This window comes from Paenibacillus sp. P13VS (assembly GCF_015143645.1).
Lineage (GTDB): Bacteria > Bacillota > Bacilli > Paenibacillales > Paenibacillaceae > Paenibacillus > Paenibacillus xylanilyticus_A.
Map to the genome: position 1 here is coordinate 1 of NZ_WYEV01000007.1, position 57671 is coordinate 57671.

General features: G+C 47.1%; 49 protein-coding genes and 1 rRNA gene (1 of these 50 running past the window's edge). 10 read left to right on the forward strand and 40 right to left on the reverse strand.

What is annotated here, in order from left to right; genetic code table 11:
• A 16S ribosomal RNA gene (locus GUA98_RS18135) occupies nt 1-117 on the reverse strand; the annotation flags it as partial.
• Nucleotides 118-594: 477 nt separating this feature from the next.
• Nucleotides 595-1071, reverse strand: a complete 477-nt coding sequence (locus GUA98_RS18140; protein WP_153979110.1) for a hypothetical protein — start codon at nt 1069-1071, stop codon at nt 595-597.
• A gap of 106 nt (nt 1072-1177) precedes the next feature.
• On the opposite strand from GUA98_RS18140, the gene GUA98_RS18145 reads away from it, so the two are divergent.
• Nucleotides 1178-1513, forward strand: a complete 336-nt coding sequence (locus GUA98_RS18145; protein ID WP_193724025.1) for a hypothetical protein — start codon at nt 1178-1180, stop codon at nt 1511-1513.
• Nucleotides 1514-1583: 70 nt separating this feature from the next.
• Here the strand turns inward: GUA98_RS18145 and GUA98_RS18150 are convergent, their stop codons facing one another.
• The 8 genes from GUA98_RS18150 to GUA98_RS18185 form a co-directional block, all read right to left on the reverse strand.
• Entirely contained in the window at nt 1584-2195 is a 612-nt protein-coding gene (locus GUA98_RS18150; protein WP_321573897.1) for an SMI1/KNR4 family protein, read from the reverse strand.
• Nucleotides 2192-2638, reverse strand: coding sequence for a hypothetical protein (locus tag GUA98_RS18155; protein ID WP_153979112.1), 447 nt, complete (start codon nt 2636-2638; stop codon nt 2192-2194). The genes GUA98_RS18150 and GUA98_RS18155 overlap by 4 nt, the downstream gene beginning before the upstream one ends.
• A 43-nt stretch (nt 2639-2681) precedes the next feature.
• Nucleotides 2682-3983, reverse strand: coding sequence for a hypothetical protein (locus GUA98_RS18160; RefSeq protein ID WP_193724026.1), 1302 nt, complete (start codon nt 3981-3983; stop codon nt 2682-2684).
• 21 nt (nt 3984-4004) lie between these two features.
• The gene (locus tag GUA98_RS18165) at nt 4005-4739 is read right to left on the reverse strand and encodes an SMI1/KNR4 family protein (RefSeq protein ID WP_193724027.1); all 735 of its coding nucleotides are present in this window, start codon (nt 4737-4739) and stop codon (nt 4005-4007) included.
• A gap of 55 nt (nt 4740-4794) precedes the next feature.
• The gene (locus GUA98_RS18170; RefSeq protein WP_193724028.1) at nt 4795-5352 is read right to left on the reverse strand and encodes a hypothetical protein; all 558 of its coding nucleotides are present in this window, start codon (nt 5350-5352) and stop codon (nt 4795-4797) included.
• Entirely contained in the window at nt 5349-6002 is a 654-nt protein-coding gene (locus GUA98_RS18175; RefSeq protein ID WP_193724029.1) for a hypothetical protein, read from the reverse strand. The genes GUA98_RS18170 and GUA98_RS18175 overlap by 4 nt, the downstream gene beginning before the upstream one ends.
• Before the next feature lie 34 nt (nt 6003-6036).
• Nucleotides 6037-6645, reverse strand: coding sequence for a hypothetical protein (locus GUA98_RS18180; protein ID WP_193724030.1), 609 nt, complete (start codon nt 6643-6645; stop codon nt 6037-6039).
• A 387-nt stretch (nt 6646-7032) separates the two neighbouring features.
• On the reverse strand, nt 7033-7764 hold the full coding sequence (locus tag GUA98_RS18185; RefSeq protein WP_193724031.1) for a ZIP family metal transporter: 732 nt from the start codon (nt 7762-7764) through the stop codon (nt 7033-7035).
• 268 nt (nt 7765-8032) lie between these two features.
• On the opposite strand from GUA98_RS18185, the gene GUA98_RS18190 reads away from it, so the two are divergent.
• Nucleotides 8033-8734, forward strand: a complete 702-nt coding sequence (locus GUA98_RS18190; RefSeq protein WP_193724032.1) for a Crp/Fnr family transcriptional regulator — start codon at nt 8033-8035, stop codon at nt 8732-8734.
• 24 nt (nt 8735-8758) lie between these two features.
• Here GUA98_RS18190 and GUA98_RS18195 read toward each other — a convergent pair whose 3' ends face one another.
• From GUA98_RS18195 to GUA98_RS18210, 4 genes are all read right to left on the reverse strand, one after another.
• Nucleotides 8759-9784 carry a sugar kinase gene (locus tag GUA98_RS18195; protein ID WP_227779806.1) on the reverse strand — a complete coding sequence of 342 codons (1026 nt, stop codon included), beginning with the start codon at nt 9782-9784 and terminating at the stop codon, nt 8759-8761.
• Nucleotides 9781-10821, reverse strand: coding sequence for an SPFH domain-containing protein (locus tag GUA98_RS18200; protein WP_193724033.1), 1041 nt, complete (start codon nt 10819-10821; stop codon nt 9781-9783). The genes GUA98_RS18195 and GUA98_RS18200 overlap by 4 nt, the downstream gene beginning before the upstream one ends.
• Nucleotides 10822-10983: 162 nt before the next feature.
• Nucleotides 10984-15306: a glycosyl hydrolase 53 family protein gene (locus tag GUA98_RS18205; protein WP_193724034.1), complete on the reverse strand. Its 4323-nt coding sequence runs from the start codon at nt 15304-15306 to the stop codon at nt 10984-10986.
• Nucleotides 15307-15652: 346 nt separating this feature from the next.
• The gene (locus GUA98_RS18210; RefSeq protein ID WP_193724035.1) at nt 15653-16366 is read right to left on the reverse strand and encodes a YceI family protein; all 714 of its coding nucleotides are present in this window, start codon (nt 16364-16366) and stop codon (nt 15653-15655) included.
• Nucleotides 16367-16555: 189 nt separating this feature from the next.
• Here GUA98_RS18210 and GUA98_RS18215 point away from each other — a divergent pair, with 189 nt between their 5' ends.
• Complete coding sequence (locus GUA98_RS18215) at nt 16556-17242, forward strand: response regulator transcription factor (protein ID WP_193724036.1); 687 nt, start codon at nt 16556-16558, stop codon at nt 17240-17242.
• Nucleotides 17227-18690 (forward strand): sensor histidine kinase, encoded by a 1464-nt coding sequence (locus tag GUA98_RS18220; RefSeq protein WP_193724037.1) that lies wholly within the window; start codon nt 17227-17229, stop codon nt 18688-18690. Before GUA98_RS18215 ends, GUA98_RS18220 begins: the two co-directional genes overlap by 16 nt.
• Nucleotides 18691-18805: 115 nt before the next feature.
• On the opposite strand, the gene GUA98_RS18225 is transcribed toward GUA98_RS18220, so the two are convergent.
• Nucleotides 18806-19618, reverse strand: coding sequence for an AAA family ATPase (locus GUA98_RS18225; RefSeq protein WP_193724038.1), 813 nt, complete (start codon nt 19616-19618; stop codon nt 18806-18808).
• Nucleotides 19619-20070: 452 nt separating this feature from the next.
• Here GUA98_RS18225 and GUA98_RS18230 point away from each other — a divergent pair, with 452 nt between their 5' ends.
• Nucleotides 20071-20223, forward strand: coding sequence for a DUF1540 domain-containing protein (locus GUA98_RS18230; RefSeq protein WP_095292667.1), 153 nt, complete (start codon nt 20071-20073; stop codon nt 20221-20223).
• Nucleotides 20224-20426: 203 nt separating this feature from the next.
• The gene (locus tag GUA98_RS18235) at nt 20427-21884 is read left to right on the forward strand and encodes a 4-hydroxyphenylacetate 3-hydroxylase family protein (protein WP_193724039.1); all 1458 of its coding nucleotides are present in this window, start codon (nt 20427-20429) and stop codon (nt 21882-21884) included.
• A 26-nt stretch (nt 21885-21910) separates the two neighbouring features.
• Here GUA98_RS18235 and GUA98_RS18240 read toward each other — a convergent pair whose 3' ends face one another.
• The 3 genes from GUA98_RS18240 to GUA98_RS18250 are packed head-to-tail and all read right to left on the reverse strand — an operon-like array spanning nt 21911 to nt 23786.
• Nucleotides 21911-22474, reverse strand: coding sequence for a nitroreductase family protein (locus GUA98_RS18240; protein WP_193724040.1), 564 nt, complete (start codon nt 22472-22474; stop codon nt 21911-21913).
• Nucleotides 22475-22524: 50 nt separating this feature from the next.
• A complete protein-coding gene (locus tag GUA98_RS18245) occupies nt 22525-23328 on the reverse strand; it encodes a hypothetical protein (RefSeq protein WP_193724041.1) in 804 nt (267 codons plus the stop codon).
• Nucleotides 23329-23333: 5 nt separating this feature from the next.
• Complete coding sequence (locus GUA98_RS18250; protein ID WP_193724042.1) at nt 23334-23786, reverse strand: flavodoxin; 453 nt, start codon at nt 23784-23786, stop codon at nt 23334-23336.
• Between the two features lie 249 nt (nt 23787-24035).
• Between GUA98_RS18250 and GUA98_RS18255 the strand changes: the two genes are divergently transcribed.
• From GUA98_RS18255 to GUA98_RS18265, 3 genes are all read left to right on the forward strand, one after another.
• On the forward strand, nt 24036-24899 hold the full coding sequence (locus tag GUA98_RS18255; protein ID WP_153979130.1) for a class I SAM-dependent methyltransferase: 864 nt from the start codon (nt 24036-24038) through the stop codon (nt 24897-24899).
• The gene (locus tag GUA98_RS18260) at nt 24899-25624 is read left to right on the forward strand and encodes an RluA family pseudouridine synthase (RefSeq protein ID WP_193724043.1); all 726 of its coding nucleotides are present in this window, start codon (nt 24899-24901) and stop codon (nt 25622-25624) included. Before GUA98_RS18255 ends, GUA98_RS18260 begins: the two co-directional genes overlap by 1 nt.
• A gap of 155 nt (nt 25625-25779) precedes the next feature.
• Entirely contained in the window at nt 25780-26118 is a 339-nt protein-coding gene (locus GUA98_RS18265) for an MGMT family protein (protein ID WP_193724044.1), read from the forward strand.
• Nucleotides 26119-26258: 140 nt separating this feature from the next.
• Here GUA98_RS18265 and GUA98_RS18270 read toward each other — a convergent pair whose 3' ends face one another.
• From GUA98_RS18270 to GUA98_RS18365, 20 genes are all read right to left on the reverse strand, one after another.
• The gene (locus GUA98_RS18270) at nt 26259-27770 is read right to left on the reverse strand and encodes a DHA2 family efflux MFS transporter permease subunit (RefSeq protein ID WP_153979132.1); all 1512 of its coding nucleotides are present in this window, start codon (nt 27768-27770) and stop codon (nt 26259-26261) included.
• Entirely contained in the window at nt 27767-28213 is a 447-nt protein-coding gene (locus GUA98_RS18275; protein ID WP_095361859.1) for a MarR family winged helix-turn-helix transcriptional regulator, read from the reverse strand. Before GUA98_RS18275 ends, GUA98_RS18270 begins: the two co-directional genes overlap by 4 nt.
• 269 nt (nt 28214-28482) lie before the next feature.
• Entirely contained in the window at nt 28483-28923 is a 441-nt protein-coding gene (locus tag GUA98_RS18280) for a MarR family winged helix-turn-helix transcriptional regulator (RefSeq protein ID WP_095361860.1), read from the reverse strand.
• Nucleotides 28924-29151: 228 nt separating this feature from the next.
• Nucleotides 29152-31614 (reverse strand): DNA gyrase subunit A, encoded by a 2463-nt coding sequence (gene gyrA, locus GUA98_RS18285; protein ID WP_193724045.1) that lies wholly within the window; start codon nt 31612-31614, stop codon nt 29152-29154.
• 12 nt (nt 31615-31626) lie between these two features.
• Nucleotides 31627-33606: a DNA topoisomerase IV subunit B gene (gene parE / locus GUA98_RS18290; protein WP_095292702.1), complete on the reverse strand. Its 1980-nt coding sequence runs from the start codon at nt 33604-33606 to the stop codon at nt 31627-31629.
• A 76-nt stretch (nt 33607-33682) separates the two neighbouring features.
• A complete protein-coding gene (locus GUA98_RS18295; protein ID WP_153979135.1) occupies nt 33683-34672 on the reverse strand; it encodes an ABC transporter permease in 990 nt (329 codons plus the stop codon).
• The gene (locus tag GUA98_RS18300; RefSeq protein ID WP_193724046.1) at nt 34665-35630 is read right to left on the reverse strand and encodes an ABC transporter ATP-binding protein; all 966 of its coding nucleotides are present in this window, start codon (nt 35628-35630) and stop codon (nt 34665-34667) included. The genes GUA98_RS18295 and GUA98_RS18300 overlap by 8 nt, the downstream gene beginning before the upstream one ends.
• Complete coding sequence (locus GUA98_RS18305) at nt 35630-36496, reverse strand: GDSL-type esterase/lipase family protein (RefSeq protein WP_193724047.1); 867 nt, start codon at nt 36494-36496, stop codon at nt 35630-35632. Before GUA98_RS18305 ends, GUA98_RS18300 begins: the two co-directional genes overlap by 1 nt.
• 233 nt (nt 36497-36729) lie before the next feature.
• The gene (locus GUA98_RS18310; RefSeq protein WP_193724048.1) at nt 36730-37518 is read right to left on the reverse strand and encodes a CAP domain-containing protein; all 789 of its coding nucleotides are present in this window, start codon (nt 37516-37518) and stop codon (nt 36730-36732) included.
• A gap of 437 nt (nt 37519-37955) precedes the next feature.
• Complete coding sequence (locus GUA98_RS18315) at nt 37956-38414, reverse strand: GNAT family N-acetyltransferase (protein ID WP_095292715.1); 459 nt, start codon at nt 38412-38414, stop codon at nt 37956-37958.
• The gene (purT, locus tag GUA98_RS18320) at nt 38404-39591 is read right to left on the reverse strand and encodes a formate-dependent phosphoribosylglycinamide formyltransferase (RefSeq protein ID WP_154895694.1); all 1188 of its coding nucleotides are present in this window, start codon (nt 39589-39591) and stop codon (nt 38404-38406) included. Before purT ends, GUA98_RS18315 begins: the two co-directional genes overlap by 11 nt.
• Before the next feature lie 136 nt (nt 39592-39727).
• A complete protein-coding gene (locus GUA98_RS18325; protein ID WP_153979140.1) occupies nt 39728-41578 on the reverse strand; it encodes an ABC transporter ATP-binding protein in 1851 nt (616 codons plus the stop codon).
• A complete protein-coding gene (locus GUA98_RS18330) occupies nt 41575-43347 on the reverse strand; it encodes an ABC transporter ATP-binding protein (protein WP_153979141.1) in 1773 nt (590 codons plus the stop codon). The genes GUA98_RS18325 and GUA98_RS18330 overlap by 4 nt, the downstream gene beginning before the upstream one ends.
• A 268-nt stretch (nt 43348-43615) precedes the next feature.
• Nucleotides 43616-47290 (reverse strand): dynamin family protein, encoded by a 3675-nt coding sequence (locus GUA98_RS18335; RefSeq protein WP_193724049.1) that lies wholly within the window; start codon nt 47288-47290, stop codon nt 43616-43618.
• Nucleotides 47291-47604: 314 nt separating this feature from the next.
• Entirely contained in the window at nt 47605-47877 is a 273-nt protein-coding gene (locus tag GUA98_RS18340; protein ID WP_095292936.1) for an NAD/NADP transhydrogenase alpha subunit, read from the reverse strand.
• A gap of 23 nt (nt 47878-47900) precedes the next feature.
• Complete coding sequence (gene nth / locus GUA98_RS18345) at nt 47901-48596, reverse strand: endonuclease III (RefSeq protein WP_193724050.1); 696 nt, start codon at nt 48594-48596, stop codon at nt 47901-47903.
• A 163-nt stretch (nt 48597-48759) separates the two neighbouring features.
• Nucleotides 48760-51498 carry an S-layer homology domain-containing protein gene (locus GUA98_RS18350; RefSeq protein WP_193724051.1) on the reverse strand — a complete coding sequence of 913 codons (2739 nt, stop codon included), beginning with the start codon at nt 51496-51498 and terminating at the stop codon, nt 48760-48762.
• A 72-nt stretch (nt 51499-51570) separates the two neighbouring features.
• A complete protein-coding gene (locus GUA98_RS18355) occupies nt 51571-52272 on the reverse strand; it encodes a GerMN domain-containing protein (protein ID WP_193724052.1) in 702 nt (233 codons plus the stop codon).
• A gap of 33 nt (nt 52273-52305) precedes the next feature.
• Complete coding sequence (locus GUA98_RS18360; RefSeq protein ID WP_153979145.1) at nt 52306-53715, reverse strand: N-acetylmuramoyl-L-alanine amidase family protein; 1410 nt, start codon at nt 53713-53715, stop codon at nt 52306-52308.
• A 257-nt stretch (nt 53716-53972) separates the two neighbouring features.
• Nucleotides 53973-55379, reverse strand: a complete 1407-nt coding sequence (locus GUA98_RS18365; RefSeq protein WP_193724053.1) for an N-acetylmuramoyl-L-alanine amidase family protein — start codon at nt 55377-55379, stop codon at nt 53973-53975.
• Between the two features lie 331 nt (nt 55380-55710).
• Here GUA98_RS18365 and GUA98_RS29650 point away from each other — a divergent pair, with 331 nt between their 5' ends.
• Nucleotides 55711-56280, forward strand: coding sequence for a hypothetical protein (locus GUA98_RS29650; protein WP_321573898.1), 570 nt, complete (start codon nt 55711-55713; stop codon nt 56278-56280).
• 137 nt (nt 56281-56417) lie between these two features.
• Here GUA98_RS29650 and leuD read toward each other — a convergent pair whose 3' ends face one another.
• A complete protein-coding gene (gene leuD / locus GUA98_RS18375; protein WP_095292742.1) occupies nt 56418-57020 on the reverse strand; it encodes a 3-isopropylmalate dehydratase small subunit in 603 nt (200 codons plus the stop codon).
• Between the two features lie 31 nt (nt 57021-57051).
• Nucleotides 57052-57671, reverse strand: partial view of a 3-isopropylmalate dehydratase large subunit gene (gene leuC / locus GUA98_RS18380; protein ID WP_153980763.1) — the end only. It continues 802 nt past the right edge of the window; the window shows 620 of its 1422 coding nt (coding positions 803-1422); the start codon falls outside the window, past its right edge — the gene reads right to left on this strand; the stop codon is at nt 57052-57054.

The window sequence follows — 57671 nt, forward strand, 5'->3', positions numbered from 1 at the left end:
CTCACCCGTCCGCCGCTAAGCATCAAGGAAGCAAGCTTCCTATCAACTCCGCTCGACTTGCATGTATTAGGCATGCCGCCAGCGTTCGTCCTGAGCCAGGATCAAACTCTCCAATAAAGATGTTGCAGAGCAACATCGTCCTGCATGACATCCGGTCCAACTCGGCTGAGTGGATGAATGTCTTGCAGCCAGTATTGAAAAGAGCGATTAGCTCATTTTGAATCTGACGAGATTAAAAATCTCATTTTCGCTTCAAAATCATACAGTCAGATGACTTGTACCCATTTCTCAGCATCGATCTTACAAAGTAAGATCATTACTCACTCGTTGTTCAGTTTTCAAAGATCAAACTTCGTTTCCGACTCTATCAAGGCCGGAATTAGAATATATCACATTTTATTATATCTTGTAAAGTTATTTCTCGAAATATTTTTCGAGAGTTTTCCGTGCCTTTTGCGGCCGGAAGAATAATATATCATTTTGTTAGCTAACTAGCTAGTTGTAAATTATTCCAGGACTTTAAGCAAGTTGAACTGCAAAGAACTGCAATTTGCCAAAACCCCAATCTGCCTTTGGCTTCAGTCTCTAGCTTCATTAGGAAGGGAACCTTTCCATAATAAACATTAAACCAGGAATACGCTTCATTAGATCTCTCGCTTCTTGTTCTGTAATTCGCATTCCACATCCATCTTCATGTGCTTCCGTATACAAATGATCGCTTCCGTCTTCATTCAGAAAGCACAGATCCTCTGGCAAAGAGGGATACAGCCAATCGAGGAAACCATCGGCTTCTTCCTTCAGAATCTGTCCAGCGGCTGGCGTACATTCATATATGTAATAGATTCCTTCTGTGTAGAATGCTCTTGTCCTCATCATCATTTCTTCCGTGGTACAACGCTCAATCAGATATGGCTTTAATCTCTCGAAAACTCTAGCCACTTCCGCTGGAATGTCCCCTATGTCGTGTCGTCTGTCCACAAGGAAAAAGCGACCCGTCCTATCAATCAATTCGTCAATTAAATATCTATAGGCATCGCCGCTTGGAGCCGTATGAAAAGGTATTATTCTCATGTCAATCCCCCTACATGTTCAATATTTCTGATTATTTCTACAGTGTCATGCGATTGCATTGTGGCATAGGCTGATATCATCTATTCGATAACAGGAGGCTGATTACATGGCATACGGACCTGGTTCGATTTCATCTCCGTCCACTGCGGGGTATCCTTATCCATATTATCCACCAACACCGCCATCCCCTTATCCTTACCCTTATCCTTACCCTTATCCATACCCCTATCCATACCCGCCATATTACCCACTGCCTTTGCCCATTCCCTATGGCGGTCCTTGGTGGCATGGAGGGCATCCGGGAGGCGGATACCCAGGCGGACATCACGGACCATTCCCTGGAGGCGGCTATCCCGGTGGTTCACATGGCGGAGGTCCTGGTGGTCCTCCAGGTGGAGGTCCCGGAGGTTTTCACGGTCATCGCTTTTTCCAGCAGGGATAACATTTGGAATCTTGCAGGAGCTGCTACAGGCAGTTCCTGCTATTTATGATTTTACGACTTCACTAGTTACCTAGTACTCAATCTCATCCATAATCTCCAGATTACGATTAGAATCTTTCAGCAGGTTAGTGAATGTGTCTGTAATAAAATAAACAAAATCGGGATCATGTACATACATAATAATCTGGCCATAACTCCCCTGTTCTGCCGGGTCAAAGTCCAGCATCAAATACAGGGAACCACCAGCCATTGTCGCAAAGGGAATCCACGGTTTATGAAATAAATAAGGTTTGATCTCGGGGTCAAGTTTGCTGATCTCTTCTGCGGAATAATACTCACTCAGCTTCTCATCACGCTCACAGAAATATTGCTTGGTTTCCCTTATCTCATCAAGTGACATCATGTAAAACGGGGTGCATTCCTCTCTCTCGGCATCTCCGGGATACAGGATATGAAAGGCATAGCCGCTACCATCTTTCCATTTGTAGAACTCGCGAAAATCTTCGGGCAGCCGGACATGCATCTCGGTTTCAAAAGCAGCCAAACGATCCTCGGAAGCTCCTTTCTTCTCCTGATACTCATTGTATAGCTGCCTAATCTCTTCATCCTTCACTTTAACATCCAATACTTCATTCAAATGATTCATCAGTTCATGCATTCTTTCGTGAATATCCGATTTCACAACCTTCTCCCCTTCTCACCATTTTCTGCCTGTTCCCGCATATATTCCTTATATCCCCAGAACGCTTCTTCTTCACCGCCATCTTCAATCAGAATCATGACGGCGTAAGAGAGGAGGTCCAGCCATTCTTCCATTAAGGCAATTTGCTCATCCGAAATGAGTTGGTTCCTGCGCAGCATACCATCAGCCGATATCGCCCATGCACGCGCCAAATGCATAATGCTCCATAAGCAGGACATCACTTCCCGGTTTAGTGCGGGCTGCTTAAGTTGTGGTACCAACGTGCGGACAATTTCCATTAACTCGTGAAAGTTTTCTTCGATTAATTGCCCGCGGTAAGGGCGCAGGCTTCCCAGAAAGCCGCTTTCCATCTTGGGGTGCTCTAGATTGTCATGAACAAAGGCATGACATTTCAACAAAAGCACAGCTTCTTCAATTCTCAATGAGCGTTCCCCATTTCTTTTTGCATGTCATACATCCCCCACTTTACCATCGTAAAGGCTGCTTTCCACGCCATACCATAAAGCGCTCTACTTCACAGAGCGTTCCTGTTCCTATACTATAGTCATCCATCTGGTCAGCATGCAGATCAAGAATGTGCACCATGCCTCCAAACGTACCTACTGCAAGTCTGGATTGGTCAGGCGAAAGTGCCAGTGAATAGATGGTGCTGCCTACAAAATGTCTCCAAACTTCCTGACCCTTCTTATCTATACATTTGAGATAGCCGTAAGCATCACCAAGAACCATGCCTTCAGGTATTTCTACCGAAGTATAGACACGAGCAATCTCATCCATTATCGGCCAATCTTCTCTGGATTCATTGCCTTCCACTTCACTCAATTCCACCTGCATTGTAACTCCATTATAAAAATGACATGCATTAAACCATACCTTCCGGCTATCTCTGGTAAATAACGCATGATGCGGATAGCTGGACTCCGGATAGAGAGAATAAGTATGATTACGTTCAAGATCCAGAAGCATATGGTCACTGACCTGACTGCCAAACGCAATCCATCGCCCATCCTGTGATACCGCAGCATGACCCATGGAAATTTGTGTATCCTCCAATTCATGCTCCTCCACCTCTGCAGGATCGGGATGAATTGGAGATACCTTGCCATGTTTCACCAGATAAATTCCGTAAGTGGACAAAATGAGGAGGGCCTGACCTTCATCAAATGGAATAAGCCCTTCAAGTGTACGCTCCGGGTATTCACAGTCTGCAAGAGATTCAATTCGAGGCAGCGCCTGGTGAATAGCCGATTGAATCTCGTCCCAGCGGAACATGGCCACTTCTTTTCCTTCCAGATGACGATCTGGATGCGTTATCACCCGAATCCCCTCACTGCCTGCCAGAGCATACTGTGCAGCATCCGGGGACTGGCCCGCAAATTGATATTGCGGAAAAGAAAGTACTTGCTCGGAATCCGCAGTATACACACACCCTTGATCTGTATGAAAACCACTATTAAACACAACGGTACTGTTGTTCAGATATCCGGCTACACGCACGGCCTGCATGGATGACTGGAAGGTTTCATTGAAAGGCCAAGTCGCTGCTGGCAACTCCGTGCGCAGTCTTTGCAGATCGTTCTGCTCATTGGCCTTCTTCACCATGTCCCACACTTGCGCACTGATTCCGGCTCTTCCGTCGTCTGTCAGCTCGGATTCATCCGGCTTTTCTCCCGCCATACCTCTGCGCACAAAATCATTTACACTCTGGGCATAGCGTCTCCCTTCATTCCTCCACTGCTTCGCGATCTGTTCGTTTAACCAACTCATCCGTGAGTCCTCCACTCCGTGTCAATTCATGATTTTACAGTGATGTGCGAGCAAAAATTGTTCGATGTCGTAATCTGTTGTACCTCGGTTGCCGTCCGTTTCCTCATAGAAAAGAGCAACTTCTCTCCCATACGCGTAATTAAAACGCAGGTATCCACCGATTGAAGCCATAAACAGCTTACAGGTATATTCATTTTCCATCACGGCATCCCACTTGAACTGCGATTGGCATAACTTGGACAAGTGGTGGAGGGAGAGCTCTTCCCCGTTATCCTGCAAGTGGTAAAAGGTATGATTCCTCAGCTCATTCCACGGTTCATAATACCTTAGCGTGCTTGGAGCAGCTTGGCGGTAGTATCCAGCATAGATCTTATCCAGCATATCTCCAAATTCGGATTCGGTATGTTCCCACAACGTAATCTGTTCATCGTGGCGAGGGAGCCACAGCAGACCGTCAATCTCCGGATGAATGGCCAGAAAATCTCCATCCACAGAACTGCCAATACTAATGCACTCCTTCAACTGATCTTGACTGACAGGCGTATCTTCGGTATGCATCCAAAAATCATACTCTGCAAAAGGCTTCAATACCTCCTGATCGGGCCGCTGGATATTCATCCAACCCGAATAGGTTCCTTCTCCATATTGTTCAAGCCACTGACGATAGGATGCAGGCAATGATACAGAATACTGCTGCTCAAAATGTCCAAGCTCCTCCGCTGATACCGGTTTTAACCTATGACTTACCACGTACATGAACGACATCTCCTATCTTCCAATCCGATCTCTGTCCTATAATTCAAATGAACAATCAGGCAAGCTCCTCCTGAACAATTTCCGTAGTTACGCCTTTACGATTCACTATACGAATCGAGAATGCATCATATCCATCCCGTTTAACCTGCTCAAAATCCATATGTTCACCCGTAATCAATTCGTAGGTTCCGTCTTCATCCACATCTTCTCCGAACTCCTCATCCCAAGGAACGTTATAAAAGGCAGACAAGTGAACTTCAAACGTATCTTCTCCTTCTACGTCCAGATAAGGACGCAGCGCCCTCTTGCTCAGCTCTTCCTCCGGATAAGTTTCACACAGCATCGCATCATAACCATGTTTGGCTGCATCAATAAGCAGGTAACGCTCTCCGGTTACCGTGTGCTCGGCATATACAATTAACGGTGTCGAATCCTGCCAGGTTATCAGATCATCTTCCATCAAGTCACCATAATAAAAGATATGGAACTTGTCATGGCCATCACTCATTTGCAGCTTGCCTTTCCACTCCACTTCCTCGTTCTCCCCGTCCGTTACTTTCTTAACGATCCCTTCCAGATATGCAGGTCCATTATGCACGCCAAACAAATTCATGGTCTCGCCTCCGCTTTATTCATTCGTATCCATACAATTTTCTTTTCTTCATCTACGGTCAGGTTGACATCCACATGCAGCTTATCGTGAAATAGTGCCGTAATGTTCAGGTACGGGTCACGTGCCGGCTCACTTCCTCCGTTATGAGAGCGAGTCATCCCTTGATGAATAATGGATTGTACCAGACTCCCATCGCCCTTGCCCGTAGATTCATAAGTATAAATCTCCTGTCCTTCTTTGTTGTAAAAATGAAGGAAGGTGGTGTAATCCTTGGCGTTGGAATATTCCATTTCCGATTTCACATACGTGGTTTCAAGGCTATGGTAGTCCACCTTCCCTGCCAAATAGGGATTCTCGTTGTCGGGTGTAATGTCATACTCCTGATAAGCCAATTGAAAAAGGTAGTTAATATCGCTCATATCCACCCGGTAATACAGCTGGCGATGATCTCCGCTCTTATCCATGGCAGCGAAACTGTTGATCAGCGGCCATGCATCATACGGTTTTCCATCCACATCGATCGCGAGCGCATAGTCTGATAAAACTTTTTCTTTCTGGAACACACCAAACGTTTGTAAAATAAAAAAGGCCGGGATCATCAGTATCCCTAAAATAATAGCCAAAGTAAGCAGCTTGCCGCGCAATTTCATTCCTTTCCTCCTTCAAACATGTACAGCATCATCCTTAGCCCGTTTTGTGCTGAAGCTTGGTGAGTGTACGCACCATTTGATCCCTGTTTTTTGCTTCCTTCATATATACAGGTAGATAATGTGATGCTGTTTTTAACGGCACATTTCCACGTCGTACCCGCAGATCGGCGGAAACATACGAAATCAGATAATTTAAATGTGCCCTGTTAACAGCCCATACCAATTTTTCTCGAACGTGGTCCAGGAAATATAACTCCATCCCAAAAACGGGGTCTCTCCCGTCACGGGTGTCCATAATATATCTTCTGCAAACCGGCTTGCTATGCAGCTCGGCCTGATTGACTGCGCCGCAGTGCGGGCAATGGATGTGCGTTGATTTATGTGATACTTTTTTCTCATCTGTTACCTCAACATTGAACCATCGTTCACAGAGAGTACAATTACCCTTGGCATGATATTGATACACTTGTTTCTCCACCCCATGCGCATAACATGACGAGCACTTCCACGTGATTTCATCCTGACATTCTTCAATATACGCATGACCACCACAGGATTGACATGTGACATCCACACGCTCACCTCGGCGGAGTACCCAATAAAAATTATATTTATAGGCCCCTTCGTCCACAAATCGCTTCATTAATAAACCGACTCCTTTCTTCGAGGGAATTTTATTTGGCTTTCATCCGCATGGCAGTAAACAAAAATTTCAACCCTCAATATTTACCACCCGGCGCTACCTAAAATTATAAGTAACTCCATCGCGTAGTACAAGAAACGTGACTATTTACGGGAATTTTGAATCTTGAGGCGTTAGGGAGAGTCTGTTTCAGTCACAATTGTCCGCATCGGGCTGTGGTACACGAGACATGGTTTCGGCATGGTCTTGTATCGTTTGTGAATAATTTCACTTTAAAAAATAAAATATGGCCATCATCGCAGGCTGTTTTATTCTCTGCTGAGATAAAAGAGTATCCGCATCTCAAAATGTATGAGAGCGAATACTCTTTTATGGCATGCTGCTTTCTTACAGATCAAGCAGCAGGGATACAAGCAGCCCCATGGAAGCAATGAAGCCTACGACAGGACCACCTTCTTCAAAAGCTTCAGGCATCATGGTAGAACAGATCATGGCGATAATGCCGCCACCTGCAAATGCGCCAATGGCCGCAGCCATTTCATCCGGAAGCTGTTCCAGAAAAAGATATCCACCTAGGGCCGCAAGCGCAGAAATCAACAGTACACCAAGCCACATCACGATGATTCTAGATTTGGAATAGTGATTGCCCCGCAAACCCACGGTGCTTGACAACCCTTCAGGAATATTGCTTACAAATATGGAAACGATGAGCACCACACTCACACCCTTGCCGGTCAGTAAACTTGCTCCCAGCATAATGGATTCAGGAATGGCATCCATCACCGTACCTGCAAAAATGCCGAGCCCGCTCTGATTGCTGTCTCCAGTCTTCGAGTGTGCTGAACGTTTGCGCCCGCCACCACCCTTGCTGGAAATAAGCAGATCGAACAAGGTGTACACAACAGCACCCGCTGTAAATCCTATTGCTGTCGGTATAATCCCTCCGTCATTCAGGGCATCGCCAATCAGTTCAAATGAAGCTGCCCCAATCAAAGTTCCCGTACCGAAGGCCATAATCCAGCCAATCACCCGTTTAGGGATCTTGAGAAAAAGTGCAGCAAGAGCACCAATAACTACGGCTGAAGCGGAGATGCCTCCCCACATGAATGCAGCCCACATCCGGGTCATCCCCTCTCAAGTCTATATCACATCTATCCTTTCATTAACCTGGGTTGTAGCCCCACAAACATCAGGCAGACCACCCGTAAGATAGAGTAAGACTGATTTCACTAAGAACAGACTTCCTGTACAATGTGAAAAGAAAACAAATGCACATGGTACCTTAAATCATTCATAGGCGAACTGCATCATCTCAACTATCCAAGTGCTGCTATGAATAGCAGTAGATGCAGCCACTGGCCATGTATTATAGAAAGGATGAATCTTGATGAGCAGGGAAAACAAAGATACGGCGGCAGAGTTTCTTCAACAGTTCCCCATTTTCCAGGATCTAAGTCCTGAGGAATTGAAGCAGGTGGAGGATATCGCCATTTCCCGATCCATTCATAAAAAAGCGGTTATTTTTTCCGAAGGCACCGAAAAGGAAGCTGTATTTTTTATCCGAACGGGTATCGTAAAAGCGTTTAAAACAGATGAGAATGGGCATGAGCAGATCGTTTCCTTTTTGAAAACGGGAGATATGTTTCCGCATACCGGGTTCTTCAATGCCCATCCTTATCCTGCTACAGCAGAAGCCATCACGCCTGTGGAACTGATTGCGATCCCGGTCAGGCTGTTTGAACGCCTTATGCTAAATACACCAACCATTGCGATCAAAATCATGCGGGTGCTCGGTGATAAAATTCGCGAACTGCAGGATAAACTGCAGGTGCTATCCGGTCAGGACGTTCGTAATCGTGTGCTCTCCTTCCTGCTGATGTTAGCTGAGCAGCACGGTCAGCCTTCCGGTCACAAAATCATTATCAACTTGCCCATGACACATCAGGAATTCGCCAATTCCATTGGCACGACCAGGGAAACAGCCAATCGTTTGTTGAATCAGCTCACGAAGGAGAATCAGCTTGAAGTAGATCGAAAACAGATCATTATCCATGATCTTCAGGCCTTAAAGGATTTACGCGATACTTGAACAGTCTTTGATGGCAATAAACGATTAAACGACGAGACGCCCCCGCTTCTCTGCCAGACCAATGGTGGCCTCCACCCCCGAGTTGAATTCTAGAAAGTCCTGTTCCACACCATCGCTAAAAATGACCCCATCTTCAGGCATTTGCGATACGATGCGCAGGGGCTGTTTCGGATGAACCTGACCAAACACCAGGTTAACTGCTGTTGTCCGGCTCGGGAACGGTTCACGAACTGTAAAGTACAAATAGGGCGCATCCCACCCAAAGTTCTCTCCTTGATTCCCGCGGGTAACCGGACTAACAGCGTTAACATCATCATTGATGTGCATATGCTTCCAAGCTTCGGAGCCCACAATGCCGGCTGCTCCAGCCAGCACACTCTTGAACCAGCCTGTCGATCCGAGCCCTGTGGAAACTATAATACCGCTTGATGACTGCTGTTCTACCGAGGAGCCCAGACGGACCTCATACCTGGCTGAGACATGGGTCTTCCGTCCGATGAACAGATCGTTCACCCCGTACAGAAACTGTCCGTCGTTAAGTTCCACTTTTGCCAAGGTTACTTCTTTCAAGGAACGCTGCCTGCGCATGACATCCGGGATAATCATCTTCAGATCCTCTACCGTAAAAGGAAGAAGTACGCCATCCCATCGCATGGGATCGGGATTCACGCCGATGAGCGGCTGTTCCGTCACATATTTGAGCGTATTCGCCACCAGTCCATCCTGCCCTACAACCACAACGATGTCCTGTTCTCCGAATATAAAATTGGGCACATGTTCCCGGTCAATGGTCTGCACCCGGCCGAGCTGACCCAGCTGATGCTGGGCCTGCTGCACGGCATGTCGATAACGTCGATCCTCCTCAATATAATCACTGAAATCGGCACCAAGACGTTCAATGTAAAATTGAGCCTGCTGCACCGTGTTATAACGCACCACGAGTTCTTCCAATCTTGTTCTCCGTTTGACCAGAATCAGCTTGGCATCACCAAGATGGTTTTGGTCAGCATGCTGTGTACGTGAAGATTTATTGGAGTTCCCCAGTCTCATCGTGCATGGCCTCCCTTCTCTCTTCCAGGTGTCGACATTAAGCCCTGCAGCAGATCAGGCGAAATGTTGAGCTGACCAATTTTCCCTGCATTCTCTGCCAATTCCTGAAATGCCAGCGCAATCAGCTTATCCGAGTTCATTCCCATATTGGCCATTGCTTGAAGCACATTCGGTTCAACATCCTGCAAAGATCTCATAACGGCAGCAATTTCATAGGCTTTCGCATCCGCTTCAGCATTTTGGTTGGCAATGGTCAATTCAATGAGCTGCTGTCTCCGTTCCTCCATGGCCGTGTTGAATTGAAGCTGCTCCTGCTCCATTTCATTTTCTTTCTGTTTGACCGAACGCTCCGCCTGTAACTGTGTCTCCCTGATCTGCTGCTTTTTCGTTTCCACGGCTATTTCCGTATTGAGCTCGTTTTCCTTCACTCGTCTCTCCTGCTCAATGGAGGCATTGCGTCGCACATATAATGCTTCATCCGCTTGACGTAAAATTTCCTCCCGTGCCTGTGCCTCCAGCGCCCGCATCGTTTCCTTATTCGGCAGAATGGCCAGTATGGATAGACTCATCAGCTCAACGCCCAATTTCTCAAGCTCCTCACTTTGCACCACTTCGCGCTTCATGCTGCTTGCAAGCCGTTCACTGGATTGAATGGCCTCCTTCAATGGCATCTGCTCCAAGTGCTTCTTGGTTAATACTTTGGCCGTCGTAATCACACGTTGATCAAGCTTGCCAGGATCGTCCGAGATATATTTGTTTTTGCGTAAGTTGTACGTGTAATTTAAGCTTTGCGTTATTTCCAGGTAATCCACGATGCGGTAGCTCAATTGGCCCTGAACCGTCACCGTTTGATAATCCGCAGTAATTTCTTCGAACATAAACGGAACATCGACGGATGATACAGGCAGAACAACAACCGACGTTGTAGGCTCATAATAATAAAAGGACAGTCCTACACCTTCGCGCTGCACCTTGCCATTTTTAATTTTCATTACATATTCACTGGGTTGAAACTTCACGAATCGGAATCCAAACATCGTTCATTCCCCATTTCTTAATATTGTCATTATGATATTATCGAAATGATAACAAACAATATTGATATTGTCAATATGACATTAATGATTTCCTGAAAAAATAAAAGACCCGTCTCTCGGCCGCAGCCTTAAGACAAGTCTTTATTTTATTGCTTCACAATTTTAATATAGCAGTTCCATCATTCTGGCGACGACAACAGCACCTTGTGCACGGTTAGCCGTCTGTTTGGGAGCGAAGTTTCCATCGCCCATGCCCTTCAATAAACCTAACTGCTGCATAAATGACACGGCTTGCTTCGCATAATCTGCGATATCTTCGTTATCCCTGAAATCAGCACCAGTGGATACATCCAAATCGGATGTTGCATCCTGCTTCACCGCTTGCATGGCACGTTCCAGGATAACCGCCATTTCTTCACGGGTAACCCGTTCATGCACTCCAAACGATCCGTCAGGGCGCCCCTGAATAATGTTCAACTCCAAACCAAGTCGAATCGAATCCGTATACCATTGTCCTTCGGATACATCACTTAACAAGTATCCGGTTTGGTTCGGAACATGAGACTCACCAATTCCCTGCACAACCATATGCAAGAACTGGGCTCTGGTCAGTTCACCCAACGGATCGAAACGGTCACCAGACATCCCGGAGACAATTCCTTTAGCATACAAACTCTTTACTTCATTCACTGCCCAAGAATGTGCTTGTATATCCGTCAGAGGCACATTCACCTCTACAATAACGAATGAACCGGATTGAAGCGGCTTGAACGTCATGACCTGTGCAGAATCATCATATGCGGAATATAAGACTGTCTGCATCTGACCATCTGGCGATATGGATTGAACAACGGGAACTGTATTCGCTGTCGCCGGTGTAGCTATACCCAAAAATGCGATCTCAATCGCTCGATCGGTCCAAGGCAGCACTTCGCCATCCACGAATAGTTTGACGTCGATAACGGAGTGATTACCGATCACTGCTTTTTGCTGCTCGGATAGATTCGCAGTGGATCCCTTCGATATCACCACATCCAGTGTTTTGGCAGTCGATGCATGGATCTCCTGAAGTGATTTCATCGGTATGCGTACCGATGTCTGGCCCACTCTCAGATCCAGTGTCTGTAACGCCTGTGTCTGAAGCCATGCTCCGACAGGCAATTGGAATGTGACTGCTTGGTATGGCTCAGCAATGTCTGTAACCAAACGCAGCTGATGGTTCCCAGCTTCCAGCCCTTTAACCAACTGAACCAGCTGCTGTTCGTTCAGCGAAACAGAATACTGATCATTCCCGGTCAAAACTCCTTTGATTAGGATAGAACCCTTTTCGGTCTGATATTCCATTTCAGATCCAGGTACTGTAACCGCTGGACTTCCTGGTGAGGATGGTTGTGACGGTTGGACTGGTTGCGACGGTCCAGGGGTTGACTCCTGCCGGACCAACTGACGAATGGCTTCTTTTAATGCGCTGTCAGCATCACTGATATTCTGAACTGAAGCTTCGATATCGTCCATCCATTCCTTGGCTGTTTTTAGCGCCTCCGCCAACCTGCTCCAACTCGCAGCCGTGTATTGATTTTGCTGAAGCTTGGACGCTGAGTCCACGGTCATCTGAAGAGCAGTTTTGTCTGCAGGGAATGTTCCATATGCCTCAAAATCCATGAATCCTACCCATGTCGAACCAGCTGTGATGGTAACCCGAATGTAACGTGCCTGAGTGTTTTCCGGCAATATGTGCCTTGGACTGGTGGATACAACGACATCACTTGTGGTATCCACCACCGTGACATAATTTTCATTGTCTTCAGAGACTTCGATTCTGTATTTGATGCCTCCACTCCACATGGACATTTCTAACTTACGAATATTGGCAATGGTGCCCAGGTCCACCTGCCACCAGCTGCCTACACTTTGATCCGTTCCCCATGATGTATTCGGGTTGCTGTCAATCGCACCGTCAGGTGAATTGCTCTGTCCGCCGCCCGTTCCTGCACTCGTGGAGGCTGTTGCTGTCTTCCCTGTTGTTAAGGCTTCGAGTTGAACAAGGTCACGACCGGCTTGCTGAAGCTGTTCCAGTGCTTGATTGACTTCAGACTGGATGGCATCAGGTTTGTCTCTAACCACAATGGCTGCCTGCAGCGCCGTCTGCAAAAGGCTCCAGCTTCGGTAAGTATACGATGATTCACTCTGCTGCTGAGTCTCTTCGATGAGCTGTATAAGCAGAGTTTTGTCTACATCGGACAATCCCTGAATGGCTTTCTCCAAATGAATCACTGCCTGATTAACTTCGGTCTGGGTCGCTCTAGGATCAGCAAGTACTAGTTTAGCCTTGGCGAGTGCTTTGCTAAAAACGGCCCATGTTGCCATTGACCAATCTGCTTCATGGTATGATTCAGCTTCTGCAATTTTGTCTTCAAGCGCCTTCCGATCAGCCGGAACAACTTCAAGTTGCTGCATAACGGCTTCGAGTGCTGCTGCAGCTTCATCAGTCTCCTGTTGTGTCAGAACCTCTGAGGTATAGGCTTTGTGATATGTGTCCTTCGCTGTCTGAATGGCTGGTGCCAGGGTTATCCAGCTAGACGGCGTATAATCAGAAGCCACCATTTCACTTCCGCGTTTAATGGCTGCCCATAATTGCTGGCGGTCTACAGGCAGGGTATCCATCCCTCGTTTGTACACATTCAGTGATTCCAAGGCACGACCTTCGAACGAGTACCCTCCATTGGCAGGGTATTCATCATAGTCAAACATGGCATGGTTCTCCCACGCATCTCCCTCTGAAGCAATCCAACCCACATTGGCGGCAATCCATGCCGGCTCCCAGTAGAAAAATCCCGCTCCGCGGCCATCTGGAACTTCTGCAATCATATCCATAATGCCGGCGATGGCATCATGCTGACCTTGCAACGTAGCCGGGAAAGTCGCACCTCCCACATTCAGTGCCTCTGGACTGCCAATGATGTTGCCGTGGGCATCTCCATTTTTGTAGGAAAACGGATATGAGGTCTCGGCAATGATTACATCTTTTTTATATTTGTCGGAGACTGTATTCATTGTCTTCCGTACGTCTGCGAAGGTTCCATGCCAGAACGGATAGTAGGATAACCCAATGATGTCATAATCCAGTCCGCGCTCCTCCACTTCTCCAAAGTACCAATCAAACAGCTCCGGTTTGCCGCCTTCAGCCAGATGAATCATGATCTGAACCTGATCTCCACCATCAACAGCGCGCACCCCATCTACACCGCTCTTCAGCAAGGCAACATTCTCATCAAAATTCACATTGCTGTTCAGGCCATTCAGAACACCGCTGTTAATTTCGTTCCCGATCTGAACCATGTCCGGCATGGCACCGGATGATTTCATCTCACCTACGACTTCAGAAGTATAATTGAATACCGCCTGTTTCAGTTCTTCAAAGGATAAGCCCTCCCATGCCTTCGGCCGAAGCTGCTGACCTGGATGAGCCCACTCATCGGAATAATGGAAATCCAGCAGGATCTTCATTCCCTTTTCCTTGACACGTTTAGCTAGTCGAATTACATCATCTTTATCATTGTATCCACCTGACTTCTGTGGATCATTCCACAGTCGGAGACGAACATAGTTCACGCCGCGGTCCTTAAGGATGTCGAGCAAATCCCTTTCCGTCCCATTACTGTCCAGATATTTACCGCCATTGTCTTCAATTGCCGTTAAGGTTGAAATGTCTACCCCACGTACAAAATCATTCCGGTATCCCCCAACCTGAATATTAGCTACCGGTTGAGTAGGCGCTCCATATACATCCCCGGTAACCGTGAAGCTTCCAGCGGAAGAATATTGAATCGGATCTATCGCGTTCCATGACACGGGAACATCTGCCGTCTTTCCATTTGCATAATGAGCCTGCACTTCAGCAGGCATTACGGGTGCAATACCTTTTAGGGTGGAAACAGTAATTGGAGAATACGATGTAATAAGTTCTGGCGTAAGCCCCTCTTCTTGCCCCCAGACTTTCAATTCGGCAATGCCTGGCCACCAATCTGTTCCAGCATAATATGGAATCGTAACCTTCACATACCTCACGTCGTTAGCCTGAAAACTCACCTTCGCGATGTCTTCTGCTGTTTCGTTCGTTCGGTGATCCGTAGCCGTTGTCCATAGAGCGCCATCTGCTGACACTTCAATATGGTACTGTACCACCTGGCCTTTATCTTTCCATGTCACTTCAGCTCCCGATACCTGGTACGTTCCTCCCAGATCGACCATTAACCAATGAGGCTGCTCCGCTTCATTCCTGCTGTCTGCACTCCATTTGGTGTCGGCGCTGCCGTCCACGGCATTTTCCTTGTTGCCATTGTACTGCAGATCCTCTGCACTCACGGTAACCTGTTTATTCAATGCAACGTTTACCCCTGCTGCCCCAGCCGGACGTACCCAGAAGCCCAACTCACAGAACAGCATGAGTAAGACGAGGCAGCCGCTTATGTATTTCTTGTTCACTCTTGATCTCCCCCTTTTCGATTGACTGAACATGATTGAATCAATGATGAAATCTATACTATTGTAAGCGCTTTAGATCAAGCGGGAACACGGCATTTTCCAAAGGAAACAGCAGTTATTTCAAACAGTTTAATATCATTTGCTGCTAGCCGAACCATTCGAACCATTGAGTCTCTCTGCTTCTCCTGTGTTAGAACAACGCCGTAACGCAAAAAAACCTGCCCCTTTGCCTACGGCATCTGGGACAGGTTTACTATTTGTATTATTCCTTCCGATGGGACCGGATCAATAGTAATTCTATTTTGAAATCAGGATCCGTGTCTCGTTCATTTCATGAACAAATCAATTATTTGTCAAGCTTCAGTTCCAGTTGGACCTGAATATCATTCTCTGTGGATAACACAACAGAGTGAGGGTTCTCCATACCGAAGTCTTCGAAAGTTACTGTCGTCGTGGCAGACAGCAGTACCTGACCATTTTCATAGGCAGCCTTTGCATCAAAAGTAACCTCTTTTTCGACGCCTTTCACTGTAAGGGTACCGTTCATTTTAAAATCCACGGTTTGTCCTGCAGTCCATTCCGCTGGCATGCCTTCAAAAGAAGTGGCCGTAAAAGTCGCTTGCGGATGTGTGCTAACATCGAAGAAATCAGCTTCTTTCACGTGACCATCGCGCTGACCGTTACCCGAATCAATTCCGCTCATCTCAATCTGACCTTCCGCTTTCATCTGGGAAGCATCGTCTACATTAATCGCCCAGGTTCCGCTTACCTGCTCGTCCACAAAATTGACGGTCTCCTGTGATGTCGTTACCGAGAAATACACCTTCGAGCCTTCGCTGATGGTCCAATCCCCGTTTAATTGCTCCGCGCCCGCTGCTTCATTAGCAACCGTGGTACCTGTGCCTGCTTCCGTTGTGGATGCTGCGGTGCTTGCTGGTAGTACCTGCTCAATATCTACGTTGTTTCCCATATAACTGTTAGCGAAATAGTAACCTCCGCCCCCAAGAATTGCGATTGCTGCGACGCCGGATATCACCCATGTTTTTGTCTTTTTGTTCATCTCTATCTCCTCCAATTGGTCATTGTATATGTTGGTTGTTGCAAGAATCTTATCAACCCAATGTGTCAGGATGACGTCAAAATGGATGAAAGCTTCATTCTTTTTCTGAAAATATTTGCCTAATTGGCTTTAAGCTCCGGCTCATGTAAAATCAGTACACAAGCTTATGTCGTGAAAGGAGACACCTTCTTGAAATCCATACTTATCGTTGAGGATGAGCAAGCAATTGCGCGTGTGCTGGCTGCTTATCTGAGAAAGGCGGGTTTTGAGGTCCGTCACGCCGCAGATGGACCCACTGCTCTCACTTTGTTTAATTCTGACGTACCCGCCCTCGTTCTGCTCGATGTCATGCTGCCAGGGATGGATGGTTGGGATCTGCTGCGGGTGATTCGTGAAAAAAGCCCTTGCCCAGTCATTATGCTAACGGCACTGGACGACATTCAGGACCGTCTCAACGGGCTGAATGCCGGTGCCGACGATTATATGAGCAAACCCTTTGTGCCGGAGGAAGTGGTTGCAAGAGTTAACGCCGTACTTCGCCGCAATCCACATTGGACAGCAGAAGGGGAAGGTAAACGTTATTTTGGCAATCTGGTCATTGATCTGGCAGCCAAACAGGTACTGCTGAATGGTGCAGAAGTGGCATTAACGCCTCGCGACCTGTCGCTGCTGATGTTCCTATCTGAATATCCGAATCGAACATTCACCCGGGAGCATCTCATTGAGCAGGTATGGGGCATGGACTATGACGGAAGTGACCGGGCTGTGGATCTTTCCATTAAGCGGTTGCGTCAGGCCCTCTCCCACTGGCTGCCAGAAACAGGAGAGATCCGGACTTTAAGGGGAATGGGGTATCAATTTTGGATCGCAAACTGAGCCGTAAAACTCCTAAACGAAAAACATCCATTCTCTCCTATTGGACGCTTCAATATTTTCTGATCCTCTGTATCGGCTTCATCATTATTGTGGCAGGGGCACTCTACTGGATCAGAACCACTTCCCTGGAGAAAGGTCTCAAAACCGCTGAGCTTCTGGGGCTTGAAATTGCGGAGAAGGTTTCAGGGACTGAAAACAAACTGCACATCCCTCCTGATCTGGATCGATTGGTGGACAAGCGTACCCAGCTTTTTAATACCGATAATCATTTTTGCATCATGATTCTCGACAACAACAATCAATTAATCTATTCGAACCCGAAAATGACCCAGCAGGAAGTCTATACTAGACTGTCGGATGATCTGTCCGAGCCGCGAAACCACAAATTTGCGGGTGTGACGGTCAATGTAGTGGATGCCGACCAGACGCTGGGTAAAGTATGGGTACTGCAGTCCAAAAAAGCCATAACTTACAGTCCAGACACTCTGCTCATCGTAGGTCTGCTGTTTGCTGCTCTCATTCTGTGTGGCTGGTTTACGATCTACCTTCTGTCCCGCAAGCTGTCCAAACCCATTCGCCAGGTTGCACATGCTGCAGAGCAGATTCGAACCGGTAATTATGATGTAAACCTGAATCTTGACACCAGGGAGCAGGAAATGAATGAACTCGTCCATTCTTTTCGCGAAATGTCCCTGCGATTACAGCAGCTGGAGGAATGGCGTAATCTCTCACTGGCAGGCGTTACCCATGAGCTGAAAACCCCGGTTACCTCCATCAAAGGACTGGTTATGGCCGTTCGAGATGATATCGTTAGCCCTCAGGAAGGCAAGGAATTTCTCGATATCGCATTAAAAGAATCGGAACGTATGGAACGCATGGTGGCTGATCTTCTGGACTATAATGCCATGAGTGCAGGCAGTGTTGCCGTACGCCATGAGCGCGTTGATCTGAGTCTGCTGGTTGGGGAGATTATTTACCAGTGGAAAATCGCTTACGAGGATCAATCACCGGAAGTGGCAATGCATGTACCTGCGGGGGCACTGTATACGATCGGTGATGCATTGCGGATTCAGCAAATTATCGTCAATCTGCTGAATAATGGTTTGCAGGCCACAGCTTCGGGGCAAACCGCGTTGTTTGACTTTCGCTTGCGAGCTGAAGAACACGATCTCTACGTAGACGTACAGGACAACGGAACAGGCATTGCCGAGGAAGATCAATCCAAAATATTTGAACGTTTCTACCGTGGCGAGCTCAAGAAGCGTCGGTCTCGTGGATTGGGACTTGGGCTCACTTACAGCCGCCTTCTCGCTCAAGCACAAGGTGGAGATCTGACCCTCACCTCAAGCAGCCCAAAAGGAAGTCTATTTACGCTGAAATTGCCACGCTGGAAGACACCTGATGCAACAACTCCGGAAAAAGCGTACCGTTCACCAGTAAATGCTTAGATCATCTTAAACAGCAGAACAGCCCGGCCAGGTTTCCTGAATGGATTCCTGGCAGGGCTGTTTCGTTATATCATTTTAATTTTGTTTATCGAACAGTAATGTTTCGGCTGAGCTTCTATGTAGATAATAATCGCGGCATATACTCATCATATGCATCCGTTATCAATTGTTTATGCAATGGACTGTCCGTAATAATCGCTTTCCGTTTGGCTTTGAGCACAATCTGCTCTACATCGGCGTAACTGCATCCTTTTAACTGCTTGCACATATAGGTTTTCAGGTCTGGCTGATGCTCAAATTGTCCAACCAGTTTGTTGATATATCGCTGCCTGCTCTCTTCATCCGGCATGCCATACGTTATTTTGGTATCAAATCTACGCCATACGGCATGATCCAGTTGGGTTTCCAAATTGGTGGCTGCCACCAGTACGCTATAGCCTTCAAATTCATCCAGACACTGCAGCAAGGTGTTAACTACCCTGGCCATCTCTTTCACTTCATCATTACTCTCCCGGGTGCGGCCAATGGCATCGAACTCATCCAAAAACAGGACACAGGGATTCAGGCGTGCATACTCAAAAAGTTTGCGTACATTCGTAGCCGTCTCTCCCAAATGGCTGTGAATGATGGCGTCCAGACGTACCAAAACCAGTGGGAGATTAAGCCGTGAGGCCAGGTATGATGCCGTTAATGTCTTCCCGGTGCCGGGAGGACCAAACATGACCAATTTGTTCGGCATGGAAACATCATGCTCCACAAAGCGTTCCTTCATGCCGAGAATGGTCAGGAATTCCTCAATGACACGCTCGTTCTCCTGTGAGAAGACGATGTGCTTCACTTTGCGTGTACACTCTTTTGGTGAATAAAAAGCAGCCATATCTATTCCCTTGGCACGGGGAATACGATTCATATGATTTGTTTTGCTCATGTTTGGATAACTCTCCTTCGTTCATGCCAGGAGAGTACTGCGAATCTCCAAGCCTAAATTAATTGATGTTTGAGAAGTGGAATAAAAGGCACGATCAACTAAGTTTTATAATCCTCACATTAAACGACTTAAAAAAAGATTGTCGTGAGTTAGTGGTGAGTTTCTTATTGCATTTCTGATTAATCGTAATAATTACTATTTAATCATAGCATACGACTGCCTTTTTGCAAAGTCAGTCTTCCACGCTCGCGCAAAAAGCTTTGTATAACAATTGCACATGTTGCATGCTCTGCCCAAATTTGCTATTCTGAAAGTGCATCGTTGTGTATAACGCAAATAAGCCCTCTTTATTAAGAGGACAAAAAAGTTTCGAACTTCAAGCGGCAACTTGAAAAGTCGAACTTATCTTTATACCAGCGAATGTAATCTAACTCAAAGTGAGGTTATTAATCATGGCAAAAGACGTATTGTGTGAAGTGAATTCCTGTGTTCACTGGGCTGAAGAGAACAAATGTAATGCTGATTCGATTTATATCGTGAGCCACAGTTCCCAAGAAGCAAGCAAGTCTGCTGAAACAGACTGCAAAACCTTTGAAGTAAAATAAAAACTTGACCATTGTTTTAAGTTAAAGGAGCCCTGGCCGGTTCCTTTTTCTTTTTGTATTGTAACAAGAATGATAATTATTATCAAGCCCTTTTGTCAAGTTCGTTATTCCTCTGTCAGGATGCACATAATGGCTGCTGCCCACGTAAACTACGAGAGCAGTCAATCTGCCCATGAACGATTAGATCCAAGAGGTGAATAACGATGCCTGTTAAAAGTGGCAAGCAGTACATTGAACGAATCAATGCCCAGACTGTCCCCTGCTGGTATAAGGGAGAACTCGTTACGGGTAAAAGATCCGAGCATCTTGCTTTCAAAGGGCTTATGGAGACACAAGCGCAGCTCTACGACATGCAGTCAGATCCGCTGCTTGCAGGCAAGATGACGTACGAATCCCCCGCGGACGGCAAACCGGTGGGACTATCATTCCTGCCGCCCACCACAGTGGATGATCTGCGGAAACGCCGTGAAGCGATGAGTGTCTGGTCAAACGCTCATCACGGATTTCTGGGTCGGTCACCCGATTATATGAACACGGCCATCATGTCATTCTATACTGCAGCGGATCTCCTTAACGAGTTGTCTCCGCAGTACGCTGAAAATCTGAGGAACTACTATGCCTTCTGTCGTGACAATGATATTACCCTCTCTCATGCCTTTATACAACCACACGCCAGCAAAATATCCGGGCAAATAGATGCTACGGAGGATGCAATCGCAGCCAAGGTGGTTGAGCACACCGAAGATGGCCTTATTATCACTGGGGCATTCATGATGGCTACACAGGGAGCAACTTGTGACGAAATTTTTGTATACCCGTCCCCCTCACCTGCCCCATTTGACGACGAGAATCCATTCGCCTTTGCGTTTGCCGTACCTAATGATCTGCCAGGCATCACCCTCGTTTGCCGGGATACCTATGCATCTGAATCACGCTTTAATTTTCCGCTCAGCTCCAGATACGAAGAAATGGATAACATCGTCATTTTTGATCATGTCTTAGTTCCTCATGATCGGATTTTCTTTGCCGGAAACGAAGAAATGTCCTCGCGTCTATTTAGCGGAAGCAACTTCCACATTCACGCGGGACATCAAGTGTTATGCCGATATATAGCCAAAACTGAATTCATTCTGGGAACACTTCAGTTGCTCACCGATACGCTTGACATTGCCTCTGAAGCACACGTCGTTGAAAAGACAGCACGTGTATTAGCCGGACTTGAGTCTCTTAAAGGCTTGGCCATCGCAGCTGAAGCTGGTGCCATTCCTGATGGTAGAGGTTTTATACTGCCTGCACCACAGCCACTGATGGCTGCCAATATTTTATATCCGAAGCTGTATCCCGAGATGATTGTAATTATCCAGTTAATGGCTTCAAGCGGGATGATTATGGTGCCTCAGGAGGAAGAATTCAAAACGGATGCAGCAGCGCATTTGGACATCTACCTGAGAGGAACCGATATGACAGCACATCAGCGCACTTCCCTTTTCCGTTTGATCTGGGAGCTCGGTGCAGGTTCATTCGGCGGCAGACAGACCCAATTCGAACGTTTTTTCTTCGGGAACAGTATTACCGTATCCAACCGCTTGTACTCAACCTATTCTGGCGTAGACACGTATCGTCAGCTCGTTAACAATTTCCTGGCAGACACGCATCATTAATTTCTGTTCGCCTAAGAGGCAACGTTTCAAACCAGATGGTCATAGACTGTCATCAGTTCAGAGGCTGGTCTGCTAATATCCACATCTCTTAATGCAGGCTGGTCTCCGTAACCGATGTGAAAGACTCCTAATACCTGCTCTTCACTGGTTAAGCCCATCAGATTCATAAATACGGGGTGCTGCTGATAATCATTCATTTTCCAAACCGCATGCAGTCCCTGTTCTGCTGCCAGCATGGTGAATCGCCTGCTCCAGGCTTTGGCAGGCAGCATATGATCCTTTTGACTGCCCGTTGGTGCAACGACAATCAGATGCGCAGGGATGGCTTCTGTATATTGATATGCGGCCCAGTCACCATATCGGTCTGCCAAGTGAGGAGGATAGCTCTGTCTGACCGCTTCCAGATAGAGCTGGCGCCCTTCTCCAGCAAAAAGCATAAATCGCCAGGGTTTAGAACTCATCACGTACAAGGAAGGATCTGCCTCATCCAGCAAACGTCCAATCACCGACTGTGGTACTGGAAGTGGGCTGAATTCGCAGCTTCCTGCACGCTTCTTGCCACTCCCCAATTGATTCACACCGGTTAACATTGTTTCGCTCCTCCTTTATCTTCACTATCTCAGACACTCTTCATGCAGATTTACATGAGCCAGTTCTTCTTGGGCTCCACTTCACTTTTTCTTCGGTCCACTTCCTCATGTATCCGGGCTTTGTCACGGGAGGTGAAATGTTCCGTTTCCGAATTTTCCGTTTGCGGGATACTGTCACGTACAAGCCTGATGTAATCCATTGAACGAACCAGGGATTGACGTCCCGGAATGAATCGAATTATACGACCTTCGAGTAAACAGTAAATTTCAATCATGCCAGGCAGCTTCCCGAAGGCTTCCCAGCAAAACACACTGGCCATATGCTGAAAAGCTTCAACTACGTTTGGATCGTGGACCACCAAGAATTTTTGAAGCAGCAGAGAGTCCCACCCTTCCGGTTGCCAAGCTGTCTGAAAAATCATCGATAAGTGCATGGAAAGTGCAGGAATTTCGGTTTTCCACTGTTCAAACAGGATCATGGGATGTTTCAAATCATCGTTCATGGCGATCGCCAATGATAGTTCATCAATGACTTTATTTTTCACATCCCAGTAATGAAGGATGGATTCGAAACCTGCTGCCTTTTTCGGCCACCACTTTTCCAGCATATATTGAACCGGAACCTCCTTGCGCACATCCGGGTCCATACTATAAAAGGCATTAACCGCATGACTGACCGCATACTGAACGCGGTGTCTCCATTGCAGCGGGGAACGCTCTGCAGCCTCCGATTCTGGGCGAATGAATCGATGCGGGCTGCGAAGCATCTCCTCCAATTTATAATCCTCAAGCAGTCGCTCCGAATGGTACGACCCTCTCGGCTGAACGGCTGCCTGAACATTAGGTTTCAACATAAGTTCTAGGACACCTGTAATCCGGCAGCAGCGAAGCGTTTACCGAATTCACGGCATGTATCCTTCTCCTGCTCCATCGGACTGTACTCAATCTTCAACATCTCTGGAGAAACCTCCGCCCCGCGTTCCTGCAGCTTCGCAGCTGCAAGATCCACCGCTCCGCAAAATTGTTCATAAGATGTGTCACCGCTGCCGAAGACTGCTGCTCTTTTGCCACTCAAGTCCAGTTCATCCAGCTCTTCGTAAAAATCAAGGAATTCATCGGGCAGTTCCCCGTCTCCCCATGTGTATACTCCAATGAGGAAAGCATCATATTCAAGCACATCTGCTGCATTGCAATCCACTACATCCTTGAGGACTGCCTCATGCCCTCCCTGTGTAATACCCTCTACAATCAGTTCTGCAATTTCTTCTGTATTTCCAGTCATGCTCGCATAAGCCACCAACAATTTAGCCATCTATTTTTCCCTCACTTTAATTTAGTCATCTAGATCATGCAGTTCATAAGGATATCTGAATTATTAAAATCATATGTGATAATGATTATCATTGTCAAATAAAATTTTATCTTTTCTTCTTTTTCAGGATATGATTACACAGCAAAATCAAAACAACAAAAGCCCCGTCTGCCCACCCCAACTGGCGTACAGGCCCTTTTTTGTTGTACAATAGTATCCAAATGACTTTTGAAGGATGGATAAACGACTATGTACGTAGCATCGAACTGGAAGGACTATGAAGTAATCGATACAGGAGGCGGCGAGAAACTGGAGCGTTGGGGCGATGTCATCTTGCGCAGACCCGATCCCCAGATTATTTGGCCTCTCGAAAAAGAAACCAATGAATGGCGCCAGGTGCATGGTCACTATCACCGCAGCTCTTCCGGTGGCGGCAGCTGGGATATGAAGAAACCAATTCCGGAACGCTGGACCATTGGATACGAAAACCTTAAGTTTCACATTAAACCGACCAGCTTTAAGCATACAGGCTTGTTCCCTGAACAAGCTGCCAACTGGAGCTGGATGATGGATAAAATCTCGAATGCAGGACGGCCCATCTCCGTACTCAACCTGTTTGCCTACACGGGCGGTGCGACGGTTGCTGCAGCTTATGCCGGCGCTTCGGTTGTTCACGTGGATGCAGCCAAAGGCATGGTGCAGTGGGCCAAAGAGAACGTTCAACTTTCCGGTCTTGCAGACCGACCTGTTCGTTTTATTACGGACGATGTATTTAAATTCGTACAGCGGGAGCAGCGCCGTGGTAACCGTTACGATGCGATTATTATGGATCCTCCGTCCTACGGCCGGGGACCTAATGGGGAGACGTGGAAGCTGGAAGAGAATCTCTACCCCTTCCTGAAATCTTGCATGAGTGTTTTGTCGGATAACCCACTATTCATGCTGGTTAATTCCTACACTACTGGCATCTCATCCACAGTTCTGCGCAACATGCTGACGATGACGATGTCAGCTCAATACGGAGGCAGCATTACTGCAGGTGAGATCGGTCTGCCGATTACACGCAGTGGGTTGGACCTGCCTTGCGGCATTCTGGGCCGCTGGGAGTCATGATGTCTGATCATGTACAGTCACCTGGTGATATTCCTGTACTATACGAGGATAATCACCTGTTAGGCATTACGAAACCTGTTAATGTCCCTACCCAGGAGGATGCATCGGGAGATCCCGATCTGCTCACGCTCCTGAAACAGGATTTGAAGGAACGGTACAATAAACCCGGCAATGTATATCTCGGTCTGGTTCACAGGCTGGATCGCCCCGTTGGAGGTGCAATGATTTTCGCCAAAACCTCCAAGGCGGCGTCCAGATTGTCTGAAACGGTCCGTGGACGACATTTCCGCAAAATATACGCGGCCGTTGTTCATGGTAAACTACCTGCGCAGCAGGGTACGTTGAGGCATACTTTGCTGAAAGATGCGCGAACCAACACAGTAACAGCTGTACCGAAAGGTACACCCGGTGGTAAAGACGCTGTTCTGGATTACCGGGTTATCGGTCAAACGGATCGATACAGTCTCGTACACATCGAACTTCACACCGGAAGATCGCACCAGATTCGAGTTCAAATGAAAGAATCTGGCTGTCCCTTGTTTGGAGATCAGAAGTACGGTGCAGGTGTGAACAAGCCCGGCCAGCAGATCGCTCTCTGGTCTGCCATCGCAGCTTTTCCTCACCCGGTAACCAAAGAAGAGATCACCTTAAGATCGCTGCCTCCCCGCGAGTTCCCATGGGCGGAATGGCCATCTGGCGTGTATGAGGATGCGTTTAAAGAATAATGGACAAACCGTGTATCCGAATCTATATTCTGGGTACACGGTTTTTTAACAATGTATTCGAAACGACAAGTATCATGACGATTCACTACAAGATGAAGATCTATTAGAGAACAGAGCCAATACTCCTGGGATGGAGAAAGGAAGTTTGCATTCCAATGACACCGTTCACTAAACAAGTCGTGGCCATTATTGCATCTATACCGGAAGGCAAAGTCATGACCTATGGCCAGATAGCTGCTCTTGCGGGCAGCCCCCGTGCTGCAAGGCAGGTTGTGCGCATTCTTCACTCCTTGAGCCGCAAGGAGCGACTTCCCTGGCATCGTGTCGTTAACGCCAAAGGAGAGATTGCCATTCCGGACGAACACGCTCGCATGATGCAGGAGACCGAGCTCATCAGCGAAGGTGTTGAATTTCAGCTGAATGGGACCATTAACCTCCAGCAGTTTGGATATGATCCTGGACCGGTATTTCTTGACGATTCATCGGAGGGATAACACCAGGAATAATTCTTGTTCGCTATCTCTAATACAAAAAGAGCCTCAGCAGTTCAAACTGCTGAGGCTCTCTCTCATTCAATCGCTTTGTATACAAGCGTAACTCGTATGAATATTAAACGATGATACCCGTAATAAAGTTAAGCTGTTGCATTCGCTTTTTGATGCTGTTCCACCGGTGTCGGTTCAATTGCCGGCTTCGTCTTACGGATAAAGAACGCCAGAAGCATTGCGGCAACGGTCATCCAGGTAGCCACCGTAAATGCGTAGTTTACCCCGTAGATGGTTGCATCTGCCGTAGCACCGAGCATAGCAGCTTGATCCTCAGGATTAATCTGTCCCAAGGCAAGTGTATCTGCCAGGTGGGATTTCAATTTACTGCTCATGATCGTAACCAGAATGGCTGTACCAATTGCACCAGCAACCGTACGAAGTGTGTTGGACATTGCTGTACCGTGTGCGTTCAAACGCTGTGGCAGTTGGTTCAAGCCGGCAGTCTGAATTGGCATCATCAACATCGACATACCGAACATCCGTGCAGTATAGATAAACATCATGTAGCCATATGTTGTATCAATGGACAGGCGGCTGAGCCCCCATGTCGTAATTGCAGTAATCGCAAGACCTGCAACGGACAGCCAGCGAGCACCAACTTTGTCAAAGATACGGCCAGTGATTGGAGACATAATCCCCATCAGAATCGCACCAGGCATCATGAGCAAACCTGATTCAATTGGTGAGAAGCCGCGAATATTTTGCAGGAAAATCGGAAGCAAAATCATGCCGGCAAACATCGCCATTGTCACAAGCATATTAATAATTGTAGTTAATGTGTACATGTTGTATTTGAAAATACGGAACTCGAGCAATGGATGATCGGTTGTCAGTTGACGAACAACGAACAGGATCAACGAGATGGCACCTACGACCAGGCAGCTGATAACCACTGCACTTCCCCATCCATCTGTACCAGCATCACTGAAACCGTACAACAAGCTACCAAATCCAAGTGTGGACAAAACAACGCCTGGATAATCGAGTTTCGGTTTGGATTGACGGGTTACATTTTTGACAAATGCAATACCGATTGCTGTTGCAATCACGGAGAATGGCAAGATGATATAGAACAGCAGTCTCCAGGAATAATGTTCTACCACATAACCGGAAAGCGTTGGTCCAATGGCTGGAGCAAGGATCATGGCGATCCCCATTGTCCCCATGGCCTGACCGCGTTTCTCAATCGGGAAAATGGTCAGGAACACGACAGTCATCAGAGGCATCAGAATACCTGCGCCTGCCGCTTGAATCACACGACCAACCATCAGAACGGAGAAATTCGGACTAATTCCGCAGACCAGCGTCCCTAATGTAAATAACGTCATTGCCGTAATAAAGATCTGACGTGTTGAAAATCTGGCAATCAGATAAGCCGTGACCGGAATTAGCACGCCATTGACGAGCATGTATCCCGTTGTCAGCCATTGGGCTGTATTCGCCCCGATACCGAGATCTTCCATGATTTTAGGAAGAGCCACGTTCATCAGGGTTTGGTTCAAGAAGGCTACAAATGCACCAATTAGCAGCGCGGCTACAATCGGTCCCTTCTTAATGTTGTCCATCGCAGAGGATGGAGCTGCAGCGGTAGTACTCATGGGTTGTTCATCTCTCTTCCTTCTAACTTTTCAATCATTTGAGTATGAATTCTTAGCAGATGCTCAAGATCTTCTTTTGGAATATCCAATATGGGAGATACTCTTTCCATCCACAACTGGTGGGTTTCCTGCTGTGCCTTATCTCCTTTATCCGTAATTTGCAGCATGACGGATCGGCGATCAGAATGGGAACGTGTCCGGACTATGTATTCACCCTTGACCAGACGTTCAACCACAGCACTCATGGAACTGCTGCCCATATGACACAGCTCAGCCACCTCGTTGATGCCAATGGAAGGACGCTCCTTCAAAATGGATAACACCATAAATTGAATCGAAGTTAACTCAATCTGCTTGTTTTCATTCCAGAATGCCCGAAACAGCATTTGATTCACTTGCCGGAACGAATTGATAATGTAGAATACTTCATACGTATCAATCATTAATTCACCCTTTTTACTTTTGGAATATAATATTTCGCACACGAAATATCAGGGGAACAATTATTTATTATAACAAAAATAATGACATAGTCAACTCTTTACATATAAATTTTCTGAAATTATTCATTGCTCTATGAAACAGACAAATCGTTTCACTCCAGCCAAAATAAAATACCATAGCACTCCTGCTTGTATCCTCAGGATTGCTATGGTATACCATTAACTTCAAATCATATCATCATGAATTATCCCCTGTCCATCATTGTTCATTAGGATGTGGAGGACAGCGCATGTTCCTTTGTTTTGGGGGCTGTCATCTTACCCAGCAGATAGACAAGCAGCTGTTGGTTGTGCATTGATATATTGCTAAGTACGGAATTCATGAAATCATTTCGAATGGCAACGCCACGTTCCGTCTCCATGCGTCCCTTGTCAGATAAGGAAACCCACACGATTCTTCGATCGTTGTCATCCCGATCTCGACGAATCAAATTGTTTTTTTCCATACGGTCAAGCAGCATCGTTACGGCCGCAGGTGTTGTAGCCAAAAAAGGAATCAGATCGGATGGCTTCATTTTCTGATGATCCTCAAGAACCTCCAATACAGCCAGCTGTGCCTCTGTTAAAGAGGGGGCCAGTTCCTGATCCATATGCAGCTTATAGTCCTTGGTGAGCCTTGACCAACACTTGGCAAAATCGGAATTATACATCTTGAATCGCTCCTCTCTGCAACCCGGTTTTTCACTTCACTAGCTTAACTTTTCGCGCTAAAAACCCGCATTCCTGCTGCATTTTTTCAATTTCCCAGCGATCGACCGTAATCGACGAAGGTTGTTAAACTTCGCATGGACAGCCTCTTTTAATCCGAGTTTGAACAACAAAAAAAGACTCTTTGCACGACAGAGTTAACTGCTGTGCAAAAAGTCTTTTTACTCATTTTACGATGTTGATGCTGGCTGATTCTCATCAAAATTCATGAGAAGCTCCACGATTTCATCCTGTTTCTCCACATGAACCAGCAGCTTGCCGATATGTTTGCGTTCCGTAATTGGTACACCTTCAGAGGAAATCGGATACGCTTGCCCTTCTTTGGTCATTACCGTTACGTTTCGTTGCTCCCTGCAATAGAAAGCCCCGGCTATGCGGCTTCCGTTCGGTTTCACACGCTTGCCTTCTTTGAATTCGAATGTGGCAATACCTTTGCCTCCGCGACTTTGCAATGCATAGTCCAGCAGCAGCGAACGTTTACCGTAGCCCAAGTCGGACAGCACGGCAATCTCGCCCTCATCTCCTTCCACCCATAGGGCGGAAACGACTTCATCCGTATCTTTTAACTGAATACCACGAACCCCTCCGGATACCCGTCCCATTGGATTGACCTCATCCTCACGGAAACGGATCGCCATCGCTTCCTTGGTGATCAGCATAATATCCTTGCCGCCTGTGCTCAGATGTACCGATAAAACCTCATCGTCCTTACCCACTTTGCAAGCAGCTACAGCTCCGGAACGTTTGGTGACGTACTCTTTCAGCTCGGTACGCTTCACCTGTCCCTTACGTGTAACGAAGACGAGACTGTGACCTTCTTCTTCGAAGGACTTGACTGCGAGCACACTCGCGATACGATCATCCTTCGCTAACGGGATGACATTGACAATGGCCGTTCCAGGGTCTTTCCACTTGAATTCCGGCACCTGGTGAACAGGCAGCAAAAAGTACTGGCCTTTTTGCGTGAACACGAGCAGGTTTTCAAGCGTATTGACTTCAAGCACCTGTGAAATATAGTCGCCTTCCTTTACACCGCTTCCGTTGCGTTCTCCGCCAGAACGAGTAAAGGACTGCATTCCCGTACGTTTCACATAGCCCTCTTTGGATAATGTAACAAATACATCTTCCGCGTTGACGAGGACTTCCAGATTAACCTTAAGCTCTTCCACCTCGCCCTGGATGGCCGAACGACGGTCGATCCCGTATTTCTCCCGGATCTCCATCAATTCTTTGCGGATGACACCAATTAGCTTGCGGTCACTATCCAGAATGGAGCGTAATTGGGCAATCTTTTTCATCAGATCGTCAAGCTCTTTCTGGAGGGACGTGATCTCCAGATTGGTCAAACGGTACAGCTGCAGCGTCAAGATGGAATCCGCCTGGCGCTCCGAGAATCCGAACATCCACATCAGATTATTTTGCGCGTCCTGACGATTTTTGGAGGCCTTGATTGCTGCGATGACCTCGTCAAGAATATTCAGCGCTTTGACCAGACCCTCCAGCACGTGTGCACGGTCTTCCGCTTTCTCCAGCTCATACTTCGTCCGGAACGTCACAACCTCACGCTGATGGGCGATATAGGCTTCCAGGATGGATTTCAACCCAAGCTGTTGAGGTGCCTTGTTCACGATGGCAACCATGTTGAAATTGTAGGTTACCTGAAGATCGGTTTTTTTCAGTAAATAAGCAAGAATACCTTGCGCATCCGCTTCTTTTTTCAATTCAACCACGATACGCAGACCGTCACGTCCACTCTCATCGCGAACTTCGGCAATACCTTCTACTTTTTTCTCAAGTCGGATATTCTCCATGGCTGTAACAAGACGGGATTTTACCACCTGGTATGGAATCTCGGTAATGACAATCTGCTGCTTGCCACCGCGCATATTCTCGATATCCGTTTTGGAGCGAATGTAAATTCTTCCTTTGCCTGTCCGATAAGCATCCAGAATACCTTCGCCACCCATAATTAAGCCGCCTGTAGGGAAATCCGGACCTTTCATGAACATCATGATCTCGTCCAGCTCAATGGATGGTTTTTCCATGACCGCGATGCAGGCATCTATGACTTCACGCAGATTATGCGTTGGTATCTCGGTTGCGAAGCCGGAAGAAATCCCACTTACACCATTGACCAGTAGGTTGGGATAACGAGATGGAAGCACAACCGGCTCTTTGGCTGTATTATCGAAATTGTCCTTAAACAGAACCGTCCGTTTCTCGATATCTCGCAGCATCTCCATCGCGATCGGCGACAAACGGGCCTCTGTATACCGCATCGCTGCAGCCGGGTCATCGTCCTGGGATCCCCAGTTGCCATGACCGTCGACGAGCACATGGCCCATTTTCCAAGGTTGTGCCATCCGCACCATACCATCATAGATGGATGAGTCACCATGGGGATGGTAGTTACCCATCACATCACCGACGGTTTTTGCAGATTTACGATAAGGCTTTTCAGGCGTATTACCGGAATCGTACATGGCGTATAGAATACGACGCTGCACGGGTTTTAACCCATCCCGAACATCGGGAATGGCCCGATCCTGAATAATATATTTGGAGTAGCGACCGAACCGGTCACCGACGACCTCTTCGAGAAAGGCCGGCAAAAATTGTTCTGATAGACTCATTCCAAGCACCTTCTATTCTTCGTACTCTGTAAAGTCGACGTTCTCTACAATCCAGCGTTTACGCGGATCGACCTTATCACCCATAAGTGTTGACACACGTCGCTCCGCTTTGGCAGCATCTACAATCTCCACCTTGAGCAGCGTCCGTGTCTCCGGATTCATCGTCGTTTCCCACAGCTGATCCGGATTCATCTCACCCAGACCTTTATACCGCTGAAGTTCGACGTTGTTTCCAAACTCCTTCATGTAATTCGCCAGCTCATCATCTGTCCAAGCGTAGCGAACACTTGCCATTTTGCCGGACTTGCGGGTGAGCTTATATAAAGGCGGCTGTGCAATAAATACTTTACCTTGATCAATCAGAGGTTTCATATAACGGTAAAAGAAAGTCAGCAGCAGCACCTGGATATGTGCACCGTCCGTGTCCGCATCGGTCATGATTATGATTTTGGAATAATTGCTGTCTTCAACGGCAAATTCAGTCCCAATACCCGCTCCGATCGCAGCCGTAATTGCACGATATTCCTCGTTTTTGAGGATATCCGCCAGCTTTGATTTTTCCGGATTGAGCGGTTTTCCCTTCAGAGGCAGTATCGCTTGAATCTTCGAATCGCGTCCCTGTTTGGCCGAGCCTCCTGCGGAATCCCCTTCAACAATAAACAGCTCGTTCCGGGTAAAATCCTTGGATTGTGCCGGAGTCAGCTTACCATTCAGGTTGGAACTTTCACTGCGCTTTTTGCCTGTACGCATCTCGTCACGGGCCTTGCGTGCAGCTTCTCTTGCCTTGGAGGCCTGAACCGCTTTGCGAATCAATGTCTGAGCCACCTGCGGGTTTTCTTCCAAGAACCGCTGCATGTTCTCCGAAACGACCGAATCGACCGCACTTCGAGCGGAAGCGCTACCGAGTTGATCTTTCGTTTGTCCAACGAATTCGACTTCGGACATTTTTACGCTGATGACAGCCATCATGCCTTCGCGAAGATCATTACCCTCAAGGTTTTTATCTTTTTCCTTAATCATGTTGGTGCGTCTTGCATAATCGTTCATCACACGGGTATACGCCGTCTTGAATCCGGTCTCATGTGTACCGCCGCCCCTGGTCGGGATCGAGTTAACAAACGAAGCCAGCGTTTCGGTGTACCCTGCGTTGTACTGAATCGCCACTTCAACCTCGATGTCATCCTTCTCCGCATAGAAGTGAATAACATCATGCAGCACATCTTTATTTTCGTTCAAATACGCAACAAACTGGCTTGCTCCGCCTTCATACATGTACTCATCCTGATTGCCTGAACGTTCGTCTTTCAGAACAATTTTCAGGCCCGAGTTCAGAAAAGCAATTTCCTGAAGCCGTTCTGCCAGTGTATCATAATTCAATTGAATGCCATTTTGGAAGACACGTATATCGGGTTTAAACGTTACTTTAGTCCCTGTCCGGTTGGTATTCCCGAGTACTTCGAGTCCCGTTACCGGCTCTCCGACATGTTCGACACCCTTTTTGTCCTGCCAATATTCGAAACGTTGACGATGAATCTTGCCATCACGGAAGATTTCGACTTCAAGCCACTCCGACAAAGCGTTCGTTACCGAAGCACCTACGCCGTGCAGTCCGCCTGATTTCTTATATCCTGATCCACCGAACTTTCCGCCTGCGTGCAAAATCGTAAACACGACCTGGGGAGTAGGAATCCCTGTTTTATGTATACCTGTCGGAATTCCCCTTCCGTTATCCTGAACCGTAATAGAACCGTCCTTATGCAGCGTGATATCGATTTTGGAGCAGAATTTGGCGAGATGCTCGTCGACAGCGTTGTCCACAATTTCCCATACCAAATGATGCAGACCTGAAGTACTGGTGCTGCCGATGTACATCCCGGGCCGTTTCCGAACCGCTACCAGTCCTTCAAGTACTTGAATGTCGTCCGCGTCGTAGCCTGAAGACCCCTGTCCTCCGCCTGTCGAACCTGCCGACATATCGATTTGCTCGACCATTCATGCTCCCCCTTCTTAACTTGCAACTGAAAAAATACCTAAAATGCAAACAGATGTTTTCTTATCCTTGTCCATTTTAATTCAAGATATCCCGTTTCGTAAAGACAAGGAATGACACAATGAGTGAGGCAATGCCCCAAACACTAAGCACAATAAGGGAAAAACCCAAATTCATTCCTTCAATCGGTGGCAATCCACCGGACAAATAATCCGGAAGTTCCAGATTAACCATGAACAGGTATTTGGCTGACTGCCAAGAGGCAGCCATATTCGTGAGAATGGTTCCTGCGATCAGTGCAGCCATCATAATAACAATACTTGCTGCCGTGCTGCGAACCAGTACGGAAACCATGAAAGCCAGAATGGCCACAATGACGCTCACAAACCATATCAATCCTGCCTGCATGAGAAGATACAGCCATTGATCCACAGCGTGTACGGCAGACAGATCCACATCGGTACCCACAACCTTGAATCCGGTAAAGATCGGCATGCCGAAACCTTTATAACCGAATACTGCACCTGATATAACGTAACAGATAATATACGCAGATACGACGATTATAGACACAAACATAATCAGGGTGACCAGTTTGCTGAGCAGTACTTTCCAGCGTTTGACCGGACGCGTCAGCAGCATCTTGATGGTACCAGTTGTGCGCTCACCCGACACCAGATCCGAGGCAATGGCCATAATAAGCAGCGGAATAAACAAGCCAACCGCATTATTCATGAATTCCCTTGTAAAAGTTACGCCATTGGGCTCCTTCGGATTCACGTCATTTTCCAGATAATATTGCATCTGCTGGATATAAACCGTACGGTACTTTTTGTATTCCTCAGGCACCCGGTCGCTGCCCAGTGAATTTTGATTATCCGTGATTGCCTGCTGAAGTTCAAGTCTCCAGTCGCCACCAAACTTGTCGCGGTTATTTTCCGCAGATTTCATCTGGGCATACGTAAACATCGGAACCAGTACCGCAAGTACAATAAATATAATATAAAGACGTTTCTTCTTCACCATCTTAATCGTTTCATTTCGGATGAGCGGCATGATATTACTCAATGGATTCACCTTCAGTCATCTTTAAGAATAATTGTTCCAGTGTTGGCTGAACCCGCTGTACACCTTCAACCTGAATCCCTGCCTGGACCATCTGATTCACAAGACCGGCTATTCGATCCTCGTGCATTTCAGCCACAACGGCATTGGATCCAAGCCCTGCGATAATGGTATCATCCATCACCTCGGCTGGCCGATCCACTAACGCAATACCTGCGTCAAGCAGCATTTTCCTGCCCTCCTCCAGAGGTGAAACATGCCATATGGCGAATTTGGAGTGATCTTCAATTAATTCATCTACACCGCCAACGGCAAGAACGCGACCTGCACTTATAATCGCGACCCTGTCACACAGAAGCTGAATTTCACTCAGCAGGTGACTGCTGACAAATACAGCCATCCCTTCGCTTGCAAGTTGTTTGATAAACACCCGAAGCTCCTTAATCCCTTTGGGATCAAGTCCGTTGGTAGGTTCATCCAGAATCAGCAGACGTGGGCGTCCAAGCAGGGCCTGGGCGATCCCCAACCGTTGGCGCATGCCTAACGAATAGGTTCTCACTTTATCATGAATTCGTTGATCCAGACGGACAATATCCACCACTTCCTGAATGCGGGCATGATCCACACCAGGCTGCATCCGGGCAAAATGCTCCAGATTCTCCCAACCTGTCAGGTAAGTATACACCTCCGGATTTTCCACGATGGAACCGACGTATTGCAGAGCACGCTCTGGGTCACGGTTCACATCATAACCACAGACTTTAATATTGCCTTCTGTCGGTTTGATCAGATCAACGAGCATGCGAATGGTTGTTGTTTTTCCCGCTCCGTTCGGTCCCAGAAAACCAAAAATTTCTCCAGGCTTCACTTCAAAAGTGACATCTTTGATAATCCATTTACGTCCTATTTTTTTCTTAAGATGCTGCACAGACAGTACATAATCGCTCTGCGGTTCTCCCATTAGTTCGTGCTCCCTTCTGCCGTTGTTTCAGCCTGATATTCCTGAGCGATCCGAACCGCAATCTCCTCGTATCCTGCACCATTTGGGTGGAAGTGATCGGAAGAGAGATATTCGCCCAGGTGATTTTCAAACAGATCAAAGGTGGGTACAAGTGTCATCTTATCCTCTTGGTTCAAGATTTGGAGCGCAGCATCATTCCATGCAGCTACGACCGCATTGCCGGGTACCTCCAGCTCCTTGACGTCCCCAAACGGGTTATAAAGACCTATGTACGCGATCTGTGCTTCAGGATTGATCTCTTTAACTTTCTTCAAAATTTCCTGGAGACGCTTGGACGTTTCCGGCAATACTGCAGCCAGCTTTTCGGCAGTCGGCGGATCCTCACCCTGCAATACCTGACCACCCTGAAAGAGATCGTTAGCTCCAATGGACAATAAAATAAAGTTGGATTGCTGGAGTACGTAACGTACACCTTGCTCATCCAGTTTACTTAGTAATGCATCCGTTCTCAGGCCATTGACTCCCAGGTTGTTCAGAACCTGAACATCATGTCCCTGTTCCTTTAAAATATTGCCTGCACGCCTTACAAAGCCAAGTCCTTCATCATCTCCCGTGCCTCTAGCCAGAGAATCACCAATAACGGCTATTCGAATTTTACCATCATCAACTGGAGCTTCAGGTTTGCTGGCCTCATCGGCTGGTGTTTTCGTCGACTGCCCCGTGCCTAAAGCTGAATCCCCCTCAGGATAAATGACGTCTTTTATGGCATAACCAAAACCGAATAATAGCAGAAGCGTTGCCAAAATGGACACCGTACTGATTGTTCTCCAGATCCATGGCGCTGAATCAAGGGTTTTTCTTTTCATTCATCACATCTCCGCTCATGTACACCTGGTTGGGTGCTTATAGTTAAAATGGTTTGACTTTAAGATGACGCTTTTTCTAAATAACATAAATGTTCTGTCGTTAATTTGCAAATTTTGCCGCTCTTTCTTTTTAAAAGTTTTATAAATGGAAAAAGGCTATGCCTCACACAGATTTCGCTGTGCTGACATAACCTTTTTCCGAATTAAATCTGAACGTTATTCATTCAAATGACTTATTTGCCGATAAATTCTTGAGCCCAGTAACCGTTGTAGTATCCAACACCGATTTGAGTAAAGTTTTTGCTCAGGATATTCGCCCGGTGTCCTTCACTGTTCATCCATGCAGTAACTACTTCCTGAGGCGTTTTTTGACCTTTGGCGATGTTCTCACCAGCGTAGCTGTAAGTTACTCCAAATTGTTTCATCATATCAAAAGGAGAACCATACGTTGGTGATTGGTGATCAAAATAGTTGTTGTTGCTCATGTCTTTTGCTTTGGCAAGAGCGACTTTATCCAGAAGTGTATCGGATGCCAGTGCGCTTAGACCTGCTTTGGCACGCTCAGCGTTCACCAATTTAACAACCTGTGCTGCAAAATCGGATTGAGTTGACTCATTACCACTGTTGCTTGTGTTATTACCTGTGTTACCCGTGTTGTTTGCATTACCAGAGTTGCTGCTGTTCTCAGGCTTTTTCGTTGGCGTAGCAGCTGGTTTCTCTTCTTGCGTTGGTTGAGACGGTTTTGTTGTTTCTGGTTTTGTTGACGGTTTTGTTGTTTCTGGCTTCGTTGTTTCAGGCTGTGCTGCTGGTTTCTGGACAACCTGACCATTCGATACCGTAATTCCGTTATCCTTCATCCACTTTTCAAGCAATGTTTTCAGGCTAGTTGCATCCGTAAGTTTAATTGTAGTTTTATATGTGGACACCTCTGCCGCTGAAGCAGAAGCAGGGAGCATAATTCCTACAGCCAGTACAGCTGTCAGACTTCCAGTGACGACGGTTTTCAACAAGTTCTTTTTCAAATTCATTCATCTCCTCGAAAATTAATTAGTTACAACTTTGTAATGAATACTCTAGCAGTATACCAATTCATACGAGTGATGTGAACCTATAAATTATGGAAAAGTTACTTTTTTGTAATCTTTAATAGCGTTTCAAAAGCATCAAATCGGTTTAAATGATTAAGTCATGCATTAAGACATGAGCCTATATCCGTAAGTGCAGTAGTAGTTGTATAGTTTCGAAATGTTAACCTTATTACCTGTATCAATGGTATAAAGCTTAACCGTTTTATTCATGTGAACTGCCTACTACACTATCATATATGAAAACCATCCTTTAAGGGGCGTCCTTATTTAACCAAAAAAAAGACATCCGGAATGTTGGTCCGAATGTCTCGAGTTACCTGTACATCAACGATCTGGTTGAGGAATAGGTACCTTGTTTTGAAGAATCTTTTCTATAGAAGGACTTTACTGAAACGATATCCTCTCTTCTGAAAGCCAATGTGCTCATAGAAAGAATACGTTGATGAAGCAACTTCACGATTCGCACCGGTGACAAACAATTGTTTCCCACCTTGCTGTCTGCCCCAGTCCTCAGCACGAGCCATCAGACGACGGCCAATTCCGCCTCCACGGTACTCTTGCCCTACAATCAAGGACGTAATTTGGGCGGCAGGTTCTGGATAGGCATGACTTTGCACACATTGCAAGCCGATCATACCAATAATTTGTTCATCCACTTCGGCAACAAGCATGCACGCGTTTGGATTACTCTCCAAACCTTCAATGCGCTCTTTCATAACATTGGCTGTTGTCGGATAGCTGACCTCTCGCATCAGTCCCGTTACCGCTTCAGCATCTCGCAGTTCACACTCTCGGATCGTCAGTACAGGGGCCTGGGCATTATTGGACATGATTTACCTCCACTTTCAGCATATTTGCGGCTTGAACCGCTGTTTTTCGAGCTTCTTCCACATCGTGGCCTGCACTAAGCGCCACAGCCATCCGGCGTCCCACTTTGACCTCAGGTTTGCCAAACACACGAACCTGCGTACGTGGAAGAGCCAGTGCTTCTTCAATCCCGCCTATAGTAAAGTCGGATGTTTCATGATTGGCTTTCAGCGTAGCTGAAGCTCCAGGTGTAAGCAGATGTACATCTGTCACAGGGAAACCCAGAATTGCACGCACATGCAGCGCAAACTCAGAGCTATCTTGCGTTACCATGGTAACCATACCTGTGTCATGCGGACGAGGTGATACCTCGCTGAACACAACTCCGTCCGAAGTCAAGAAGAGTTCGACACCGAACAGCCCATAACCACCTAGCTCATCGGTCACAGACTTGGCAATATGACAAGCTTGCTCCCATTGCTGCGGAGTCATTGCATGCGGCTGCCAAGATTCGACATAATCTCCATCCTTCTGAATGTGACCAATCGGAGGGCAAAATACAGTTCCTGATACAGATCTTACGGTGAGCAGCGTTATTTCACTGTCAAATTTCACAAAGCTCTCCACGATGACACGTACAGATTTGCCGCGCGCTCCAGACAGAGCGATATTCCAGCAATTCTCCACGTCATCCGGCGTGCGGCATACACTCTGCCCTTTACCGGAAGAACTCATCAATGGTTTGATCACACAAGGTGTACCCAGTTCACGAACGGCTTCTTGAAGCTCTTCCAAGTTGTTCGCAAATAGATAGGCTGCTGTCGGAAGTTTCAATTGTTCTGCCGCCAACCGCCGGATGCCTTCGCGGTCCATGGTTAAACGGGCAGCACGTGCCGTCGGCACAACACAAAATCCCTCTTCTTCAAGCTCCAACAACGCTTCTGTCGCAATCGCTTCGATCTCTGGTACGATGTAATGAGGTTTTTCCTTGCGAATCAATTGTTTCAAAGCTTCGGCATCTAACATGTCGATGCAGTAAGACCGGTGTGCTACCTGCATGGCAGGTGCATTGTCATAACGATCAACAGCAATCGTTTCAACTCCCAGTCGATGGGCCTCAATAACGACCTCTTTTCCCAATTCTCCGCTACCCAGCAGTAGCATTTTTTTGGCTTGAGCCGTAAAAGGAGCACCCCACATGTTCTTTCCAATCCTCCCAAAGAGAAATCTTCTATATCTGTCTCTCTATTTTCGGGGTTTTGGTTAAAGATTGCAAGGGTGCTCCCTATTTTTCTTGTGAATTTTACAAGATTTTTTGTGTTTTTTCGATCAATTTTTACAAAAATCTGTATTGAGCTTCTATTAATCCATTATAAACTCCTTGTTTCTGGATAAGTTGCTCATGGTTTCCTTCTTCCTTGATTTCACCGTGATCGAGCACAATAATGTTATCTGCATTCCGGATCGTCGAGAGTCGGTGAGCGACCATGAAAGAGGTTCTGCCTTTAAGCAGCACTTTCAGTGCTTCCTGAATTTTGAGCTCTGTCTCGGTATCAATACTTGCTGTTGCTTCATCCAGAATAAGAATCCGTGGATCCGCGAGCAAGGCACGGGCGAAGGACAGCAGCTGCCGTTGTCCCATGGACAGCACGTTTCCTCTTTCTTCAACCTCCGTATCATATCCACCAGGCAGCTTCATAATAAACTCGTGGGCATTGACCGCCTTCGCAGCCTCCTCCACTTCTTCATTGGTTGCGTCCAGTCTGCCAAATCGAATATTGTCTCGAATCGTTCCGGAGAAGATAAAGGTATCCTGCAAGACAATGCTTACCTGACTACGCAGACTCTCAACCGTAATATCCTGTATATCATGGCCGTCAATCGTCAGTCTTCCTCCGGAAATATCATAGAAGCGGCTGATCAGGTTGATAATTGTACTTTTTCCCGAGCCGGTGTGACCAACCAGTGCAATGGACTCACCTGCTGCGGCCTTAAAGCTGATTCCTTTAAGCGCCTGTCTGCCTTTCTCGTATTCAAAAACGACATTGTCAAATACGATATCGCCTTTAATAGAAGGAATCGGCTTCGCACCCGGTTTGTTCGCAATGCTTGGTTCCTCATCCATGAATTCAAAAATGCGTTCGGAGGAAGCCATGGCTACCAGCAATTGATTGTACATCTGGCCCAGACGGTTGATCGGATCCCAGAAGTTACCGACATAGTTGGCGAAGGCTACAAGCAAACCAACCGTTAACTGACCATCTTGAATCAAGTACGCACCAAACCAGAACAGGATCAATGTACCGAAACCGCCGGTAATTTCAATGAGCGGTCCAAAGCCCTGGTTCATGGCTGATGCTTTGTCCCATGATTTTTTGCTGGACATGTTCATGTTGTCAAAGTACTTCATGTTTTCTTTTTCCTGTGTATACGCCTGAGTCACGCGGATCCCCTGAATGGATTCATTCAAGTGGGAGTTGATGCGGGAGTTCTTCATGCGTACATCCTGCCAGGCACGGCGGATCAATACCCGCAGCTTGGTGGAAATAATAAACATGATCGGTACTGTGATAATAACGGCAAGGCCGAGTTTCCAGTTGATGAGCATCAATATGACGATAATTCCCAACAACTGCACACAGTCGATCATGACGTTGACCGCACCATTGGTGAACAAATCCTGCAATGAGTTGATATCATTCGTGACACGAACGAGTACGGACCCCGCCGGTCTTTTGTCAAAAAAGTTAAAGGACAGTTTCTGAATATGTTTGAACAGATCCGAGCGAAGGTCATAAATGACCCGCTGTCCTATAATGTTGGTTAATTTGATCCGGTACGTATTGGCAGCCCATTGAATGAGATAGAGCAGGAGAACCGAACCCCCAATAATATATAACAGGGTCATGCTTGGCAGTCCGCTCTCTGGTGCTATGGCTCTGTCAATTGCCAGACTGATCAAGAAAGGAACCGATAATTTCGTAATCGTACCCAAAATCATCATCAATATGATCAGCGGCAGAAGCTGCCTTGCGTAAGGTTTCATATAACCGAACAAACGTCCAAATTCTTTCCAGTTAAACGGTTTCTCAATGATCTCATCGTCCTGATAGACGAATCGTTCATTTAAATTCTTTTCAGAGGTCCCTTTGACCTCGCGCCTGTCTGCTACCGTTTCGGCACTCATGAGTTCACCTGCTCCCCAGCCTCCCGCTTGCCGCGGGCGATGTAGTCTGCGTATTGAATTTTGTAAACATCCTGATATGGTCCAGGTTCTTCAATAAGACGTTTGTGTGTACCGCGCTGAACGACACGCCCTTCATCCAGTACCAGTATCTCATCTGCATGTCGCAGTGAGGAAATCCGGTGTGCAATGATAAAGGTTGTTCTTCCTCGCATAACTTCCTGGAAACCGGATTGGATCTCATGCTCGGTCTCCATATCGACTGCACTGGTCGCATCATCAAGTACCAGAATTTTCGGATTTTTGAGCAATGCTCTAGCGATCGCAATCCGCTGTTTCTGACCCCCGGACAGACCCATGCCTCGTTCACCAACAACCGTGTCATATCCGTCCGGAAACTCCATAATGAAATCATGTGCTTTGGCCAGCTTCGCTGCCCGTATAATATCATCCATACTTACGTTTTTGAGACCATAAGAGATATTGTTGCGTATGCTGGAAGAGAACAGGAACGTTTCCTGAAAAACAGAAGCGATCTGGCTGCGCAAGCTGCGTATCCCCATGTCCTTAATATTTTTACCATCCAGCTTGATGGTTCCCGAATTGACGTTATACGCACGCATCAAGAGCTGAATAATGGTCGACTTACCGGAACCTGTGCCTCCCAGGAAACCGATAACCGTACCCGGAGGTGCATCAAAGTTGATATCGGTTACGGCCGGCATTTTATTGCCATACGCAAAGGTTACGGAATCAAACGTTACATGTCCCTTAACCTGATCAGCTTCAACAATGATTGGATCTTCTGTCTCCTGCACGTCCACCGGTGTATTCAACAGTTCCAGCACCCGTTCGCCAGAAGCTTTGGATTGTGTATAGTTGTTGATATGGAATCCAAGGTTCCACATAGGTCCGATTATGTACCAAATCAAACTGAAAAAGGCAACGAGTTGACCAAGGGACAACGTTTGATTGATAACCATTCTTCCTCCGATGACCAGAAGGAGTACAACGCTTACAGAAGCAAGAATTTCCATGATGGGAAAATAGCGACTCCACAACGTTGCAGCATGAATCTGATTCGTTTTGTAACGCTCGTTGCGTGTGGAAAACTTCTCCACTTCGTAAGGCTCACGTGCAAAGGATTTTACGGTACGCACGCCAGTGATATTTTCCTGTACGGCTGTCGTCAATGAACTGAGCGCCAGTCGCATCTCCTGGAATGCAGGGTGGATCTGGGATTCAAATCTTAGCGCAACAAAGGCAAGCAGAGGAATACATATGAGTGTCAGCAAGGTAAGCTGCCAACTCATCGTCATCATCATAATTGCGCCGAATACGACCATCAAAACCATGTTGAGAATCTGTGCAAAGCCAAATCCGATAAAGTTGCGGATGGCTTCCAGGTCTCCCGTGAGGCGGGACATCAGATCACCCGTCTTGGCCGTATCATAATACCGGAAGGATAAAAACTGAAGCTTTTCGTAACATGCGTTACGCAGTCGGTACGCCAGGAAGTTACCAAGGCGTCCTCCATAGAAACCGTGTAAAAACTGCATTCCTGCTTTCAAAATCACAACACCTAACACGGTTAAAGCAAGTATGGGAACGTCTTCAAAATTGCGCGGTATAATGACATCATCAATCAGTACCCTGAGCAAATTCGGATACACCAGTCCGAGCGCAGTCGCTATGGCGAGGAACAAGATTGATACAAATAAATACGTGCGCTTTTCCCAAAAAAAGGTTTGCAGTTGCCTGAGAACATCCATGTTTCTCCTCCTCTTGTCTCGTTCAAAAACGGTATGAACATTTATGAAGTTTATCACCGTCCCCCATTCGCGGCAAAGCGAATAACTGACCATATTCAGGCTACTTTCTCCTTAATGCGTCATTAACAGGAATAAAAGACCACCTATCAATCAAATGTTTGAATATTCTCTTTGTTTCAGGTTGTTCGGACAAAAAAAGGCTCCCTGGTTGACCTGGTCGGTCAGGAGCCTTTTTGCAGATACATATGCATACACTCTACGTGTATACTTATTCGTGTACGAATTGCTGCACTTGTGCTGAAAGACTGTGCCATTCCTCGGCTGGAACGCCACTGGTCAGTGTTTCATTCAATGCGGCAACGGCTTCTTTCAGTCGATCTTCCAACTGGCTGGCTTGATGCTGCAATGACTGATGCAGTTGGGCATCATAGAACTGAACCAGTTTTTCCTGTGCTGCTGGAAGGACCCCAGCCACCATTTGTTTGATGACCGGATCGAGCGCTTCCTGGAGTCGTTGTCTCCCCTCTCCTTCAAAGAATTGCTTCGGGTTGCGGAAGTAACTGAGGTACGTTTTCCATCCTGACGGTTCCTCCAGCCGAATCTCCTCGAGCACAGGTGTACTCCAGTTCTCATTAAAAGCAAGCGAAAGATCCATTCCGCCTGATCTCTCTTTAAGTTCCTGAACGCAATCATCGATCTGCCTCATTAACCAGCTCTTCCCTGCCTGCTCCAGTCGGAGTGTCGTCGCAAGCAATTCCTGTTCCAGCTCTACAGCGATCATACGCAGCAGTTCACGTCCGCATGCTGCAAATGCCCCTTTTAGATTACCTCGGTCTTCCCGCAGAACGGAAGGATGGAACGCTTCTGCCATGAAGAGACCCAGTCGGTAACCCAGCCGCTGTCTGACATGAAAGAGCAGTTCAGCCGTCTCCTGAGCAAGCTCTTCTCTCATGGAGCGCTCAGCAAGGGTTCGGATTCGAACGAGTGACTGATCCATGACGGCATGCAGTTCCTGTCTCCGCTGCTGCAGCACTTCTTCGCCCTGAACGGCATCGTGCGCACGCTGATCTAACCGCTGGATAACCCTCGACAGTTCTTCGGCAGCACCTCCTACGGCAAGGTCAGCAAGTTCTGTGCCAGCGAACCGATTAAACTCTTCCTCAAAACGAATGAAACCCGATTGCTCAAGCATATCCGCATCTCCCGTGCTTTTACCTTCCATGGCAAGCAGGCTGGAAACCGGAAATAACCGCGGGGCCCGAATCCCATTGGTTCGAAGCTGAGTACTGACATGCTCCAGTACCTGTTCAAGTTCTTCTTCAGATGATGACAAATCACTGGCATTCACCACAAAGAACATCTGGTCCATGGCCGAGCTGTCTTTTACCCGTCCCAGTTGGTTGAGAAACTGTCGATCCCCCTGGGAGAAAGCATGGTTGTAGTAGGTTACAAAGATAAGCGCATCCGCATTCTTCATATAATTGAATGTAACACCCGTATGGCGGGCATTGACCGAATCGGCCCCAGGTGTATCGACCAGCACAATGCCTTGTTCGGTAACGTCACAGCTGTAGTACAGATCAATGCTGTCGACAAAGCAGGATTTCCGTTCATTGGCCACAAAATTCCGGTATCCGTTAAGGTCTACCTGAACATCTTGACCAAGCTGATCCATTGTGTCATCCCAGCCTGCAGCTGCTGCCTGCAGGAAGCTGTAGTGCGGCCGTCCTGCGGGATGTACATCTTGTGGCGATAAGGATTGGACCCGTTTCTGCCAATCCGCTCCCGGTTCGCCCAATCCAAGCAAACGGAAGGAATAGGCCAGATCTTCTTGAAACGCGACCAGGGTCTTCATGCGGACCCGGGCCGTTCCATGCTCCGCGCCTCCGGCCGGAGCCATGATCCGGTTAATCGCCGCTGTCGTTGGATGCGGCGATACAGGGAGTACAGCTTCGCCCAGCAGCGCGTTGGCGAAGGAGGATTTGCCGGCGCTGAAGGCTCCGAACAGCGCCAGGGTAAACGTGCCGCCCGCAAGCGAAGCCGCGCGTGCACGCAGATCCCGTACCGCCGACCCCATGGCGGGGTACGGCTCTACCAGCGCAGCTGCGGCTTCCAGCCGTGCCGCAGCTGCGTCGAGGCGCCGGCGGCGCTGTGCGCCAGCCGCCGGCTGCCTGTGCGCCGCAGCTTTGCGCGGCGGCGCTTCCGTCTGTGGCTGCGCAGCCACAGACGCGGATGTGCCCGGGTCAGAGCCGTGAGCTTCGCTCGGCTCTTGCGCGGGCACATGCGGGCCCTGCACCTCCGGCAACAGCCCGGAGGGGAGAGGGCCCGCAGGAGGCAGCAGGCTGCGCAGCCCTGCTGCCTCGGCGGCGGCGTTGCGCTGCAGCGCTGTATAGCGCGCCGCCGCCGCGGATTGCGCCAGCACCGCTGCGCGGCTGGCGTCCAGCGCCTGAAGCGCGGCTTCGCCCTGCGAGCCCAGCGCTTCAAGCATCCGGTCGGCCAGCATCATGGCCGACCTGCGGTAGCGGGCCTCAATTTCGCCCCGCACCTCCTTGCTGAATTGAAGCACATACTCGGGAGACAGCTCTGCGCCAGCGCTCCGTTTCATCTCCAATAGTGCTTCATCCAGAACAGGCAGTTCGGTATTCAATGCCTGTTCCCAGTCCGGGCTCCACAGCTGATGAGCTTCTCCCAGCTTCCGAAGCATCGTACGAATATGCACTTCCACTTGACCCGAAGTTTGATCCTGCAGCATTTTAACGAGCTCAGCAGCACGGCGCTGCTTTTCCTGTTCGGTCTTCCCACCTGAGAAAAGCAATCCTACCCGAAAACCAGGTTTCCGGCTCTCAAGATAGGCTGCAGCCGAAGTTCGGATATCTGCAGGAGTGAGGTTGGCATTCGATAAAAGGGACTCCAGCTCCCCCCGAAACTTCTCACGCTCCCGTGAGGGCTTTGCACGAAGTTCGTCTTCTTCAGCCTTTAACTTATCCAACTCTCGTTCAAGTCGTTCAATGCCTTCCTGTCCTCCGATTTCCTCCAGCAGAGCTGCCTCTTCGTCCTCTCGCTGTTCAGCCTGTCTGATTAAGTGCTGCTCGGTAATATGGCTCGCCGAACTTGCAAGGCTATGACGAATGAGTGCTTCCTTCTCGTTCAACATGTGTTGAATTAAATCAGGGAGCACATGCCATTGATTATAACGATGATCCTTATCGCGAAGCGAAGTGAACAAGAGCCCATCATATCTGACTTCCCACGCGTCAAAAATGGCCTCTACACCTTTCACATACTCGTCAAACGCCAGCTCCCGTTCCCTATGCTTATCAATCTGATTCACGATGAGAAACAGCGGCTTCCCCCAATCCGAAAGGCTTTTGGCAAAAGACAAATTGCTCTCAGACTGAACATGGTTATAATCCATCACATAAAAGACCACATCAGCAAGGTGAAGCGCCGAATGTGTTGCCAAGCCATGTCCCCGGTCAGTCGAGTCCACACCTGGTGTATCCAGCAGCACAGCATCATCTGCCAGCAACGGGATGTCATCCCACACTTCAATGGAGCGATATGCACCGCCATTTTTGCAGTACTCTTCCAATTGTTCAGGAGAGACCTCAAGCGGATCTGCGATTACTTCCTGATTGTCAGCGCTTTCGTTAGCTGCCGTATAGATCAGCGCTCGCGGCGCGCCATTGCGAATGGACACCACATTGGCACTTGTCGGAACAGGGCTTGATGGCAGCACCCGTTTACCACATAAACTATTGATCAAACTTGATTTTCCTGCAGAGAAGTGTCCACAAAACGCGATCGTCAATTGCTTCATCTCTGCTTTGCTCATCAGATCTGTTAACGCCTGTACAGCAGTATGGTCCTCTGTCTGCTCCATTGCCTTGCGCAGCGAAAGCAGTGGTTCAGCCAATTCTACTGGGTAATCTGTTCTGGTCATGTCTGGCCTTCCCCCTGGCTCCTCTTAATTGTACCTGTCATGTCTTTATCTCATAATACATGTATTTTAACATTAGACGAACCGAATTTGAACGGTTTCGTTCATTTGAAGCTAAGTGTTGCAGAAAGAAAACATCATTTTTACTTAAAAAAAATAAAACCGATCTGTCGGTTTTATCTGAATTATCGTTCTATTGATTACGCAATGATGTTCACTGTGCGTAGCTATGTATGCTGCATTCAATGCCCGCATGAACTTATGTGATAAGCTCAACGCCAGCATTGATGCAGCATGTCTTGCATATACCAGGAGAATTAGGAAACAGCATTCTCCAGGGAAGGCAGCAAAATTTCGAATACTTGGCCATGCTGCAAAATTGTGATGTCTCTTCCTTTATCTCTCATAACCACAACTTCCGGTTTGGTAGACATACGCTCCAAATAGTGCTCAGGCACGTCGCCAGAGTGGCTTACTGTGATGCCTTCGACTTCTTTTTCTTCGTTTTCAGCCATTTCCTGTTCTACGATTTGCTCAAAAATATCGGAGAAGGCCTCAAAATTGTCAGTGTACACGGAAATGCATTTCATCATTACTCATCCTCTTCTGGTCATTAATTTATTTTTCGTTTTGGGCTTGTAGCACGTTCCTTATCTTTCCTGATTTGGGACGTTTTCATACGCTTTTTCCCTTCCCGGCATACGTCCAGCAATGGACAAATATGACAAGCGGGATTTTGCGCCTTGCAATGGTAGCGTCCAAAGAAAATAATCCGGTGGTGAGTTAAAGTCCACTCATCCCGGGGTACGCGCTTCATCAGTTTTTTCTCGACTTCAAGTACGGAGTCGTCCCAGCCTGCCAGTCCAAGCCGTTTGGATACACGTTCAACATGCGTATCCACCGCAATGGCTGGTACACCAAATGCATTGGAAACAACCACATTCGCGGTCTTCCGCCCTACACCTGGCAGCGTAACAAGCTGATCATGTTCCATCGGTACATCACCGCCATACTGCTCTATTAAAATACGGCACATGTTCTGAATATGCTTGGCCTTGTTCCGGTACAAGCCAATACGCCGGATGTCCTGTTCCAACTCTTCGAGCGGAACCGCCAGATAGTCGGCAGGACTGGTGTACTTTTGGAACAAGTCTGCGGTCACCTTGTTTACCGTTTCATCGGTACACTGGGCAGACAACAGGACAGCTACAGTCAATTCAAACGCATTGCTGTGATTTAATTCGCAATGTGCATCAGGGAACATCGCTTCCATCGTATCGAGTATGTGCCTAACCGTCGCTGCATTCATGAAGAGCTACCTCCCACAAAATCACCACACGGTGTGGAGACTTACTTTCCAAGCTTATTTCGAGTGCTCTGATGGGACGCCAAAAAGCTTGCAAAAAAAACGTCCTGATGGGGGAAAGATCCCGCATCAAGACGGTCATTCTTTTGATCCTCGAAAAAAACGATTACTGTTTTTGGATCTCCATGACTACGTTATTCAGGAGATACAATACAATATTATCATTATCTTTGAGAGATTGCACGCTTAAAGTGTTGTCACCCTGGTGAACAAATACGCCTGTACCAAGTGCAAAACGGTAATTTGTATCTGAAGTGGACTCACGTTTAACCAGGATTTGGTTACCAACGCCATCATAAGACCAGAACTGCTTACTCATAATGGTCATCACTCTGAAACGAGTGGAATTATCCGTATCCTTGGTCATCTCAACACGGTCACCCACGGTAAGGCTGTTTAACGTCGTTAATGTAGAGCCGGACTTGATTACTTTAACAGCACCGCTAACAGGTACGGTTTCGCTCTGTCCATTAAACAACCTCAGCGTTACCGAAGTCGCATCAACAGAAGTCACTTCTGCCAAAGTCCGTTTCACGACCTGAACCGCTTTAGGAGTCGTTCCTTCGAAAGTCACATTAATCAGATTGCCGGCAGTCAGTTGTGAAGCTGTAATACTTTGTCCACCTTCACCTGTCAAAACAGCCTGATCCACGTAAAACTGGCTTGTCAGTGCGTCCGATTTTACACGAACACGACCATTGGTCTCTACAGATACGACTTCAAATTGTGCCACGGTGTTCAATGACACTTTTTGAACGTAATCCTGATTGGAACCAAGCGTAACGGTTACTTTATCACCAATCTTCAGGTCACTCAGACTTGCTCCAGACTTGTTGTAGATCTCTACTGCCGGAACCGTAGAATAAGGGACCGTGATCGTTTGATTACCAGACAATATGCTGATGGTTTTTTTATTTGTATCTAAGCCGCTAAACGTACCTTCATATTTGTAAATGACTTTTACGGACAACGCTCTGGTTCCGACATACGTCAGATCAAGTTTGCGTCCTTCGTTCAATAGCGATTCCAATCCTGCAAGCGTAGGCTTGGTTGTATTGTAGTCCAGCTTCGTTTTGTCATCCAGTGTAAATACAAATGGTTTTTTGTTACTGTCCAGTACAGTCAACACTTTGGTTTTGCTGTTGTAAGAAACTACTGAAGCACCGTTCATCGGTTCCATCTGACGTCCAATAACCTGAATTCGTGTTACACGATCTTCACCATTTAGCGTCAGCTCAACCTGGTCACCATTCGTTGCATCTGTAATCAGATCTGACAATGATGCGTCCTGGATTCCGTTGATTATTACCTCGGGATTTTCAGCCAGCAGTTTTGCCTCAAGCGAGCCACCTTCACGTTTAAACGTCAATGTTGACTGATTGCCACCAATCTCCACCAAAGTACCACGTACAGACTGCTCTACACCCTGAGACAATTCAATGGTTTGCAGAACACTATCCTTCACTGTGTATTTCACGGTACTGCCTGCTTTAAGCTCTGCTAGAGACAGAATTCGATCCTGATAACGAATGATCAGGTTATCACCGTACGTAAACTGCTCTGTGGTTCCTGCTGCATTCGTGAACTTGATCGTTTTCCCGGTTGTGCTCACTTCAGCAATCACACCGCTGTCACTTTTGTTGACAATACCGGACTTCACGCGGATGGCAACCGTCTTTTTGTCAGCGGAGAAGGTCTCGCGCTGTACTTCAATAATGCTGTCAGCTGTAATATCAGCAAGCTTGATAGCATTACCGTTCTGGTCGATAAATGCCGTTGCTTCATCATACCCGTAAGTTTCATAGTTCTCGCCAACAAAGATCCCAATTTTATTGCCTGACAACGAACGCGCAAATGTACCTTCGACGCTCTCCACCTGCGGCGTCGCATCGATGACTTCCACATAAGCTGCATTTCCAGCAGATCCAACTACCTGTACTTTGGTATAGAGCTGAACATTCGGTTCTGCCGCACGTGTCTCACTATCTTTTGTAAAATATGGTGTGCTGCTGTTCACCGTAAAGTTTGTTACTTTACCATTAACCAGCAAGCTGATCTGACCATCTTTTAATCCAGTTACATAACCCGTGTACGTGTTCGGATAAGCTGTATCTGTTAACGCTTCTCCTCTGCTGAAAAATGTCGCTAATTGGGCACGGGTTACCGAACCAGTTGGATTAAACTTGTTGCCTTCCACACCTTTCGCAAGCTCCAGGCTCACGGCCAGATTGACGTAACCTTTGCCATCTGTGGAGATGCTTGCATCATCGGCGAAGCCAGTGGACTGACTGTTCTGAGCCTTCGCTTCAGCCTCTTTGTCCAATGAACGAATCAGCAGCTTGGTAATCCACTCACGCGATGCAGGCTTTTGTCCCCATGTTGTTTTAGATACGTCTGCTGTAGCTTCTTCCGTTTTATCAATCAGTCCCAGTTGAAGTGCCAAAGCCACATATGGCTTGAAGTAATTCCCCACTTCCATATTTGTCGGTAATGCCGTAGCCGTGCTGTCGTTCAACTGGCCTTCCTGGTTCATAAAACGGATCGCCATAGTTACAGCTTCCTGTTGTGTTACCGCATCTCCAGGACGGAACAGACCATTGTTACCGAGAAGGATACCTTGGTTTGCCAGCTTATAGACATGCTTCTCAGCCCAGTATCCAACCTTGATATCACTGAACAAACCTGCAGGTGCAGTCGTATTGCTTACAGCCGCAGTCTGGCTCTGCTCCGCTTCTGTTGATTCCGCTGCCATGGCAGCTCCGCCAGCGCTAAGGGCCATCATGCCTGCAAGCACGGCTGATACTACTTTTTTAGAGTGTGATGGATTGTTATATTTAAAAGTCACCTATGATTTCCCCTCTCATGTAAAACGGTCGATATCCATTGGAAAACGGTAAAACAACATGCTGCAGCGAAACTATTCGGATCTTGTCATTGGATGCTCAAGATCGACATGGCCCATCAAGCTCTCAGATTGCTGCCCGTCCACCAGCAAATCAAGCGATTTAACTTCATCAAACTGGAAGAATGTTTTCTTCAAGGCATCAATTGCATAGGCTTCTCCACCTGCACCAAGACGTGCAGTATCAGGCATATGAATGTCCAATGTAAGTGCACCTGCATCAAATTTTACGGACTTCAATTCAATATCTTTGGCCCACAGTGGAACAAGTTTGTCATCAGACGTTTGTTGTAGAGCCGCAAATGCTTCCTTGTATTTATCATCATCTGCTGCATAGGAGATACTCGCAGTGGCTTCATGCAGATCCAGCTCTTCCGGATCGGTATAAAACACCTTGATCGTTTTTTGCTCTGTACTCTGTGAAGTGCTGCTCGAATCCGTAGAAGTTCCTCCCGAAGAAGTTGTTCCTTCCGAACCTGAGCTGGAAGGTGTTGAATCCGGTGTGGATGTCGTACCTTCTGTTTCCACAGTTACAGGATCAGTAATTTCTGTATCATTTGTCTCATTCTCATTCGTTTGATCCTCAGGGGCACTAACTTCCGTACCTGACCCTTGAGTCTGACTTGGAGCAGGAGCTGCTGTTGGCTTGCTTCCGCATCCGGCAGCAACTGCCATAACCGTTACCAGCAGTGCTGCAATCCATATTTTTTTGTTCATTCTAACTCCGCCTCCTGATCATAAGGGAAACCCTTATTTAATTCCCAGATACTCCTTGATTCCTGCAACAATACCCTTGGCAACACTGTTTTGGAAACTTTCAGTGAACAGAGCTGCTTCATCACTCTTATTGCTCAGGAAACCGCCCTCCAGCAGAACAGCTGGCATTGTCGTTTCACGGGTAACATGGAGGCTTGCCGTTTTCACGCCACGATCCTTTAATCCCGAAGATTGCAGAAGATATTTGTGCATGATGGTAGCCAATTCCTTACTGGTGGATCGAGTATAGAAGGTTTCTACACCGTTCGCAGCAGCAGGTCCACTATTGGCATGAATGGAAATGAAAATATCTGCGTTTACCTTTTCGGCAATTTTCACACGTTCACTCAAAGCCAGAAAAGTATCATCGCTGCGGGTTAACACAACGTCAATTTTAGACTCTTTTTTCAGCAGTGCTTCCACTTTCAAAGCCATTGCCAAGTTAAAATCCTTTTCCCGTTTACCGGTAACACCAATTGCTCCAGGATCATGATCCCCGTGTCCTGCATCAATGACGACAACTTTCTTGCCATTATCTCCAACTGGAGGAGTAGGTGTCGAGCCTTGTTTGTTCAGATCAACCATAATCAAACCCGAATCGTTTTGAACGTCATAACCTTTGGCACTGGAAAGGTCAATGACAAAACGAACAGTAGAAGGGCTGTTGCTGTATAACGAATACCGAATCTTGGAAACATCGGGATAACCGCTGACTACAAGCTGTCCATTCTGGTTGCTGTCAAGAGCTTGTCCCTCACTGAAAGAATCAGCAAATGCTGTATTAGGTAAGTCGATAACAATCCGATTCGGTCCTGTCATCGTGAAGACGTTCGGCTTCGTTTCTCCGCTGGTTGCAATAAAGAAGCGGTTGTCACTGAAGCTGATGCCGTTCACCAGTACAAGACCTTCCTCATTTGTACTCCCGCCATTATTGCCGGAGTTCGGAGGAGTTGTAGTCCCGTTTCCGGAACCTGAATTCTGGGTAACTAATGTTACCGTCTTCGTTGTGTTGTTCCAACCCACCTTAAGACCCATTTGTTCACCGATAAATCGGAGTGGCACAAGAGTCGTACCATTTTTTACGAGTGGCGGGGCATCCAGGTTCACGTTACTGCCGTTCACCGTTGCCGTCTTCTGTCCTACAATCATCTGCATGGCAGTGTTGTCTTTGCTTATCGTCACGGTGCTTGTACTTTGCTTCCATTCCACACCGTACCCCAGACTCTCGGAAATAACCCGAATCGGCACCATCACTTTGCTATTGATGATTTCCGCTTTGGCATCCGATGGCTGCACAATTTCTTTCCCGTCTAGGATAATTTTCGTATCCACAGCTGCATGACTATAGCCCGGGAAAACGAGCCCAAAGACAAATAACAGTACCAAAAAACCGAACTTCTTCATCCTTCACCCCTACCATTCTCATATTTTTTCGCCGCATGTTGTGACTTACAGCTCCGACTGACCACGTGGGCATTACCAGACACCTATTAGACGCCCCGTACTCTCAAAAGTTGCGAATATATTCCAACATAACAGAAAAAAAACGTTGTCAAATCAAGCTTTTTCTACATTTTAATGTCTTTTTATTTCCTTTTTTATCAATTAAACATCTGGAAACAACGAGTTTTGCTAAACTGCGTATTTACGAATAATCGGACTTAAAGCCCCAAAAATTCTATAATTCCATCTACAATTGCTTCTGCACAGCGGTCCTGATAATCTGCTGTGAGCATGAGTGCTTCATCTGTTGGATTACTCATAAAACCCAGCTCAAGCAGAACGGCTGGCATGGACGTCTCACGAGTTACATGCAGGCTGACCATTTTCACACCGCGATCCTTGAGGCCTGCAACTGGCATGATATGTGTGTGAAGCATATCGGCCAGCGTTTTACTCTCTATCAGACTATAGAGCGTTTCTATCCCGTTCGGATCAGGAGTCGTAAATTTGTTCCCGTGAATGGATATGAAAAGGTCCGCCTGATTAAGTTCTGCCATCTCGACTCTCTGCTGCAAGGAAAGTTCAGTATCATCCTGACGTGTGATCATCGTTTGAATATCTTCATGCTTCTGCAGCAGTGCTTGTACTTTCAAACCCACTGCAAGATTAAAGTCCTTCTCATACTTTCCGGAAATACTCACTGCTCCCGACTGCCTCCCGCCGTGTCCGGGATCAATAATCACGATTTTCTTGCCGTCATCTGTTGGTAAGGCGGGTTGACTGGCAGACTCTTCATTACTTGCTGTCAGATCAACGAGCAGCACATGGTTATCTCCAAGTGACCATTTAGCCGTAGCCGATTGTTTCAGATCAAACACAATACGAACCGTGGATGGTGAATGACTGAACATGGCGTATCGCACCTTGGATACCACAGCGGAATCTGTAACAACAATGGTGCCACTGCCATCCGAAGTGAAATCCTGTCCTTGGATGAAAGACTCAGAGAACGTGGTTTCAGGCATATCCACAATAATCCGATCCGGTGCACCTAGAGTGGACAGCTTCGGCTTGACTTCTCCACTTGCCGTTATCATCAATCGATTACTGCTGAAACGGATACTCTGAAGCTCAGCATTCAAGCTGGGAGAAGGAGTTGTGGCAGCGTCATCCTCTTCATCTTGTTCTGTCACTGGCGGTGCGGTGTGTAGGCTAACTGTCTTGGTTCCATTGTCCCATCCTACTTCAAGCCCCATGCCTTCTCCGACGAAGCGCAAGGGGACCAGCGTCGTTCCTTGTTTGACCAAAGGTGGGGACTCCAATTCTACAGGCCTTCCATTGACTGTTGCTGTAACTTTACCAGCGGTCATTGCTATACTTCGGCTTTCTTTTTGAACCAGAACAGACTTGGTTTCCTTTTCCCACTTCACCTGATAACCGAGGTTCTCTGAAACGATGCGGATCGGGACCATCACGGTATTTCCGACATTTTCTGCTGGTGCACTTGATCGCTGATCAAGGGTTACTCCATCAAGAACAATTGAAGGCACAACGCCAGCTTGGGCTGCAATTGGAAATAAACACATGAACAGAAAGATAACGACTGCAGCCGACCATTTCTTCATAGATCATCCACCATTCTGTTGAGTTCTGTACCTACGTATTGTCCTCTATGTAACCTTCCATAATATACTAATCAGTTTATCAGATAATGGCTTTTTATCCGGTTACAACGTTGTCATATTTAGTCGGAACCACGATGAAAAAAGAAATCAAATTGGAGAAATATCTTCTTTTTAGTCCATACGAATTGAATATTTTGTCAAAAATATCATCATTGATGCTATTATATTTGATTAGGCACCACAAGAAAATCCTCATACATAGCCAATTGTTCAATCTACTTAATGTTGTAAAGAAAGAATGAAAGTCATTTTATTCTTAGGAGGGAAACCAGTGATCACTTTGTATAAACAGGCTTCCCATGGCAAGCTGCTCTACGCAGAATACTGGATCGAAGAGGATCAGATTGTGGAGCATATCGGCGAAGTCGGTACTGTGGGTACAACGACCAGAATGGATTTTCCAGCCTCGTTTAGCGATGAGGACGAATTCAAGGTTGATTTTCTTCATCGCTACTCAGACCAAGGTTACAAACAAGCTTCTGAAGACGATGGTTACATGCTGATTATTCAATATCCGATGAAGAGTCTGACGGGCAGCAAACGTGATCTATGGCTTAAGGATAAAGCCACTGAGGCACTGACAAGTGAGCTGGGATGGAAAGGGCTCGGCATTGTAGATGGACATGATATGGGCCAAACGGCAAATCCAGTCACTCAGTACGCTTTGAATATTTACTGCTTTGTAATGGATGAGACACTTGGAATTCAAGCAGTTAAGCGTGTGCTCCGAGAGTCGCGACTGGACTATACTCGGATCAAAATCGCATCAAGAGATCTAAAAAATGACGGGGATTACATATTGAAGCATTCAGCAAAAAACAATCAGGAATTCTACGTATAGATCACTTGATTTAAATGTGTAATTCTAACAAGGCAGCAGGATTAATCAGTACTGAATAATAGAAAAAGCTTCTGTCTCTGATCGGAACAACGTTCCTACGGAGAAGCAGAAGCCTTTTTTATTCGATATGTCAGAGATTATCCAAACAATTTTGCGGCATGACGCTGCTCATACGCTGTAATCTCATCATCATGTTGCAATGTCAGACCGATATCATCCAGACCTTGCAGCAAGAATTGACGACGGTGCTCATCCAGATCAAAATCGATATGCAGTCCGTGTGCATCAGTAATCGTTTTGTTTTCCAGATTAACATTCAGTTCATAGCCTTCATGAGCAGCTGTGCGCTGGAATAGATCTTCTACTTGCTCTTCAGACAATTTAATTGGCAGGATGCCGTTTTTGAAACAGTTGTTATAGAAGATATCTGCAAAAGATGGTGCGATGACACACCGGAATCCATAGTCCATAATTGCCCAAGGTGCATGCTCACGGGATGAGCCGCAGCCGAAGTTTGCACGGGAAATCAGAATGGATGCTCCTTCATAACGGGATTTGTTCATTTCGAAGGAAGGATTGTTATTCCCCTCTTCATCGAAACGCCATTCGTAGAACAAAAATTGTCCAAATCCGGTACGTTCAATGCGCTTCAAAAATTGTTTTGGAATGATCGCATCTGTATCTACATTGACCCGGTCTACCGGTGCCACGATGCCTTGCAGTGTTTTAAATTCTTCCATGTGATCCGTTCTCCCTTCTGTCCGTTACCTGTTAGATAACTGCTTCCGTTTTGAAATTCCAGTCACGTACATCAACGAAGTGACCTTTAACCGCTGCCGCTGCAGCCATTGCCGGAGATACCAGGTGGGTACGTCCTCCGCGTCCTTGACGTCCTTCAAAGTTACGGTTGGATGTTGATGCACAACGTTGTCCTGGTTTCAATACATCCGGGTTCATCGCAAGACACATGCTGCATCCTGCATCACGCCATTCAAATCCTGCTTCTGTGAAGATTTTGTCCAAACCTTCTTTTTCGGCTTGAATTTTAACACGGCCTGAGCCAGGAACTACGATTGCCGTAACATTGCTGGACACGGTATGGCCTTTGGCAACCTTGGCTGCCGCACGCAAATCCTCAATCCGTCCATTCGTACAAGAACCGATAAATACATAGTCTACAGGAATTTCAGAAATCGGTGTTCCAGGTGTAAGACCCATATATTCAAGCGCCTTTTCAGCTGCTTTGCGTTCATTTTCAGTTGGCAGTTCTGCCGGAACAGGCACTTTGGATGAGATATCCGTTCCCATACCCGGGCTGGTGCCCCAAGTTACTTGCGGAATCAGGGACTCCACATCGATCTCTACAACACGATCAAACTCGGCACCCTCGT

Excerpts from the sequence above, each read along its gene's own strand:
- GUA98_RS18140 (WP_153979110.1), bottom strand. The coding sequence starts at position 1,071 with ATGAGAATAATACCTTTTCATACGGCTCCAAGCGGCGATGCCTATAGA.
- GUA98_RS18145 (WP_193724025.1), top strand. The coding sequence starts at position 1,178 with ATGGCATACGGACCTGGTTCGATTTCATCTCCGTCCACTGCGGGGTAT.
- GUA98_RS18160 (WP_193724026.1), bottom strand. The coding sequence starts at position 3,983 with ATGAGTTGGTTAAACGAACAGATCGCGAAGCAGTGGAGGAATGAAGGG.
- GUA98_RS18165 (WP_193724027.1), bottom strand. The coding sequence starts at position 4,739 with ATGTACGTGGTAAGTCATAGGTTAAAACCGGTATCAGCGGAGGAGCTT.
- GUA98_RS18170 (WP_193724028.1), bottom strand. The coding sequence starts at position 5,352 with ATGAATTTGTTTGGCGTGCATAATGGACCTGCATATCTGGAAGGGATC.
- GUA98_RS18175 (WP_193724029.1), bottom strand. The coding sequence starts at position 6,002 with ATGAAATTGCGCGGCAAGCTGCTTACTTTGGCTATTATTTTAGGGATA.
- GUA98_RS18180 (WP_193724030.1), bottom strand. The coding sequence starts at position 6,645 with ATGAAGCGATTTGTGGACGAAGGGGCCTATAAATATAATTTTTATTGG.
- GUA98_RS18185 (WP_193724031.1), bottom strand. The coding sequence starts at position 7,764 with ATGTGGGCTGCATTCATGTGGGGAGGCATCTCCGCTTCAGCCGTAGTT.
- GUA98_RS18190 (WP_193724032.1), top strand. The coding sequence starts at position 8,033 with ATGAGCAGGGAAAACAAAGATACGGCGGCAGAGTTTCTTCAACAGTTC.
- GUA98_RS18195 (WP_227779806.1), bottom strand. The coding sequence starts at position 9,784 with ATGAGACTGGGGAACTCCAATAAATCTTCACGTACACAGCATGCTGAC.
- GUA98_RS18200 (WP_193724033.1), bottom strand. The coding sequence starts at position 10,821 with ATGTTTGGATTCCGATTCGTGAAGTTTCAACCCAGTGAATATGTAATG.
- GUA98_RS18210 (WP_193724035.1), bottom strand. The coding sequence starts at position 16,366 with ATGAACAAAAAGACAAAAACATGGGTGATATCCGGCGTCGCAGCAATC.
- GUA98_RS18225 (WP_193724038.1), bottom strand. The coding sequence starts at position 19,618 with ATGAGCAAAACAAATCATATGAATCGTATTCCCCGTGCCAAGGGAATA.
- GUA98_RS18230 (WP_095292667.1), top strand. The coding sequence starts at position 20,071 with ATGGCAAAAGACGTATTGTGTGAAGTGAATTCCTGTGTTCACTGGGCT.
- GUA98_RS18235 (WP_193724039.1), top strand. The coding sequence starts at position 20,427 with ATGCCTGTTAAAAGTGGCAAGCAGTACATTGAACGAATCAATGCCCAG.
- GUA98_RS18240 (WP_193724040.1), bottom strand. The coding sequence starts at position 22,474 with ATGTTAACCGGTGTGAATCAATTGGGGAGTGGCAAGAAGCGTGCAGGA.
- GUA98_RS18245 (WP_193724041.1), bottom strand. The coding sequence starts at position 23,328 with ATGTTGAAACCTAATGTTCAGGCAGCCGTTCAGCCGAGAGGGTCGTAC.
- GUA98_RS18250 (WP_193724042.1), bottom strand. The coding sequence starts at position 23,786 with ATGGCTAAATTGTTGGTGGCTTATGCGAGCATGACTGGAAATACAGAA.
- GUA98_RS18255 (WP_153979130.1), top strand. The coding sequence starts at position 24,036 with ATGTACGTAGCATCGAACTGGAAGGACTATGAAGTAATCGATACAGGA.
- GUA98_RS18260 (WP_193724043.1), top strand. The coding sequence starts at position 24,899 with ATGTCTGATCATGTACAGTCACCTGGTGATATTCCTGTACTATACGAG.
- GUA98_RS18265 (WP_193724044.1), top strand. The coding sequence starts at position 25,780 with ATGACACCGTTCACTAAACAAGTCGTGGCCATTATTGCATCTATACCG.
- GUA98_RS18270 (WP_153979132.1), bottom strand. The coding sequence starts at position 27,770 with ATGAGTACTACCGCTGCAGCTCCATCCTCTGCGATGGACAACATTAAG.
- GUA98_RS18275 (WP_095361859.1), bottom strand. The coding sequence starts at position 28,213 with ATGATTGATACGTATGAAGTATTCTACATTATCAATTCGTTCCGGCAA.
- GUA98_RS18280 (WP_095361860.1), bottom strand. The coding sequence starts at position 28,923 with ATGTATAATTCCGATTTTGCCAAGTGTTGGTCAAGGCTCACCAAGGAC.
- gyrA (WP_193724045.1), bottom strand. The coding sequence starts at position 31,614 with ATGAGTCTATCAGAACAATTTTTGCCGGCCTTTCTCGAAGAGGTCGTC.
- parE (WP_095292702.1), bottom strand. The coding sequence starts at position 33,606 with ATGGTCGAGCAAATCGATATGTCGGCAGGTTCGACAGGCGGAGGACAG.
- GUA98_RS18300 (WP_193724046.1), bottom strand. The coding sequence starts at position 35,630 with ATGGGAGAACCGCAGAGCGATTATGTACTGTCTGTGCAGCATCTTAAG.
- GUA98_RS18305 (WP_193724047.1), bottom strand. The coding sequence starts at position 36,496 with ATGAAAAGAAAAACCCTTGATTCAGCGCCATGGATCTGGAGAACAATC.
- GUA98_RS18315 (WP_095292715.1), bottom strand. The coding sequence starts at position 38,414 with ATGTCCAATAATGCCCAGGCCCCTGTACTGACGATCCGAGAGTGTGAA.
- purT (WP_154895694.1), bottom strand. The coding sequence starts at position 39,591 with ATGTGGGGTGCTCCTTTTACGGCTCAAGCCAAAAAAATGCTACTGCTG.
- GUA98_RS18325 (WP_153979140.1), bottom strand. The coding sequence starts at position 41,578 with ATGAGTGCCGAAACGGTAGCAGACAGGCGCGAGGTCAAAGGGACCTCT.
- GUA98_RS18330 (WP_153979141.1), bottom strand. The coding sequence starts at position 43,347 with ATGGATGTTCTCAGGCAACTGCAAACCTTTTTTTGGGAAAAGCGCACG.
- GUA98_RS18335 (WP_193724049.1), bottom strand. The coding sequence starts at position 47,290 with ATGACCAGAACAGATTACCCAGTAGAATTGGCTGAACCACTGCTTTCG.
- GUA98_RS18340 (WP_095292936.1), bottom strand. The coding sequence starts at position 47,877 with ATGAAATGCATTTCCGTGTACACTGACAATTTTGAGGCCTTCTCCGAT.
- nth (WP_193724050.1), bottom strand. The coding sequence starts at position 48,596 with ATGAATGCAGCGACGGTTAGGCACATACTCGATACGATGGAAGCGATG.
- GUA98_RS18355 (WP_193724052.1), bottom strand. The coding sequence starts at position 52,272 with ATGAACAAAAAAATATGGATTGCAGCACTGCTGGTAACGGTTATGGCA.
- GUA98_RS18360 (WP_153979145.1), bottom strand. The coding sequence starts at position 53,715 with ATGAAGAAGTTCGGTTTTTTGGTACTGTTATTTGTCTTTGGGCTCGTT.
- GUA98_RS18365 (WP_193724053.1), bottom strand. The coding sequence starts at position 55,379 with ATGAAGAAATGGTCGGCTGCAGTCGTTATCTTTCTGTTCATGTGTTTA.
- leuD (WP_095292742.1), bottom strand. The coding sequence starts at position 57,020 with ATGGAAGAATTTAAAACACTGCAAGGCATCGTGGCACCGGTAGACCGG.